Annotated in this window: 55 protein-coding genes and 3 pseudogenes (1 of these 58 running past the window's edge); 8 read left to right on the top strand and 50 right to left on the bottom strand. The window is 58.3% G+C overall.

Features of this window, described 5'->3' with window-relative positions; all coding sequences use genetic code 11:
• Together fcl and gmd are read right to left on the bottom strand one after the other, a co-directional pair.
• On the bottom strand, positions 1–350 hold the 5' end (the start) of the coding sequence (fcl, locus tag PH551_RS28585; protein ID WP_285196026.1) for a GDP-L-fucose synthase. It extends 601 nt beyond the left edge of the window; only the first 350 of its 951 coding nucleotides appear in the window; it begins with the start codon at positions 348–350; the stop codon falls past the left edge of the window.
• Positions 351–1412, bottom strand: a complete 1062-nt coding sequence (gene gmd, locus PH551_RS28580) for a GDP-mannose 4,6-dehydratase (RefSeq protein WP_285196025.1) — start codon at positions 1410–1412, stop codon at positions 351–353.
• Positions 1413–2003: 591 nt separating this feature from the next.
• Here gmd and PH551_RS28570 point away from each other — a divergent pair.
• Positions 2004–2279, top strand: coding sequence for a hypothetical protein (locus tag PH551_RS28570; RefSeq protein ID WP_285196023.1), 276 nt, complete (start codon positions 2004–2006; stop codon positions 2277–2279).
• 356 nt (positions 2280–2635) lie between these two features.
• Here the strand turns inward: PH551_RS28570 and PH551_RS28565 are convergent, their stop codons facing one another.
• The 34 genes from PH551_RS28565 to PH551_RS33070 all read right to left on the bottom strand — a co-directional run bounded on the left by PH551_RS28565 (position 2636) and on the right by PH551_RS33070 (position 37417).
• Complete coding sequence (locus PH551_RS28565; protein WP_285196022.1) at positions 2636–3343, bottom strand: acylneuraminate cytidylyltransferase family protein; 708 nt, start codon at positions 3341–3343, stop codon at positions 2636–2638.
• A complete protein-coding gene (hisH, locus tag PH551_RS28560; RefSeq protein WP_285196021.1) occupies positions 3340–3987 on the bottom strand; it encodes an imidazole glycerol phosphate synthase subunit HisH in 648 nt (215 codons plus the stop codon). The genes PH551_RS28565 and hisH overlap by 4 nt, the downstream gene beginning before the upstream one ends.
• The gene (gene hisF / locus PH551_RS28555) at positions 3974–4801 is read right to left on the bottom strand and encodes an imidazole glycerol phosphate synthase subunit HisF (protein WP_285196020.1); all 828 of its coding nucleotides are present in this window, start codon (positions 4799–4801) and stop codon (positions 3974–3976) included. The genes hisH and hisF overlap by 14 nt, the downstream gene beginning before the upstream one ends.
• Positions 4756–5352, bottom strand: a complete 597-nt coding sequence (locus PH551_RS28550) for an adenine nucleotide alpha hydrolase family protein (protein WP_285196019.1) — start codon at positions 5350–5352, stop codon at positions 4756–4758. Before PH551_RS28550 ends, hisF begins: the two co-directional genes overlap by 46 nt.
• Positions 5349–5909 carry an N-acetyl sugar amidotransferase gene (locus PH551_RS28545; RefSeq protein WP_285196018.1) on the bottom strand — a complete coding sequence of 187 codons (561 nt, stop codon included), beginning with the start codon at positions 5907–5909 and terminating at the stop codon, positions 5349–5351. The genes PH551_RS28550 and PH551_RS28545 overlap by 4 nt, the downstream gene beginning before the upstream one ends.
• A gap of 18 nt (positions 5910–5927) precedes the next feature.
• Positions 5928–6980, bottom strand: a complete 1053-nt coding sequence (locus tag PH551_RS28540) for a nucleotidyltransferase family protein (RefSeq protein ID WP_285196017.1) — start codon at positions 6978–6980, stop codon at positions 5928–5930.
• On the bottom strand, positions 6977–8152 hold the full coding sequence (gene neuC / locus PH551_RS28535; protein ID WP_285196016.1) for a UDP-N-acetylglucosamine 2-epimerase: 1176 nt from the start codon (positions 8150–8152) through the stop codon (positions 6977–6979). Before neuC ends, PH551_RS28540 begins: the two co-directional genes overlap by 4 nt.
• Positions 8149–9162: an N-acetylneuraminate synthase gene (gene neuB, locus PH551_RS28530; RefSeq protein WP_285196015.1), complete on the bottom strand. Its 1014-nt coding sequence runs from the start codon at positions 9160–9162 to the stop codon at positions 8149–8151. The genes neuC and neuB overlap by 4 nt, the downstream gene beginning before the upstream one ends.
• Positions 9159–9776, bottom strand: a complete 618-nt coding sequence (locus PH551_RS28525) for an acetyltransferase (RefSeq protein WP_285196014.1) — start codon at positions 9774–9776, stop codon at positions 9159–9161. Before PH551_RS28525 ends, neuB begins: the two co-directional genes overlap by 4 nt.
• The gene (locus PH551_RS28520) at positions 9773–10960 is read right to left on the bottom strand and encodes a LegC family aminotransferase (protein ID WP_285196013.1); all 1188 of its coding nucleotides are present in this window, start codon (positions 10958–10960) and stop codon (positions 9773–9775) included. Before PH551_RS28520 ends, PH551_RS28525 begins: the two co-directional genes overlap by 4 nt.
• A complete protein-coding gene (locus PH551_RS28515) occupies positions 10957–11952 on the bottom strand; it encodes an NAD-dependent 4,6-dehydratase LegB (RefSeq protein ID WP_350223867.1) in 996 nt (331 codons plus the stop codon). The genes PH551_RS28520 and PH551_RS28515 overlap by 4 nt, the downstream gene beginning before the upstream one ends.
• Complete coding sequence (locus tag PH551_RS28510; protein ID WP_285196011.1) at positions 11949–12923, bottom strand: hypothetical protein; 975 nt, start codon at positions 12921–12923, stop codon at positions 11949–11951. Before PH551_RS28510 ends, PH551_RS28515 begins: the two co-directional genes overlap by 4 nt.
• A gap of 8 nt (positions 12924–12931) precedes the next feature.
• A complete protein-coding gene (locus PH551_RS28505) occupies positions 12932–13564 on the bottom strand; it encodes a class I SAM-dependent methyltransferase (RefSeq protein WP_285196010.1) in 633 nt (210 codons plus the stop codon).
• Positions 13565–13633: 69 nt separating this feature from the next.
• On the bottom strand, positions 13634–14170 hold the full coding sequence (locus PH551_RS28500) for an acyltransferase (RefSeq protein ID WP_285196009.1): 537 nt from the start codon (positions 14168–14170) through the stop codon (positions 13634–13636).
• Between the two features lie 140 nt (positions 14171–14310).
• Positions 14311–15810 carry a hypothetical protein gene (locus PH551_RS28495; RefSeq protein ID WP_285196008.1) on the bottom strand — a complete coding sequence of 500 codons (1500 nt, stop codon included), beginning with the start codon at positions 15808–15810 and terminating at the stop codon, positions 14311–14313.
• 11 nt (positions 15811–15821) lie between these two features.
• Positions 15822–16541, bottom strand: coding sequence for a phytanoyl-CoA dioxygenase family protein (locus tag PH551_RS28490; protein WP_285196006.1), 720 nt, complete (start codon positions 16539–16541; stop codon positions 15822–15824).
• Between the two features lie 58 nt (positions 16542–16599).
• Complete coding sequence (locus PH551_RS28485; RefSeq protein WP_130681241.1) at positions 16600–17139, bottom strand: GNAT family N-acetyltransferase; 540 nt, start codon at positions 17137–17139, stop codon at positions 16600–16602.
• A 23-nt stretch (positions 17140–17162) separates the two neighbouring features.
• Positions 17163–18449, bottom strand: coding sequence for a DegT/DnrJ/EryC1/StrS family aminotransferase (locus PH551_RS28480; protein WP_285195999.1), 1287 nt, complete (start codon positions 18447–18449; stop codon positions 17163–17165).
• Complete coding sequence (locus PH551_RS28475; protein WP_285195998.1) at positions 18439–19422, bottom strand: Gfo/Idh/MocA family protein; 984 nt, start codon at positions 19420–19422, stop codon at positions 18439–18441. The genes PH551_RS28480 and PH551_RS28475 overlap by 11 nt, the downstream gene beginning before the upstream one ends.
• Complete coding sequence (locus tag PH551_RS28470; protein ID WP_285195995.1) at positions 19415–20314, bottom strand: glycosyltransferase family protein; 900 nt, start codon at positions 20312–20314, stop codon at positions 19415–19417. Before PH551_RS28470 ends, PH551_RS28475 begins: the two co-directional genes overlap by 8 nt.
• Positions 20311–21045, bottom strand: a complete 735-nt coding sequence (locus PH551_RS28465) for a cytidylyltransferase domain-containing protein (protein ID WP_285195993.1) — start codon at positions 21043–21045, stop codon at positions 20311–20313. Before PH551_RS28465 ends, PH551_RS28470 begins: the two co-directional genes overlap by 4 nt.
• 45 nt (positions 21046–21090) lie before the next feature.
• Positions 21091–22155, bottom strand: coding sequence for a pseudaminic acid synthase (pseI, locus tag PH551_RS28460; RefSeq protein ID WP_285195991.1), 1065 nt, complete (start codon positions 22153–22155; stop codon positions 21091–21093).
• Positions 22130–23812: a UDP-2,4-diacetamido-2,4,6-trideoxy-beta-L-altropyranose hydrolase gene (gene pseG, locus PH551_RS28455; RefSeq protein WP_285195989.1), complete on the bottom strand. Its 1683-nt coding sequence runs from the start codon at positions 23810–23812 to the stop codon at positions 22130–22132. The genes pseI and pseG overlap by 26 nt, the downstream gene beginning before the upstream one ends.
• Complete coding sequence (locus tag PH551_RS28450; protein ID WP_285195988.1) at positions 23787–25820, bottom strand: aminotransferase class III-fold pyridoxal phosphate-dependent enzyme; 2034 nt, start codon at positions 25818–25820, stop codon at positions 23787–23789. Before PH551_RS28450 ends, pseG begins: the two co-directional genes overlap by 26 nt.
• Complete coding sequence (locus tag PH551_RS28445) at positions 25817–26686, bottom strand: aldo/keto reductase (protein WP_285195987.1); 870 nt, start codon at positions 26684–26686, stop codon at positions 25817–25819. The genes PH551_RS28450 and PH551_RS28445 overlap by 4 nt, the downstream gene beginning before the upstream one ends.
• Positions 26683–27855 carry a UDP-4-amino-4,6-dideoxy-N-acetyl-beta-L-altrosamine transaminase gene (pseC, locus tag PH551_RS28440; protein WP_285195985.1) on the bottom strand — a complete coding sequence of 391 codons (1173 nt, stop codon included), beginning with the start codon at positions 27853–27855 and terminating at the stop codon, positions 26683–26685. Before pseC ends, PH551_RS28445 begins: the two co-directional genes overlap by 4 nt.
• Before the next feature lie 16 nt (positions 27856–27871).
• Entirely contained in the window at positions 27872–29656 is a 1785-nt protein-coding gene (locus PH551_RS28435; RefSeq protein WP_285195983.1) for an ABC transporter ATP-binding protein, read from the bottom strand.
• A 134-nt stretch (positions 29657–29790) separates the two neighbouring features.
• Complete coding sequence (locus PH551_RS28430) at positions 29791–30546, bottom strand: glycosyltransferase family 2 protein (protein WP_285196031.1); 756 nt, start codon at positions 30544–30546, stop codon at positions 29791–29793.
• A 141-nt stretch (positions 30547–30687) separates the two neighbouring features.
• Positions 30688–31815 (bottom strand): non-hydrolyzing UDP-N-acetylglucosamine 2-epimerase, encoded by a 1128-nt coding sequence (wecB, locus tag PH551_RS28425; RefSeq protein ID WP_285195981.1) that lies wholly within the window; start codon positions 31813–31815, stop codon positions 30688–30690.
• A complete protein-coding gene (locus PH551_RS28420; protein WP_285196030.1) occupies positions 31808–32818 on the bottom strand; it encodes a polysaccharide biosynthesis protein in 1011 nt (336 codons plus the stop codon). Before PH551_RS28420 ends, wecB begins: the two co-directional genes overlap by 8 nt.
• A 10-nt stretch (positions 32819–32828) precedes the next feature.
• Positions 32829–33686, bottom strand: a complete 858-nt coding sequence (locus tag PH551_RS28415) for a dTDP-4-dehydrorhamnose reductase family protein (RefSeq protein WP_285195979.1) — start codon at positions 33684–33686, stop codon at positions 32829–32831.
• Entirely contained in the window at positions 33683–34909 is a 1227-nt protein-coding gene (locus PH551_RS28410) for a glycosyltransferase family 4 protein (protein WP_285195977.1), read from the bottom strand. The genes PH551_RS28415 and PH551_RS28410 overlap by 4 nt, the downstream gene beginning before the upstream one ends.
• A 2-nt stretch (positions 34910–34911) precedes the next feature.
• Entirely contained in the window at positions 34912–35991 is a 1080-nt protein-coding gene (locus PH551_RS28405; RefSeq protein WP_285195975.1) for a glycosyltransferase, read from the bottom strand.
• A 1072-nt stretch (positions 35992–37063) separates the two neighbouring features.
• Complete coding sequence (locus PH551_RS33070) at positions 37064–37417, bottom strand: GCG_CRPN prefix-to-repeats domain-containing protein (protein WP_483315449.1); 354 nt, start codon at positions 37415–37417, stop codon at positions 37064–37066.
• Between the two features lie 672 nt (positions 37418–38089).
• On the opposite strand from PH551_RS33070, the pseudogene PH551_RS28400 reads away from it, so the two are divergent.
• Positions 38090–39172, top strand: a pseudogene (locus PH551_RS28400) (O-antigen ligase family protein); the annotation flags it as partial.
• A gap of 88 nt (positions 39173–39260) precedes the next feature.
• On the opposite strand, the gene PH551_RS28395 reads toward PH551_RS28400, so the two are convergent.
• The 3 genes from PH551_RS28395 to PH551_RS28385 are packed head-to-tail and all read right to left on the bottom strand — an operon-like array spanning position 39261 to position 41249.
• Positions 39261–40067, bottom strand: a complete 807-nt coding sequence (locus tag PH551_RS28395; RefSeq protein WP_285195974.1) for an anti-sigma factor family protein — start codon at positions 40065–40067, stop codon at positions 39261–39263.
• The gene (locus PH551_RS28390; protein ID WP_285195973.1) at positions 40064–40669 is read right to left on the bottom strand and encodes an RNA polymerase sigma factor; all 606 of its coding nucleotides are present in this window, start codon (positions 40667–40669) and stop codon (positions 40064–40066) included. Before PH551_RS28390 ends, PH551_RS28395 begins: the two co-directional genes overlap by 4 nt.
• Before the next feature lie 43 nt (positions 40670–40712).
• The gene (locus PH551_RS28385; protein ID WP_221157711.1) at positions 40713–41249 is read right to left on the bottom strand and encodes a tetratricopeptide repeat protein; all 537 of its coding nucleotides are present in this window, start codon (positions 41247–41249) and stop codon (positions 40713–40715) included.
• A 166-nt stretch (positions 41250–41415) separates the two neighbouring features.
• Between PH551_RS28385 and PH551_RS28380 the strand changes: the two genes are divergently transcribed.
• The 3 genes from PH551_RS28380 to PH551_RS28370 all read left to right on the top strand — a co-directional run bounded on the left by PH551_RS28380 (position 41416) and on the right by PH551_RS28370 (position 44284).
• The gene (locus PH551_RS28380) at positions 41416–42468 is read left to right on the top strand and encodes a type III polyketide synthase (protein ID WP_285195970.1); all 1053 of its coding nucleotides are present in this window, start codon (positions 41416–41418) and stop codon (positions 42466–42468) included.
• Positions 42465–42968, top strand: coding sequence for an isoprenylcysteine carboxyl methyltransferase family protein (locus PH551_RS28375; protein WP_285195968.1), 504 nt, complete (start codon positions 42465–42467; stop codon positions 42966–42968). The genes PH551_RS28380 and PH551_RS28375 overlap by 4 nt, the downstream gene beginning before the upstream one ends.
• A 71-nt stretch (positions 42969–43039) precedes the next feature.
• The gene (locus PH551_RS28370) at positions 43040–44284 is read left to right on the top strand and encodes an NAD(P)/FAD-dependent oxidoreductase (RefSeq protein ID WP_285195966.1); all 1245 of its coding nucleotides are present in this window, start codon (positions 43040–43042) and stop codon (positions 44282–44284) included.
• Here PH551_RS28370 and PH551_RS28365 read toward each other — a convergent pair.
• The 8 genes from PH551_RS28365 to PH551_RS28330 all read right to left on the bottom strand — a co-directional run bounded on the left by PH551_RS28365 (position 44274) and on the right by PH551_RS28330 (position 52922).
• Entirely contained in the window at positions 44274–44813 is a 540-nt protein-coding gene (locus PH551_RS28365) for a gluconokinase (RefSeq protein WP_285195964.1), read from the bottom strand. The genes PH551_RS28370 and PH551_RS28365 overlap by 11 nt on opposite strands.
• A gap of 26 nt (positions 44814–44839) precedes the next feature.
• A complete protein-coding gene (locus PH551_RS28360) occupies positions 44840–45793 on the bottom strand; it encodes a peptide ABC transporter ATP-binding protein (protein ID WP_285195962.1) in 954 nt (317 codons plus the stop codon).
• Complete coding sequence (locus PH551_RS28355; RefSeq protein WP_285195960.1) at positions 45790–46806, bottom strand: ABC transporter ATP-binding protein; 1017 nt, start codon at positions 46804–46806, stop codon at positions 45790–45792. The genes PH551_RS28360 and PH551_RS28355 overlap by 4 nt, the downstream gene beginning before the upstream one ends.
• Complete coding sequence (locus PH551_RS28350) at positions 46806–47696, bottom strand: ABC transporter permease subunit (RefSeq protein ID WP_064800740.1); 891 nt, start codon at positions 47694–47696, stop codon at positions 46806–46808. Before PH551_RS28350 ends, PH551_RS28355 begins: the two co-directional genes overlap by 1 nt.
• Positions 47697–47705: 9 nt before the next feature.
• On the bottom strand, positions 47706–48710 hold the full coding sequence (locus PH551_RS28345; protein ID WP_285195957.1) for an ABC transporter permease subunit: 1005 nt from the start codon (positions 48708–48710) through the stop codon (positions 47706–47708).
• 86 nt (positions 48711–48796) lie between these two features.
• Positions 48797–50392: an ABC transporter substrate-binding protein gene (locus PH551_RS28340; protein WP_097598968.1), complete on the bottom strand. Its 1596-nt coding sequence runs from the start codon at positions 50390–50392 to the stop codon at positions 48797–48799.
• A gap of 332 nt (positions 50393–50724) precedes the next feature.
• Complete coding sequence (gene rirA / locus PH551_RS28335) at positions 50725–51207, bottom strand: iron-responsive transcriptional regulator RirA (RefSeq protein WP_285195954.1); 483 nt, start codon at positions 51205–51207, stop codon at positions 50725–50727.
• A 218-nt stretch (positions 51208–51425) separates the two neighbouring features.
• Entirely contained in the window at positions 51426–52922 is a 1497-nt protein-coding gene (locus PH551_RS28330) for a CoA-acylating methylmalonate-semialdehyde dehydrogenase (protein ID WP_020920434.1), read from the bottom strand.
• Positions 52923–53088: 166 nt separating this feature from the next.
• On the opposite strand from PH551_RS28330, the gene PH551_RS28325 reads away from it, so the two are divergent.
• Positions 53089–53400 carry a putative quinol monooxygenase gene (locus PH551_RS28325; RefSeq protein WP_285195950.1) on the top strand — a complete coding sequence of 104 codons (312 nt, stop codon included), beginning with the start codon at positions 53089–53091 and terminating at the stop codon, positions 53398–53400.
• Complete coding sequence (locus PH551_RS28320; protein WP_285195948.1) at positions 53400–54281, top strand: LysR family transcriptional regulator; 882 nt, start codon at positions 53400–53402, stop codon at positions 54279–54281. Before PH551_RS28325 ends, PH551_RS28320 begins: the two co-directional genes overlap by 1 nt.
• Here PH551_RS28320 and PH551_RS28315 read toward each other — a convergent pair.
• Both PH551_RS28315 and PH551_RS28310 read right to left on the bottom strand, forming a co-directional pair.
• On the bottom strand, positions 54278–54445 hold the full coding sequence (locus tag PH551_RS28315; RefSeq protein WP_020920431.1) for a hypothetical protein: 168 nt from the start codon (positions 54443–54445) through the stop codon (positions 54278–54280). The two genes, PH551_RS28320 and PH551_RS28315, sit on opposite strands and share 4 nt — an antisense overlap.
• Positions 54446–54481: 36 nt before the next feature.
• Positions 54482–54906 (bottom strand): annotated as a pseudogene (locus PH551_RS28310) (DUF4174 domain-containing protein).
• A 212-nt stretch (positions 54907–55118) separates the two neighbouring features.
• Between PH551_RS28310 and PH551_RS28305 the strand changes: the two are divergent.
• Positions 55119–55442, top strand: a pseudogene (locus PH551_RS28305) (transposase); the annotation flags it as partial.
• A gap of 1038 nt (positions 55443–56480) precedes the next feature.
• On the opposite strand, the gene PH551_RS28300 reads toward PH551_RS28305, so the two are convergent.
• A partial coding sequence (locus PH551_RS28300; RefSeq protein ID WP_285195945.1) for a BID domain-containing protein occupies positions 56481–57671 on the bottom strand: 1191 nt, incomplete at its 5' end.

Genomic DNA, 57671 nt, shown 5'->3' with positions numbered 1-57671 from the left:
GCGAGCTTGGGATAAATGCAGCTTGACCCCAGGAAGAGAAGCCGGTCCACTCCCGTCCGATGGGCAGCTTCGAAGATGTTGGCTTCGATGATCAGATTGTCGTAGATGAATTCAGCGGGATAGCTGTCATTCGCGAGGATGCCGCCGACCTTGGCAGCGGCGAGAATGATCGCGTCAGGCCGGGTTGCTTCAACAAATTTCTCGATCTCGTCCTGCCGCTTCAAATCGACCTCGGCGCGGGTGGCCGTGACGACGCTGCAAGCTTCGGATTGAAGCCTGCGCACCAGAGCGCTGCCGACCATTCCGCGATGACCGGCAACCCAGATCTTCTTGTTGGATAGATCGTACACTCAGACCTCTTTCCGGCTGCCTTGAGCCTTCCAGTGCTTGATATCCTCGCGCACCATCTCAGCGGCGAGCGCGCGAACCGGCGTCTTGTGGCGCCAGCCGAGATTCTGACGTGCCTTGGTCGGGTCACCAAGCAAAAGGTCGACTTCCGTCGGGCGGAAATACCGGGGATCGATTTCCACAAGGCACCTACCGGAGGCAGCATCATAGCCCTTCTCGTCGACGCCGGACCCCTTCCATTCCAAAGTGATGCCGACGTCGGCGAAGGCCCACTCGACAAATTGGCGGACACGCGTCGTCTCACCCGTCGCCAAGACATAGTCTTCCGGCTTGTCCTGCTGCAGCATGAGCCACATGCCCTCGACATATTCACGCGCATGGCCCCAGTCACGCTGGGCGTCAAGATTCCCCAGAAAGAGCTTGTCTTGAAGGCCGAGGCTGATGGCGGCGACGGCCATCGTGATCTTGCGCGTGACGAAGGTCTCGCCGCGAAGCGGACTTTCATGGTTGAACAGAATGCCGTTCGACGCGTGCATGCCGTAGGCCTCGCGATAATTCACGACGATCCAGTAGGCATAGAGCTTGGCCGCGGCATAGGGAGAGCGCGGATAAAACGGCGTCTTCTCGTTCTGCGGCACTTGCTGCACGAGACCGTAGAGTTCCGATGTCGATGCCTGGTAGAACCGGCTTTTTTTCTCAAGACCCAGGATGCGGATAGCCTCAAGCAACCTCAACGTCCCGATACCATCGGCATCGGCTGTATATTCCGGCGTTTCGAAACTGACGCCGACATGGCTTTGTGCGGCCAGGTTGTAGATTTCGTCGGGCTGGGTCTGCTGCACGATCCGAAGCAGATTGGTCGAGTCGATCATATCGCCATAGTGGAGGATGAAGCGCGGGTGAGTTTCGTGCGGATCCTGATAGATATGCTCGATGCGGCCGGTGTTGAAAGACGACGATCGCCGCTTGATGCCGTGTACTGTATAGCCTTTGCTCAAAAGCAATTCGGCCAAATAGGCACCGTCCTGACCAGTTACCCCAGTAATAAGTGCGGTTTTCGTCATTTTTCACGTCGTCTTTCGATACATTTTTCAGGATGGTGTATGGAAATGACCGAATTAATGCAACCCCATGTACCTCCGGCCAGGCCGGCGAAATGAGCATTCTCGATCTCTGCGCCTTACCGGCACAACGGACAACCTCCTCAAGATCGCTGGGCGGTTACCGGCGATGACTGCAGAATTTGACGCCGATTGATATCCCCCGCCGGCCAGACTGCCAGCATCTTCCTTTCATCCGTGGTCACGCAGCATACAAGACGGTGATGCACCAGCTCCGTGTTGAACATAGGTAGCAAACGCAGAAGCTCCGGCAAGATGATGGATGCAGTCTCCCGCGCCTAGCTTTTTTTGAGGTTATCGTTTAGGTGCCACGCTTGGTGTGCTGGCAAAGAAGTATGAGGATAGAGTAATGACCCGAAAGATAGCTGTAATCGGTCTCGGGTATGTCGGCTTGCCGGTCGCGGTCGCCTTGGCGGAAAAGTTTCCGGTGGTCGTGTGATTCGACGTCAAGAGACACCGCATTGAGAGTTTGAAAGCTGGTAAAGACGTAACCGGCGAGTTGACAGCGCAGTCCTGCAAAATTCATCCCTTAGATTGACCTATGGTGATGTAAAGGATTGCAACTTTTATAATTGTGGCGGTCCCACACCTATCGATGACAACCGTCAACCGGACCTCACGCCTCTCATTGCAGCATCTCGGACAGTGGCTTCGCTGCTCAAGGTTGGCGATATCGTCGTTCTTGAATCGACTGTATTCCCTGGTGCTACCGAGGAAGATATGTGGGCCGATTCTTTCCGAAATCTCGGGGCTCCGGCAGGGCGTGGACTTCAACCTCGGCTATTCGCCGGAGCGCATCAATCCAGGTGATAAAAAGCACACGTTCAAGACAATCACGAAGGTGTGAACCGCGCCGGGTTTGCCGGAGGCTGTCTGGTTTAAGTTATGCAGCCATGGCTGGTTCGTCCAGGATGGCGTAGTACTGCTCCTCGGCTTCGGTTCCCGTTCCAGGAATATAGGTTGGCTCGTCGCTGTCTCGCACACAACTGTTAAATTCGGCGAGCAGAACGGACCTTCTAGCAGCATCGCAGATGCCGCCGCGGTCGCATTAGCGGACCCGGCACAGATTCTCAAAATCACCGCTCGCCTCTACACCAATAACAGTGCTGAATCAAAGGACACAATCCGTGGGACTAACGGCCCTTTCGCCCTTTCACGGAAGGGCGCTAGCTCGCCCCGAACTTGGCGAGCCCGGCCTCCACGGCCTTTTCCGCACATAGCCAGTCCCATTCCGTGTCAATATCAAGATTTTCGACATCGCTGTCACTGACTATTGGAACCGCATTGTGCGGAAAAAATGTTCTCTCGTCTCGCAATTGCATTGCCGAAATGATGTAAAGCGCGCCGCTAATCTCGTAGACTTGTGGCAAATCCTGTGAGCGCTGCAACAGCCCCTTGCCGTCCGTATAAGGCCTCAGCTCGCTTTCTTGGATCTTAAAGCACCAGGCAGGATGGGTCGCCGCAGGTGAAACGCCAATCACGGGTCTTTCACCGAGCTCACGGAAAAGTCGCAAGCCTTCGCAAACCGTCGACAATTGGCGGAAAGGCGATGTGGGCTGGAGAAGGACGACAGCCTCAACCGGGCCACGCTCCGATTCATAGAAATCGAGCGCGTGCAGCGCCACCTCAAGCGAGGTTGCTGTGTCTGTTGACAAATGGTGCGGACGCAGCCACGGGACCCATGCACCCGCCTCGGTCGCAATCGAAGCTATGTCCGGATCATCAGTCGAAACCAAGACATCGGCTGACAAGCCGACGCGCTTGGCCAGGTCAATCGTCCAAGATATGAGCGGCTGGCCACCGAGCTCGCGAATGTTCTTTCCAGGAACGCGTTTAGAGCCGCCTCGGGCTGGGATCAAAAAAAGAAGGCTCATTTCGACAGAAACTCTTCAAGTATCCTCAGGCCCGTCACTCCGCTCTTTTCCGGATGAAACTGACATCCGAACACGTTATCGCGCTGGACTACGGCTGTGACCGGCAAATTGGCGGCAATGCCGTCAGCGATACGATCGGCCGCCGAAGTAGGATTGGCCATAAAGGAATGGACGAAATAGACTGGCGATCCACTGGGTATCCGCCGCAGCAAGGTGTTGCCCCAAGAATTTCGTCCCGCTGCCGGCACCAATTCGTTCCAGCCAATATGCGGCACCTTGCGCAATACGCCTGCGTCTCCCTCGGATGGTATCAGCGAGACATTCCCCGGGATGAAACCCAGACCATTGATCACTTCAAACTCGTCGCTCGACTGAAATAACATTTGCATACCCAAGCATATGCCAAGCAGCAGATTACCTTTGGCCACGGATTGGCGCAATGCATCGTCCAATCCAAGCTGGGACAGTTCACGCATGGCTTTCGGAAAAGCACCTACGCCAGGAAGCAAGATCCTACCGGCTGTTGCGACAACGTCCGGATCAGCTGTGATCCTCGCAACTGCACCGGAATATTCCAGCGCGCGCGCGACACTGCGGATGTTGCCAGCGCCGTAGTTGACCACCACAACCTCATTCGTAGGCATGTTTTCTCACCTTTATGCCGACGCGATCGGCGCTCGGCCGGATGTCATCCAGGTGCAAGCGCCCGTAATGCAGAACATCGGCCATCGCGACACCATCCGCTCTTGCGTCCCTTACGGCAGAAACCAGATGATCGATATTGCCCATACCACCGCTTGCAATAACGGGAATGTTCACCGCCTGCGTCACCTTCGCAGTCAATTCGATATCATACCCCTTGCGGGTACCCTCGCGGTCGATCGACGTCAGCAATATCTCGCCTGCTCCGAGCTCGACGCCGCGCTGCGCCCATTCAACAACATCGAGATTGGTTCTTTCGCGACCGTTGTCCGTATACGCCTTCCAGCTTCCGTCGGGTTGCCGCTTGGCTTCGATCGACAACACCATGCATTGCGAGCCAAAGCGCTCCGAAACGCGGGTGATCAACTCTGGTGTATTGGCCGCGGCAGTATTGATCGCAACTTTGTCGGCACCGCTATCCAGCAATTCCTGAACGTCGTCCACAGTGCGGATACCGCCACCAACCGTGACCGGAATAAATACGTCCTCCGTGGTCTTGCGGACAATTTCGACGAGATTGCTGCGCCCATAGAGACTGGCGACGATATCCATGTAGATGATCTCGTCGGCGCCTTGGTCATAGAATTTTTTTGCGAATTCGCCGGGATCTCCGAGGACGCGGAGCCCCTCAAGATGCTCCCCTTGATAAGGTTCGGACCCTTGACGTCGAGCCGGGCTATTAAACGAACATTGGTCATGGCGACACTCTTTCAGGGCTTGCTCAGCCCACCCCCGATCGGCTTTCGCAACCGCCAATCATTGCCTTCCTTCGTCCAGATATGATCGGCTCGCCGTGAATCGATCACTTCGTGGAAATCGTCCTCGTTGATGTCGCAGTATTCGAGGAATTCCTTGTAGTGCCTGCTCGGGAATTCATGGTCGTAGCGCTTGACCAGCGCGATACCCTCTTCCCGCGTGATCTTGCCGTCGCGGATCTCGTGCGCCGTATCGGATGTGGCGCGGCCGATGCCGAACTTGATGAACGCGAGGTAGTAGCGAGAGCCGTCGATCTTGTCGTCGAGGCTTGCATACTTCGAGTAGGTTCCCTCCGATCGCTCGGTATTCGGCGTGAAGCCCGTATGCTCGAGGCAGTAGTAGTAGTTCTCCTGCGGGTCCCAGAACTTGTAGTAACCGAAGAAGTGGATCTCGGTTTCGTTCTTCTTGATGTCGTCGTATCTCGGCGCCATGAAAGGATAAAGATCGGCGAGCGACACACCGTGTTCGGCCCAGAATTGCGGCAGGAGACCCGAGAAATAGTGCTTGTCGTGATCGGCGATATCGCGCGTCGGCTTGAACGCGTTTTTCATATCCCGCCGTATTCGACTTCGCCATTCTCACCATACATGATGAGCTGGACATTGTGCTTCACGGCCATGTGCAGCGGATAGTTCGTCTGGCCATAAATAAATGGCTGGAAAGGATCGCCAAGATGCTTGAACGACAGGCTGGTCAGCTTGCGGGTGACAACGGGATTTGGCGTTCCCAGGATGTGGTTGAAGCCGGATGCGATGAATGCATCGAGGTTCTGGCGACCGATCGCCGTCGGATTCAGTGGCGCCCATGTTATGGCGAGCGGGTTCATCCCGTACTTGTATTTAAGCTGATGCACAACGAAGCTGCCGTCCTTGCCACCGCTGCAGGGAACGATCACGTCATACTCACCGTTGCTCTTGCGGTGTCTGTCACAAAGGGCGGCGAGTTCCTTGTCACGCTCTTCCCAGTTAATTCCGTGTCGTTTGAAATTCGCATAGTTACAAGCGGAGCAAACACCCTTTTCGTCAAAGGTGATGCGTGGGCGCTGATTTGAGACGGTGCAGTTGGCGCAGAATTTAATATCGGACGGTAGGTTGTATTGTTTCTGCACGTCTCTCTTCATGTGTCCTCAATGCCTTTTTATCGAGCTGTTCGCAGACGCCAGGTCGGCAGGCCTCCCGACGTCCAGCCAAGGCTCGTGCATTGGATAAGCTACCGTACGGATCGACTGCGACTGTAATCTTTCAAATAAAGTCGGCATGTCACACTGTTCGCCTAATACAAGACTTTCAATTACTGCTGGATTTAAGGCGTAAACGCCCGCATTGATGTGATTCCGGGTAACCGGCTTCTCCGCAAAGCCAATAATATTGATTCCATCCGTGTGTACGACGCCAAATGGGTGCTGCCATTCATAGAGTCGGACGGCCATTGTTCCAGAGGCTTGATGCTTTACATGGAATTCAAGTAATTCCCCGTACCGTATATCACTTATTACATCACCGTTTGTAACTATAAACGGCTCGCTGGGGCGAGGATCGATCAAGGACAACGCTCCCGCGGTGCCGAGCGGCTGGTTTTCCCGGAGGTAAGCGATGTTTACGCCCCATGCCGCGCCATTGCCAAAGTAGTCCTCGATCATGTTTCCGAGGTGATGGATCGACACCAGGAAGTTGCGAAAACCTTCCGATTTGGCCCGCTCGATGATATGCTCCATCATCGGCTTACCCGCGATTTCAACCATTGGCTTTGGGCAGTTCTCCGTATGCGGCATCAGCCGTGTACCTCTGCCCCCCGCCATGATGACCATGAGGTTTGACCGCTCAGCAGGCGCCGTAATCTCATCCCAAAGATGAATCCCGACGACCCTTTGTGCCTTGTCAACAATCGGGATCTGCTGAACCTTGTTCAGGTTCATCAGCTGCAGCACAGTCTCGCGGCCAAGTTCCGGCGGAACGACGAAAGCATCACGATGCACAATGCTCGAGATCGAACTGTCCATCGTCAGACCGCGGAGCAAGCCGCGCCGGATATCGCCGTCCGAGACGGTGCCTTCAAGCTGCCCGTCTTCGTTGACCACGAGCACGATCTTGATCGCAACCGCATCCAGATTTTGGATCGCATCCTTTATGGTCGCGTCAAGCTTCAGGGACGCTTTGCGCCAGATTTGAGAATCACTCATTCGACCGCGCTCCCAGTCCAATCCAGATCGTAAAACTGCTTCCGGATCAGTTCGGAAAGATCACAGCTTTCGATAATATTCGCTATGGCACTGCTCGCGCCGCCCGAACCATAGGGGTTCACATTGCTTTCGAGTTGCTTGCGGTAGTGCGGGTCATAGGTTGCCGCGATCGCCCGCAGGATATCCTCCCGCCTTGGTTCGCAATCTATGACACTGGCGGCCCGGATACGGCCCTTTTGCCGCTCACCGATATTGACCGTCGGCTTCTTGAGGCTCGGCACCTCGATGATACCGCTCGACGAATTGCCAACGACGGCATCGACTGCGGCGACCAGCGAAAGGTATCGCAGTTGCCCGAGAGACGTGTAGGCACGCGCGTTGGAATGCTCGGCGACGAAGGCCTCGATCATCGACGTAACCTTTCTGCCTTCCGTATCGGCATTCGGCAGGGTGAAGACGATGTTGGTGCCCTCAAGGCTGCCAAGCGCATCGAGAAGCTCTTTCGTGTGCCGTTCCGCGAGGCCCGGCAATAACGTTTCGGGGTGAAACGTGACAAGCAGATTGCGGCTCCCCAACTGGAAGTCGAGGCTCTGCTCCAGTTCAGGCAGGCTCATCAGAGTCATTTGCATGAGGCTGTCTATGCCAAGCGCACCGACGAGATGGACACGCGCGGGGTCTTCTCCAAGCTGAATGACCCGACGACGATATTCCTCGGCGGCAACAAAATGCAGATGGGACATCTTGGTGATCGCGTGGCGGATCGCGTCGTCGAATGCGCCTTCCGTCTTTTCACCGCCGTGCAGATGGGCGATCGGCTTGTGTGCGATCATCGCCGCCGTAGCGGCTCCGAGAATTTCGTACCGGTCCCCCAACAAGAGGACTAGGTCCGGATCGAGATCCTGCAGGGCATCGGCGAAGCCTATGACGCCGAGACCTATCGACTTTGTCACCCCTACGCTTGTGTCGGAACTCAGGAGCATCTCGACCTTGCGGTCGATCTGAAAGCCGGCTGCCTCGATCTCGCGATAGGTCAGACCAAATTCGGGCGACAGATGAGCGCCTGTAGCAACGACCTGCAGGGTCATGGCCGGCGAGCGCTGAATGGCTTCCATCAGCAAGCGCAACAGTCCGAATTCGGCGCGCGAGCCCGTTATGACGCAGATTTTTCTCACAGTTCGATCAACTCGTCTGGTGCGAAATCACGTTTCGCCACGCGACCGACGACCTCGTCCCATCGCATGGGAGAAATCCCCGTGCCCGGCCGTTTGGCTGAGATATTGTCGGCGTTGAACAGGTCGCCCTGCCGGATGGTCTTTTGCGCGACAATCGAGCGCCGAGCGATCGAGATGTTTTTGCGTTCACTCGCTGTGGGGCGTTTGATACCGTCACCCAGCGCTTGTTCGATGTTCCGGATCGCCGAGATCATCGCCTTCAACTCTGCAGGCTCCAGGCTTGCCGCATGGTCAGGACCCGGCATCGTGCGATCGAGGGTAAAGTGCTTCTCAATGACGGTTGCGCCGAGAGCGACGGCAGCCACGGGCACCTCGATACCGTTCGTATGGTCCGAATAGCCGATTTTTACACCAAACGCTTTCCCGATATTCGTCATGGCCGACAAGTTTACGTCGGAATAGGGAGTCGGGTACTCTGTATTGCAATGGAGCACGGTGATCTCGCTCCGGGAGGTTCCGGCTGCTTCGACAGCATCGATTGCGGCCTCGATATCGCCGAGCGAACACATTCCAGTCGACATCAGGATTTCAAGACCAAGCGAACCTACATGCCGCAGGTAGGGAAGATTCGTCATCTCACCAGAGGGTATCTTGATAACGCGTTGCCCCAGACCGAGAAGATAATCGATGTTCTCGATATCGAAGCCGGTGCTGAAAAAGCCAATGCCATATTCGGTGCAATACGACGCCAACTCCTCGTGCATCGCCGGCGACAGCTCCAGTTGGCGCAGCATCGCGATCTGCGACGACGAACCGCCTCCGCCAGCCATCTGATATTCGGCCTTTGGCGCGGTGGCCGTGACAATCTTGTTGGCCGTAAATGTCTGGAACTTGATCAGATCAGCGCCCGCTTCCGCCGCTGCTTCGACAAGCCTGCGCGCGATCCCGACATCGCCGTTGTGGTTTACGCCGGCCTCTGCAATGACGAGCGTGTGCTGTCCTTTTGTCATTGGTCGCCTCTCATTAGCGTGCCATCCGGCACGTCGTTTTTCACTACAGCTCCGGCCGCGATGACGCAGCCCGAGCCAATCTTGACGCCGTTATGGACGACAGCCCCACTCCCGACGAAGGTTCCGTTGCCGATATGGCAACTCCCGTTGATGATTGCACCGGTGGATATATGGGAATGATCGCCGACGACGGCATCATGTTCGACGAGCGCCCGGCTGTTGACAATGCAGTTCCGCGCGATGAAGGCGCGAGCGTTGACGATCGCGCCGTGGAATAGGATCGTTCCCTCACCGAGACCAGCATGTTTCGAAACATAGGCGTGGGGGGAAACGATGGTGGGCAACACAGCGTCGATCGATTTCAGAAGCGAATAGAGGCGGATTCTTGCCTCGGCACTTTTGATCTGCCCAACTGTGACCAGCGCGTTGCGCTCAAGCTCCAGAAGGGACGCCAGCATCGCGTCATCACCGAGAAGCGGATAGCCAAGCAGATCCGCGACTGCGGCAGGCTGCCGATCCACGACGCCGCGGATAGTGTAGCGCGCGTCAGCCTCTATGACGTCGATGCAGGATCTGCAATGCCCTCCGCCGCCGACAAGAAGCAAACCACTCACACAAGTCCCGCTCCACTCGGAATGTTGATCAGCGTCTTTTCGAGCTTTTCGGCTACGTCGAGCGGCGCGCGAGGGCAGGCCTCAAATTGGTGCAGGCCATGCATTAGCTTCCAGACCGGGCGGGTCATGTAGCCCGCGGCGTTCGTCTGCTCGAGGATGCTGTCGCGCAGCTGCAGATCCACTTCCTTCAGCTTCAGGGCCTGAAGCCAGTAATTGCTCGTGCAGTTCTCCGGCTCATGGACGAGTTCGACACCATCCAGCCGCGCGAAGACCTGCCGGTACTTCTCGTGTAGCGCACGCTTGGCCTTGAGGAAGCCTGGCAATTGCTCCAGCTGGGCGCATCCAAGGGCAGCGTTCAGGTTCGGCAGACGATAGTTGAATCCAACCTCATCATGCACATATTCCCATTTGTGAGGGCGCTTGGCAGTCGTCGTGATGAACTTGGCACGTCGAGCCAATTGCTCGTCGTTGGTCAGAATTGCTCCGCCGCCACCAGTTGTGAGCGTCTTGTTGCCATTGAAGCTCAAGGTGCCGATCAGACCGAAGGTACCGGTGTGGCGACCGTGATAGTAGCTACCGAGAGACTCTGCGGCATCTTCTACTATCTGCAACGAGTGTTTGCGCGCGACACGCAACAGACCACCCATATCGCACGGATGACCGAACGTGTGCATGGGCACGACGGCCCGAATGACCCTACCGGTGTCGCGGTTAACGCATAACCCACGCACCTGCTCGGTCTTGAAAGAAAGCCAGCTGTCGAGCGCTTCGGGATCGACTCCGAGCGTGTCGTCGCTGCTGTCAACGAAATGAGGAACGGCGCCGCAATAGCTGACGGCATTGGCCGTTGCAGCAAAGGTCAGAGCCGGCACGAGAACCTCGTCTCCTCGCTCGACCCCTGCAAGCAGAAGCGCAACGTGGAGGGCGGCCGTGCCGTTCACAACGGCAACCGCGTGCGCGCTACCGGTGAAGGTGGCAAGGTCCCGCTCGAAACGATCGACGTAAGTGCCGACCGACGACACGAACGTGGAATCGAGGCAATCCTTCAGGTACGCCCATTCATTGCCGGCGAAGACGGGGGCGTGAAGATCGGCCTTGACCGGGCCAAGAACCTCCTCAATCGCTCCGACGATAGCGGTGCCCAGATCAGCACGCAGCGAAGGCTTTTCGATATCATCGATCATAGATTGTAGATATCCGGTTTGTATCCGCTCAAGTTCTCGGGCCGAGCGAGCCATGACGCCGTTTCTTCAATACCACGTCTGAAACCATCCCGGCCACCGTAAAGCGGCGCCCAGTCGAAAAGGCCGCGCATCTTCGAGTTGTCCGCCCAAAGCCGTTCGACTTCGGACTTGTCCGGCCTGATCCTGGCCTCGTCGGTCAGAATTTCAATCTCGGCGTTCATCGCCTCGGCGATGAGTTCGGCGGTTTCGCCGATCGATATCTCGAAGTTGCTGCCAAAGTTTATGACCTCGCCCAGCCCCTTGCTGGAATTCAAAACAGCAAGGAAAGCCGAAACCGTGTCCGCGACGAAACTGAAATCACGCGTCGGCGAGATCGAGCCGAGCTTGATCTGCCGCTTGCCGGCAGCGATCTGCGAGATGATGGTCGGAATTACCGCGCGCGCTGATTGGCGCGGCCCATAGGTGTTAAAGGGCCGTGCGACGACAACCGGCGTGCCAAAGGCCGCATGGAACGACAGCGCGAGCTGGTCCGCGCCGATCTTGGTGGCGGAATACGGGGACTGCCCCTGCAACGGGTGATCTTCGGTGATCGGGACAAAGCGGGCGGTCCCGTAAACCTCGCTGGTAGACGTGTGGATGACGCGCCCGACCTCGAGTTCGCGCGCCGCCTGCAACACGTTCAACGTCCCGGTGATATTCGTTTCCACGTAGGACTGCGGAGAATGATAGGAGTATGGGATCGCGATCAGCGCGGCAAGATGAAGAACCGCGTCACAGCCCTTCATAGCGGTCTTCACGCCATGTGGGTCGCGGACATCTCCGGCAAAGATGTCGAGGCTCTTGCGGATTTCGGGCGCGCTCGAATCCAGCCAGCCCCACGAGCCGAAGGAGTTGTAGAGAACGAACGCGCGCACGTCGTGGCCGGCTCGGACGAGGGCTTCCGTCAAATGAGAACCGATGAAGCCATCAGCGCCCGTTACCAAGATCTTCATAGACTGAGCTCCTCAAGAATCGATTCCAGCTGCTGCAGGCTCTCGAGATAACGAAGCGTGTGCCCGGGTGCCGCCATATCAAAGTGCTTCTTCGCCAAGCCGATTTCATCCGCCGAAAGCGACGGCAGCATTTCCATGATACTGAACGCTCGATTGCCATATCTGAGCAATCCTGTCGAGGACGCGCCGATAACGAGCGCATAATCGTCATCCAGAAGCTCAGATGGCATCTCCGGATCGATGGACCGTGCGGCCTCGCTGGCAAAACCCAACCGGAAATACGGGTTCGGATGATCCTTCACATCGCATCGGAAGCCGCGTTTTACCGCGAGCTCTACTATTTCATGAAAGATCGCGTTCTGGTCCTCATCTCGCGAATGAGCCTTGCCGGTCAGCAGCAGAATGGCGGGCGACTTTGCTGTCTCCCTTGGCGCCGACGATGCCTCTCCGGCATAACCTACCGGGTGACTCACAATCGAACGAGGGTAGGCCTTTACCGACAGGCTGTACTCGCCGGGATTGTCTCCGACCGGCGGCGAGTAATAAAGCACGAAGAACCGATCCAGGCGGCACAGCCTAAGCAACGTCAAAAGTTTGGATTTCGGTGCTGCCGAAATGTCCATAGGGATGGAGCCTAGCATGGAGACTTGAGGGAAATGATCCCCCTTCGGACGAAGGAGCAGGATCAAGAGATCCAACACGGGCATGCAGCATTCGTGGAAAATGACGAGCCTTCGACCGAGAAACCTGCACTTTGCGACCAGGAGCGCGAAGTAGAGCGATTGGCGAACGAAGCCCGGCGGCGTTGTCTCGATTTCCATCTCGCGACCGATCTTGCGGGCGAGATAGCCGTACGAGCGATTCAAGTTGGCCGACGTCGCCACGATCCGATGGACGCCCAGCGCTTCCGCGCGCGCCGCCAGAAAAGCGATTGGAAGCGTGGACGCAACGATGGAGACAGATCTGGTCATGACTTCTATCAGGTGCCGGCGACAACGGCCTTGATATTCAGGCTCACCGGAAAGCTCCCGGCTGGCGTATCGAAATTCTTATTGGACCAGTCGCCGAGGTCAGCGCCAAACTCACCGGCGGTGGTCCACTCCTGCGGGTTCGCATAACCACAGGCGAGCATGAGCCTGGAGAGCAGCGCCTTGTTGTATATCGACTTGTGGAAATTGTATTCGTAGTCCTGCCCACCCATCAGCGCGCGCTTCACAATTTCGAGGTTGTTGCTGTTTGCCTGATAGATCGCGACCAGGTGATCGAAATGCGGAACGGAAATACGTAGCGTGCCGCCTGGCTTCAGCTTCTTCCGAAAATTGCGCAGCAGCTGTTCGGACTCCTCAAACGAGAAGTGCTCGAGCACATGGCACAAGTATATTTCGGCGACGGTTCCATCGGCGAACTCAACGAGATCGAAGTTGTTCGCGATCAGGTGAATATGCGGAGCTTCGCGTGCATCGATATTCACCCAGCCCTGCAGGTTGATTGGGCCCGCACCGAGATGGACCCTGAGGCCGGAAACGGAACCAGGCTTGACATGGATCGCCTTGCCATCCTTGCCGAACACGAGGTTCACCGCTTTCCGGACGGCCGAGCGGCCCTTCATCATCAGTGCGTGGATTGGGGCAGGCGTCATGGGAACCTCATGCGGGTTTCGGTCGGACTTTCGGTAGAATGGCTATTTTATCTTTGTGTCACGGCGAGAGCCTATGACTGCCGCAGGTACGCCTGCGAGGATCGAATAATCCGGAAAACTCTTCGTGACAACCGCATTCGCACCGACGACGCAACCGCGGCCCAACGTTACCCCCGGGAGAATCACGCTGTTTGCGCCCAACCAACAATCCCCGCCGATCGAAACAGGCCGGAAAGGTTTGTAACCGGGTTTCCGGCTGGCGGCAGCGTCGTTCTCTCGGATTGTCCCTTCACCGTAGATTTCGTGCGTACCGGTGAGCACGGTGACATTGTTGGCAAACAGGCAATCAGCACCAATGCTAACTTCGCCGGAAACGAGACCATCCGAAAAGAAGGACGTATTCTTCCCGATTTCAATCCGCCCGCCGGTCGTTGACACGATGGTTCTCGGGCCCAGCGACACTCCGTCGTGAAGGACGACCGCGCCCTTACCTGCCACGCCGACTTCCGCTCCCTTTGCTATGCTGCACGATCTGCCGATCTCCAGCGAAGCATCGTCGATCGCAACAACGCCCCGCAAGATCACCCCCCTGCCCCATGAAGTTCTGGCAATGGAGCCCGAATCTATCCGGATCGTCCCGGTGAACAGACCGCGCGTCACTCGGAAGCAAAGAGACGTCGATATTCGTGTGAGTTTGCGGATGATTCTAGATAGAAAATTCACACAGCACCCGCCTGAGGCAATGCATCTGTCTCGTTCGGCTGAACAGACAAGGCGAGAGCATCGATCATGAGCCGAAGTTCGCCAAGGAATTCCTGCTTGTCGCTCTCGCTCGTAGAGGCTACCCCGGTGCCGATACCTGGATAGTTTGTAACCGTTTTGCGCGACAGATGCTCCGCAAACCAGTCAATGCCCTCGTGCTCGCCGGTTCTCCACTTTTCCGGATCGTAGAAAATTCCATCTGGCCCGAAGCAATCATCGATCCCGGTCACACCCGGTGCGTGCTTGAACCACGGAACACCGGCACAGCAGGTTCGCCACCCCGTGAGGCTACGTTCGACGGCAATAGACCCGGTAATTGTTACTGGTAAGACCTGCCGCATCATTGCATCACCCGGACGGAAACGCGGCTGCAGAAAGACACATCCCAACGCTTCAAGCTGGTGATAGTATTCGACGGAGCGCGCGATCCCGACGAGCGAAAATCCCGTAATCTTGGAATAGTAGATCCAGCTACCCGGGTGTTCCTTGTAAGGAATTTTCCCGGAGTAACCTGCCCTTCTGATCGCCAGCACGACATCGAGATGGTCGCTGAACGAACCGCCTTCGGGAAAGGTTGAAGCCTCCGGCTGATAGTGAGCATAGAGGAGCGGCAATGGATTTTCTCTTGCGATCAGCCGTTCAGCTTCCTCGTTCGAGATTGCCTTCGACGAATAGTAATCCAGCGCGTATTTCTGCCGATTGATCACACGGGACATTGCCGACAAGCCATATCCCCTGCGTCGATCGATCAAATGTGGGACAGCAGGTTGCTTCCTTACAATCTTCTTTGCGCGTTGCCTTGCCTCGCGTTCGGCGAGCTTGAAGTAGGCGTACGAGCGGCTGACCGCCGGGCCACCGATACGCTCGTTCTGCTTAGGAACGCCACGCGCAAGATAGTTGTCGCGATAGGCGATGACATCGTCCCGAAAATCGACACCCGACAACTCGAGCCCGAGAAATTCGCGATCCTTGATGGAATTCGTCTGCACCACTGGCAGCAGCCGCCCTCCGGCCCCAAACGGCATTGGATACAGAAAGACTTGCTTTACGTTGGCAAGCCGGCAGGCGATCTCGATGAGCGTGTACTCAACGTGGTGCGCAACACCCGTAAAGAAAATCGCGTGCGCGACCTCCAGACGTCTCAACACCTCAGTCAAGCGCAGTACAAAAATCAAGAAGGAACGCTGATTGTCTTCATAGGTATCACTCTCCCCCATCCAGCGATAGAAAAGAGGAATATTCGCGCTGATCCTTGCCTTCACATCCTCGAAATCAACATCAGCTAGATGACTAAAAGTCTCATCCACAGGATGAACGATATCAAAGACCTGTTCGTGCTCAGCAAGCCGCCATTTGACGGTCTTGCTGGCGTAGATGGCGATGCGCGCATCGGGCTCGAAGCGTTCGCGAACGTAACCATAGGGCTCGATCAGAAGCGTCCTGCGCATCGTTTCCATCGGCGAAGTGCTCAGCTTTCCGACAGGAGCGCTTTGGAGCTCGTCCCTATCTTCGTGTAGGCCGGGAAGAATGCGATGCTGAAGATATCGCGGTGCCGACCTTCGGCGGGAACACCTGCGCGATGCGGCGTTGAACCCGTCGAGAAAAGGAAGCAGTCACCACGTTTCCCCGTCAATTTGGCGGTCTTAACACCAACATCCATATTCGTGCGCTTCAGCACCGACGGCATCAAGTTATGCTCATCGGGTTCCACTACGTACTCGAAGGGACCATCATCCTCAGTCGTGTCATGCAGCAAAACGAACAGCTGAATATTTCTGAAATCAACGACTTTGTCGTAGTGCCAGTATTGGCTGAAAAGCTCATTTCCCTTGAACTCAGGCGGAATCGACATGTTGCGCCAAATCAAACCATCATTGATTAGATAGTCGTCGCCAAGGTACATCCGGATTACGGAATCGTACTTGCGGATCGCGTCCTTGATGCCCGCCGGCAGCTCTTTCCACTGAAGATTGTAGTATTTGCTGTAGTATTTTCCGTCTGGCGCCTTCGCACCGCGATCCTTGGCGCGAGGCACCTCAAAAACGAAACTCTCGTCCAGCTGAACATGACCCGGTATCGCGAGCGTGAAAAACCGCTTCGAGAATACTTTTCTCGCATGCGCGAAGCGATGCGACAACTCAAGAATACGGGACCTGATACCGACCAGTTGCGACTTCAGCGCAGGCATTGTGATTCCACCAGCTTCGTTCGAGACATTGTAGATTTACACGGTATACTTTTCAGGGCTACCGCTCTTCGTTGTACTTGGCAAAATAACACAGGTCCTGTGGCGTACCGTCCAGCAGTTCTTGTCGCGGGCGAACGCACTCCAACGTCATGCCTGAGCGCTCTAGCAATCGCATCATCGACCGGTTCGAGCGCATGGTTCCTGCTGTCACTTTGCGAAGCCCTGCTTGAAAGTGAAACCAATCGACAGCCGTATTCCATGCATCTTGACCGTAACCCTGCCCCCAAACATCGCGGCATCCAATCATTATCCCGATATCCACGGTCCCGTGATATTCGGCAACGTAGGCTGTCATGGTACCTATCGGCCTATTGTCTTCCAGGCGGCACACCGACCAGAACCCGTTTGAACTGCCAGCAAAGCTTGCCAGATAAGATCTGCAACTTTCCTCGGTGTGATGAATGAAGCGCTGGTTGCTGTACCGCGTCACCTCTGGGTCATTGAGCCATGAAATATACTCGGCAGTTATGTCCGAGCTTTGGAATACGCGCAAACCGACTAGCTTGCCTCGTAAATCGCTAAATCCGACACTTGGCATGGAATGTTCCACTCTCGCAGACGTCAGCGCAACGTGTCCAGATTAGCCCAAACCTTCTGAAACACGGCTACAACCCTGTCGACTTCCTGAGCGGTCAAGCGGTGCAGGCACATCTCGAAACCGAGGAAAGAGACATCATGAAGGTGTTCGGCAACTGGGCAGATACCCTTGGCGTAACTTACGTCGCGCTTGCAGATATCCGAGGTCCACGGGAAACCGGAATTTCCGAAGGCGATTTTCTTCTGGTACATCGGCAGCAAGTGTACGTTCGCATACCCTGCCGCCAAACCTTCGAGGCCTTCGGCTTCCAATGCCTCGACAATCCGCGCGCGCGAAACGCCGAGCGCCTCGATATCAAGCACCATGGGATAGACATAATAAACGTGCGTCGAGCCATCACGGACGACTGGCGTGCGTAAACCCTTTAGGCCGGAGAGGCCCGCTGTGAGTCGATCTGCCGCGACCTGACGGCTCTCCACGAAGCCAGCGAGCTTCTTCAGCTGCTCGATACCAATCGCACATTCGATCTCACCGAGCCGGAAATTGAACCCAACCATGTTGACGAGGTCGTTCGTTCCTCTTCCACCAACCACGCCCTCGGCATGATTCCGGATAAGACGCATCTTTTCGGCGAGCGTGTCGTCATTCGTGACGAGAATGCCGCCCTCGCCGGTATGGATGTGCTTGTGGTAGTTCAGGCTATAACCACCGACATCCGACAGCGTCCCTGCATAGGCGCCATTGTAGAGCGCGCCCGGAGCCTGCGCCGTATCGCAGATAACTTTCAGGTTATGTCGGCGCGCAATATCCATCAGGGCTTCCATGTCGCAAGACTGCCCGAAGATATCGACTGCCATGATCGCCTTCGTATAAGGCGTTATGTTCGCCTCGATCGAGGCGGGATCGAGAGAAAAAGTCTCCGTCTCGATGTCGGCGAATACAGGTATTGCGTTCCACTGAAGAATAGCGGTCGCGCTGGCGCACATCGTCCAAGGCGAGACGATGACCTCATCGCCCGGCTCGATGCCGATAGCGCCGACAGCTGCAATGAGCCCGGACGTCCAGGAGTTCACTGTGACGGCATGTCTGACGTTGAAGTAGGCTTCACATTGGCGTTCAAATTCTTGGACTTTTGGGCCGCCGTAGAAGTCCGGCTCCCAGCCTCCAATGAACTTGGATAGAACGCCGCTTGCAACGACCGCGCTTGCTGCCGTGACTTCCTCTTCGCCCATAGAATTGTAGCGCTCAAGGGGCGCGTCTATGACCTTGGATCCGCCGAAAAGTGCCAGTCTTTCCATATCAGATTTCATTCCTGTAGCGTCCGGCTATCGCCGCAACGACCCGCAACGTCGCCAATGCCTCGCGGCCACTGCATAGTTCAGAAGGCTCGTCGGCAAGAAAATGCGAGAGCTGTTCGTACACATGCCATTGGTACCTGTCCATATCATTGTGGATGTTCTCCACCTCTGCTGAAAGCACACTGTAGCCGGTAAAGTTCTCGTCGCAGCTGAGGCCTTGCCACTCGATCAGACTGCCGCCGTTACGGTAGGCCAACCGGCCAGACTGGCTGAGGAGCTCCCCCCCATAGAACGAGAAGGCTTCTTCCCAGGCGGCTTGAACGACCACGGATCCGTGGTCGAACACAATGCGAACATCCGGTTCAGGATCGGAGCCCGCCCAGTGGCGTCCCTCGTCGAGAACCGCATGTTCCTTAATCGCACCCAGCCAATACTGCAGCAAGTTGATGAAATGCGAGCCGTTGTTGAACAGGCCTTTCGAGTACCAGAAGGAGCCTTTCAGCGGCGCGGCGATCTCGCCTGCCTCGATGCGACGGCGAACTTCGATCGTTCCGGGTTCCGATCGCCTGATGAAATTGACGAAGAGAGGCACGCCCGCCTCTTCGCAACGGCGCACCAACTCAGCGCCTTCAGCTTCCGAAAGAGCGAGCGGCTTCTCGCAGATGATGATCTCGGGGGTGTTGACCGCGAGCACCTGCTCCACGTGGCGCAAGTGCAACTCGGCGGGTGTCGCGATCACGACGATCTCCGGTCGTAGGCGACGCATTGCGAGCCCGATACTCTCAAAGGCCTCTACGCCATATCTTACCTGAAAGCGTTGGCGTTGTGATTCAACCGGATCCACTCCGCCAACGAGTTCAAACGACGGATGCAGCGCGATCGCCCGCGCATGTGTGTAAATCCCGCCGTCAGGTCTGGAGTCGATATCATAGCCCGCCCCAATCTGGCCCAGTCCGACAATGAGGCAGCGCTTGGCTTTAACCACGGGCAGCGGTCTCCAGGATCGCGAGGTGTTCGATGCCCGCATGAGGCAACTGGCATGTTCGCCCGCCTGGAGGAATGGACGAAACCACGCGCTTCCCGGCAAGCAACCCGACAATCAGCGCCATCGACTCACATCCCACGACGATGTCGGCACCAAGCGTCTCCTCCAACAGCGTCCCGTCACCGCCAAAAGAAATCGGCCGTTGAGTGGCTTCCTTCGCCCAGGCATATTTTTCTGCCTTCTCTGAAGGGTGTGGGCGGATAAGAATGTGTCGCCCATGGTTGTCCAGAAGGCTTGCGTTATCCAGGAAGAAGCGAAGAGCATCGTGCTCGGTGTAGCCGAAATATCTGGCATCACCATAAGCCTGTTCAGCATGGTCGGCGATGGGCTCGCAAACATAGAGGATAGCGCCAGAACCAGCTTGTGACTGCTGCGGCGCGGCAGCAGTTGCGATCTGGTCACGGAGATCGAGGAGGTACGGATTATCTTCCAACTCGATAGGGTGGTCGGGGAAGGTCGCCTTGGCTATGCGCAGCGCATCGATGTCGCCGACCCGTATTTCGTCCGGCAGGATCAACTTCCCATTTTCTTCAAAACGCTGGCGATAATTCACCCAGTGATCGAGGAAGGTCACGGTCTTCTTGCCAGCCGCGCGTCCGGCACGTATCGCTTCGCGCTCGAGCCCAGACTGCCAGCCTGAGCCGCAGAGCAGCCAGTCGGCTGCCGCGACAGCTTCACGCAGCGTGACCGACAGAAGCTCTGGGCATTTGCGCCGAAAAATGGAAACAGCGGGGCCATCGGCAACCAGAATGCATGGCTCCGGGCTGCGCAACGCCCAGCTGCTCAGTATCTCGGCTCCGCCTGCATCGTGGGAGACCAGTGCGACGGTCACGTATTCCCCTTCCGGACAACATCCCTGTTGAGGTCGAGAAGATCGGGATTCGCACGCAGATAACGGACCGCATCGCGGCAGGAGAACAACGGGTTGGATGCGTCGAAGTGCTCGATGACCTTCTTCAGCAGGACGTAATCGCTTTTTTCGTCCAGCGTCAGACCAAGCTCCGGCCACGTCTGCTCTGGCGGGGCGACAAGATGGATCTGCGAGAAGATCTCCGGATTGTCGCGAATGTGCAGAGTGACATGCTCGTGGTCGAGTGCCGAATCCGTCATCGTTGCCGATTTGATCAATGTATCGAGCGCGAAGACTTGCACATCCATGCCGTCCGGATAGCTTCGAATGACCGCGTTGCTAACATAATCCGCCTGGTGTGCCTTGAACGTGCGAATAGCCTGCTCGATGATTTCGGGATCTATGACCGGGCAGTCGCCGGTAATCTCGACGATGACATCGGCATCTGCTGACCGAGCCGCCTCGATGACACGCAGCATCACGTCGTCCTCCGATCCACGGAACGCCTTGATCCCCAGTTCAGCGGCAAGATCGACTAGCGGTTGGTCAGCCGCGTTCAAGGTCGTCGCAAGCACGATGTCGTCTATCGAGGGAACAGCCTTCAGGCGGCGCACAAGATGCTCCAGCATAGGCCGTCCCGCCGCGTCCAGAAGCGGCTTGCCCGGCAGCCTGCTCGAAGTCATGCGGGCTTCAATTGTCGAAACGATCTTCATGTCTGCCTTTCGGTCGACGCCAGAAAACTCGGCGCGCTGCTTGCTCTATTCGACAACATCCCAGGAGACGGGCGTCGCAAAAACGACGTCCACCTTGAGCCTGCGACCGACAAGGCTGTCCAGGTGCTTGGGCGCAAGCCCGTAACCGGGACGAACACTCCGGATACTGTCCTCGGTGATCGTTTCGCCTGCGCGCATGTCCCTGACAAAATAGAGTGAACGGCGAAACTGCACATTGCCCTGTTCGCTGGACTTACGGCCATAATCCACGTTGCCGATTGCTTGCCAGGCAGTGCGCGCTCCGTCGCACAGCGCCTTCATATCGACCGGCTCGAGAGAGAAACTGTCATCGGGGCCGCCGCCGTTGCGGTCTAGCGTGAAGTGCTTCTCGATGATGGACGCGCCAAGCACGACGCTTGCGATCGCGGTCGTATTGTCGAGTGTGTGATCCGAGAGACCGGTGATCACGCCAAAGCGCGATATCATGTCGGGGATGGTTCGAAGATTGTAATCTTCAGGCGGGGCGGGATATCCCGAAACGCAGTGCAGAATGGCAAGTTCCCGGCAGCCACCCGACCTCGCCGCCTCTATCGCCTCTTCAATTTCCTCATCGTCCGCCATCCCCGTCGAGATAATCATCGGCTTACCCGTCGATGCAGCATAGCGGATCAGCGCATGATCGATCGCCTCAAAGGAAGCGATCTTGTAGGCTGGTGCATTCAGGTCTTCCAGGAGGTCGATTGCGGTCTTGTCAAAGGGCGACGAAAAGATGGTGATTCCGACCTTTTTCGCATGGTCGAAAAGCGGCTTGTGCCATTCCCAAGGCATATGAGCTTCTTCGTATAGCTCATAAAGCGTCCGGCCATCCCAAAGTCCGCCGTGGATCTTAAAGGCGTCGGCATTGCTATCAAGGGTGATCGTGTCCGGACGATAGGTCTGGATCTTTACGGCATCCGCGCCCGCCTTTTTGGCCTCCTCAACGATCCGCATGGCAACATCGAGCCGGCCGTTGTGATTGGCCGAGAGCTCAGCAATGACGAAGGGGGAGAAGCCGTTTCCAATTCCACGGCCCGCAATTTCGATATTAGTGTTTGCATTCGTTTTCAGCATAGTCATTCCAGTCTTGCTCAAGCAGGCCATAGTACACAACATCACTATAGCTGCCACCGATCTTGTAGGCTTCGCGGAGCTTCCCCTCCTGCCTGAAGCCAAGCGAGACATGCATCCCGTTCGACGCCTCATTGGACGGCAGAACCTCGGCCCAGACCTTGTGTAGACCAAGCTGGCCGAAAGCGTAATCCAGTGCAGCCTTGCCCAGTAGGCGGCCTGTTCCGCGTGCGGCAGCCGGCGCTTTGTAAAAGCCCCAGGTCGCGGTTCGATTTGCAGGATCTATCCTGAAATTGACGAAACCTGATGGTTCGCCTCCGCGCTCGAAAATCAACAGTCGCCGATCCGCGCTGATTGCAGCTTTATCGAACCAAGCTCGATGTTCGTCCGGATCAATGACATCCTGCGTGAGCATCGACATTCTGATTGCATTGTCATTGCGCCATTCGAGCAGCAGATCAAGATCCGCCTCGCCAACACGACGTAACCTTCCAACCAACATGGTGGCTTCGACCTGTGCCAGTGCCCGTGCCACGCGCTGGGCGCCGAGACCATCGATGCCTAGATTCTCAATATTGCGCGAGATAGCCTCTCGCCCTCCCGACAGCAATTCCCGAAACGCTTCGTCGAGTTCAACCCTGAGGCCGCCAGGTTTGTCCGAAAAGGCGACAAGTGCACATCCCGCCTCGGCCAAAGCCAGCGCGCCTGGCCTTTGATTCTCGGCCACCACGAGCACAATACTTGGAAGTCCGACGCAGCAGCGCTCCCAGGCCGTTGCCCCCGCGGCACCGATGGCAACATCACACTCCGCCATCAACCCGGCCATGTCGTTGACATCAAACAATACTTCGGTGGGTCTTCTTGCCTTTAGCGCCGCTTCGCGAACATCGTCCGCAAAGCGTGCAAGCGCACCAAGTACGACCGTGATGCGCAGCGTTTCCGGCAACTGCATTTCATCAAGCATGCTCAATAGTCGGCCGGTCAAGTTCTGCGGATCGCCCCCACCGAGCGAAATCAGGAGGCGCGAGAAAGACAGACTTTCCCGTTTACTCAACCGCGCTGCGCGAGCAGCTGCGAACTGTGGGCGCAAAAGTGCAAATTCAGTACCGGCCAATACCCGCGCGCTCGGTGGAACAAGGCCTTCATAGTCGGAGGGCTTGCGCCCCAGATTTTGATCGAGAAGCAGATCGCAATCATGGACGCGGTTAGCGAGATCATCGATGACCATTATGCGCCGTATTCGACTGCGGGCGACCGCCTGCCAATGCCCGTCGAGGCCGTAGTGATCGACAACGACCCAATCGAAGACTTGCCCCGCGACAGCGTCAAGACAATGTCGCGCGTCTTCCTCCTGCATTTCTATCGACCAGATCGCCTCGGTCAGGACATCCGGCACACCAAAGGTGGCCTCAATGACTGTCACGCTGTGACCTGATGCCTCGATCCTGCGCGCTAGGCTCACGGGAATAGATCGGCATACAAATACGCAGTCGATGAATTCTACGGCAAGGGCGTCCGCAAGCGTCAGGCAGCGCATGATATGCCCTGCCCCCATCGTTTCCGAAGCGTCGGCTCGGAATAGGACTTTTCGGCGCTTTACATCACCCTGCGTCACAGCAGACTGCCTTCCACCGTTAGTTGAGCCTCCGGAAGCCTGCATGGCAAACAGGACCGTTCAGAAGGCTCATTATGTCGCGCCCGTCCTCGCATTCTCTGATCGTCGCGAAGATAGGATCGAGAGCTTCGAAGTAACCGTCGATCAATTCTGGTCTGTGTTCGACACAGGCGTAAAAGTTGGTCGACGCAAGGTAGCCCTTTGCCAGCATCTCTTGTGTTACGAAGGTCTTGTAGGCCAAAGCGTTGGGACTGTTGAATGCGTATGTGCTCAACGAAGGCAGGCCCGCCGTCGTGATTGAAACGCCATGCTCCTTCGCAAGCGTCTCCCAACGCATCGTCACCTGGCCCCCAATCGCGGTGATCGTCTCCCACGACCGTTCGCGTTCCATGACCTCGAGCGTCTTGAGCGCTGCGGCAGACCCGACCCGTTCGGTCCAGAAAGTCGAGGAAATGAACGTCGACTGCGCTGCTTCCATAACCTCAGCACGACCAACCGTAGCGGTAACCGCGTAGCCGTTACCCAGAGTCTTGCCGAACACCGCCATATCGGGCTCAACGCCATACTTCTTGTAGAGGCCGCCAAAGGTCTCTCGGAAGCCGGAGGTGCATTCGTCGAAAATAAGAACGATACCCTTGCGCGTCGCCAAATCCCGGACCTTCTGCAGGAAATTGTCCTCAGGCCCCTTGTTGCGCACGACTTCCATCTTGATGACGCCAATGTCATGGACGCTCGTCAATGCTTCCAGCGCTTGAAAATCGTTGTAGTTGAACGGATAAACGGTTCCACGCAAATTGCGCGGAACGCCGCGCGGCTCAAGGCCCGGCAGCAGATGACCCGCGAGGCTCTCGTCCTCGCCGAGGTTGGCCGAAAGATACCAGTCGTGCCAGCCGTGATAGCCGCAAACGGCAACCTTGTCTCGACCGCTCGCGGCACGCGCTATGCGGATTGCGATCGCGTTCGCTTCTCCCCCGGAACGGGCGAAACGCACCATGTCGGCCCACGGGTTGATTTCGATCAGCTTCTCAGCAAGGTAAACTTCTTCCGGACAATTCAGTGTCGACATGTTGCCGTCGCGCACCGTGCTTAGTACTGCCTCGTCTACCTCCGGATGGCCGTATCCAAGTGTATTTGTCCCGACGCCCATGAGGGACATGTCAATGTACTCGTTGCCATCGAGGTCCCAAACCCTGCAACCCTTCGATTTGGAGAAATAGGCCGGCCATTGGTCTGGTAGAAACATCTCCGCGCGCTTCGAGAGCAACATGTTGCCACCGGGAATAACCCGCTTTGCGCGTTGCCAGAGTTTTTGGCCAGTGCCCATCTTCATTCCCTCATTGCGCAGGGTCGCGTTATTTGCAGCGAATAGTTCGGGCCTCTCCTTGCTGAGTTCAAGGATCTGCCGCCACCTAAAATCCGTCTGCGGATGGAAGTGGCGGAAAACCGCGCTCGCCACCTCGAAGTCTTCCGGTGTATCGACGGTCCATCGACTGTCGGAGAAGTCGATATCCCCCGCCTTGTTGACTGTCGTGAACTTGCCGGACTCCCTGATGTACGGGGTCACATGCTCGCGCTCAGAACCTTTCGGCGCATCACGCCATGCCCGCTCAAGCGCCGCAAAGGAAAAGATCTCGATATCAAGTCCGTCGGCATAAGTAGGGGGGGCAACATTCGATAGGTAATCGCTGCCGCTGGCTATGTAAGCTTCAGCACATTCATCGACGAGAGCCGGATCGACGAAAGGGCAATCCCCGGTAATACGGGCTACGTCCGTGGCGCCAACGGCAGCGGCTGCTCGATAGTATCGATCAAGTACGTCGTTCTCACTGCCACGGAACACTGCGAAACCAAGCTCGGAGACGTAGGCGTCTAGCGGATCGTTGCGCGGGTCATCCGACGTCGCAATCACGATTCTATCGATATTCTGCGCGCGGTCGAGCCGTTCAAGAAGCAGTCCGATCATCGGTGTTCCGCCTATTGGCTTCATCACCTTGTTCGGCAGACGTGTCGAGCCCATCCGGGCCTGAACGATAGCGACGAGTTTTCGGGTCAAGTGAGCTTCCATCTGGCCGGATTGATGAGGTCCAAGTCCGCAGTCCGTAAGTCCGGCCAACCGGCATTGACGCCAGGCTTGTTCAGTCCAGCAACGAGCATCGAGAGTTGCCTTTGCGTATCGACGCCAACGACGACGCGGTGAACTTCCGAAAGAGAGCAGGCAAAATCAAGGCTGGCCTTCGTTGCAGCCACCTGTTCAGTATCGAGCCAGTCGTGCCAGCGATCAAAGAGTGCGCTCCACCTCTGGAAGGCAGGAGGAAGTGCATCCCGTTCGAAGAGAAGAAGTCCCTGCAGGAATGCCGAACGCGTATGCAGTTCGATTCCTCTCTCAAAAAGCTGCTTGGCCTTGCCGCTATCGACGATACGTCTGTCCAGCAGGTTCAGCGGCGCCTGGACAAGGCCTATATCCAAACGGTCCGAAACAAGATCGATCTGTCGGGGGTCGTAGATGGAGATACCGATACGAGATACGAGCCCATCCTGCTTGGCTTCCTGGAGTGCAGAAGCAACTGCGTCCCCGTTTCGACCCGCGAGTTCTTCCGGACGGTGCATCAGATAGCCATACACCGAATCCACGCCAAGTCTCGCGAGAGAAGCCTCTATCTGCTTGCGAACCCAGACATCCGGCTTTTCGACCTCAGACGGCATCGGCGGCAGTTTCGTGACAACCTTGAACTCCGCGACACCAGCTCTTCCCAAACTGGCCTCGCTGTGGCCGTAGGCAGCAGCGGTGTCAAGAGTGTCAATCCGGCTTGCCTTCGCCGTTTCAAGAATAGCAACGGCCTCAGTAGCGCTGATCTGACCGGCCGAGTTGGCGATCCCATAGTTGAGCCCGAATTGCGCGGTCCCAAGCGCCAGTTTCATTTGCACATGCCCCGGACGACATCGATGACATGGCTCTGCTCGTCATCGGTCAACGTGGGATACATGGGGATGCTCAACGCATGAGTGAAATAGGCCTCGGCTTCGGGGCAATAGCCGCGTTCGAAGCCCATTATCTGGAAATAGGGCTGCCGGTAAACCGGAATATAATGGAGATTGACGTTGACACCGGCTTGCTGCAGCCCGTCATAGAGTTCGCGCTGCGTTCTGCCTTGATCCCTGACGCGGATGACATAGAGATGATAGCTTGAGTAGATTTCTGGGCTCTGCCAGGGAGTCGTGATCGACAGGCCGGCGAACTCGCGGTCGTAGCGCTCGGCAATCCTATGGCGCTGGCGGATGAAGTCGTCGATCCGCGACATCTGACTGATGCCCAGCGCCGCCTGGATGTCCGTCAGGCGGTAGTTGTAGCCAAGCAGGATCTGCTGGTAGTTCCAGATCTCGCCATCAGGCATCGGCACCATCTGTTCCCGATCGCTCGTGATGCCGTGGCTACGAAAGCGCTGGAGGCGATCGGCGAGCACAGGGTCCTTCGTCAACGCCATGCCGCCCTCGCCCGTCGTGACGATCTTGACGGGATGAAAGCTGAAGACCGTGATGTCGCTGAAGCGGCAGTCGCCGACCGGCGTAAATTTCTCGCCGGCGCCTGTGCGATACCGCGCGCCCACTGCGTGCGACGCATCTTCGATAACCTTGAAACCGTAGCGGTCGGCAAGTGCCTTGATCGCCGCCATGTCGCAGGGCTGGCCGCTCAAGTGTACCGGGACGACGATCTTCGGCAGCTTTCCGAGCTTTTCGGCCTCAGCCAGTTTCTCTGCTAGGCGCTCGACGCTCATGTTATAGGTCTTCGGGTCGATATCGACGAAGTCGACCCCTGCCCCGCAATAGAGCGCGCAATTGGCGCTGGCGACGAACGTCGTTGGCGACGTCCACAGAACATCACCCGGGCCCAACTCCAAGGCCAGACAGGCCACATGCAGCGCAGAGGTCGCGCTGTTCAGTGCCACCGCGAAAGGTGTGCCGCAGTAAGACGCAACAGCCTCTTCGAAACGACCAACCAACGGCCCTTGCGTGAGGAAATCAGATTTCAGGACCTCGATCACGAAATCGATGTCGGCTTGCGATATATCCTGTCGGCCGTACGGTATCATCTTCTTGTCCTGCCAGTCATCGGTCCGGGTTCGCGCGCGAACCAATCAGTTCTTCATAGGTGCCGACGCGCGACACGACTCCATCAACCAGTTCCACGATGAAATCGCAATTGCTCAGCGTCGATAAACGGTGCGCAACCATGAGAATCGTCAATCGATCCCTCAGGCCATTGAGCGCCTCCATAACAGCGCTTTCGGTGTCGTTATCGAGCGCGCTGGTGGCCTCGTCAAGGACGACCACCTTGGCATTCTTGTAGAGAGCCCGCGCTATCCCGATACGCTGCCGCTGCCCTCCGGAGAGCCGTATGCCCCGCTCACCGACGAACGTATCATAGCCCTTCCCCATGGCGGCGATCGTCGCAGAGAGTTGCGCCGCCTCGGCAGCCTGCTTCATGCGCGGTATGTCGATATCTTCGCGCTTGAGACCAAAGGCAATATTCTCGGCAACAGTTGCGTCGGACAAGAAGATCGATTGCGGAACATGCGCAATCAACGACTGCCAGCGCCTGACGTTGTTTTCGTCGATCCGGGTCCCGTCGATCGTAAGGCTGCCGTCCGTCGGAAGCAGTCCCATCACGATATCCAGTAGTGTGCTCTTCCCGCTGCCCGTCGTTCCGATGAACCCGACACGCGCACCCATCGGAATCTCAAGGTCCAAGCCTTTTAGGACCGGCGGCAGGTCGGGGCCGTAGGAGAAAACAACGTTCCGCAGCGCAATCGCTTTCTCGAAAGCCAAAGGTTCGGCCGGCGGAAGCGCGAGGTAAGACGGCAGCGGCTGATCCAGCAAACTCAAAACATCGACCAGAGGAGAACGGCCAGCCTTGAAGAATGCGAGACTGGAATAAATCTGCTGAGAGATCGGAAGGAGGCGCTGTGCACCGAGCGCAAGCGCGCCGAGAATGGGAATTGTCTTCTCGATGCCCTCGCCGGAACCGACAAAAAAATAGGAGATGAGAGCGATGAGCACCATGCCCAATGCCTCGATCATATAGCGGGGCGCGCTGCTGATGATCTGAACATAGGCGGTGGCTCGACGAACCTTGTGATCCGCCAGCCTGTAAACCTCGCAGTACTGTGCCTGCGCGCCATCGATCAACACATCCCGGATACCACCGAGGCCCTCCTGCAGTGCCTTGATGACCTTGTTCGAGCCTTCGTTGATATACTGGCTGTTGCGACCCAGCTCTTCCTTCACAACCATGGTGACGCCGGCATAGGCACCACCGAGGAAGACCAACGATACGATCGCGATGGTCGGCTGGAGATAAGCAATCGTGGCGACAATGGCGACGAGCGTAAAAACAGAACTCACCATCGTCAGAGACGGCAGGATGATGCCGTTCGTCACGCCATTGGCCTTGCTGGAAATGCCGGCAATCACCTCGCTGCTATTGCGGGCAACATGAACCGTGTAGGGCTGGTAGAGCGTCCGCCTGTAGATATCGATGCTGAGATCGGCGCCGATCGCGTGGCTGAGGCGGGTCTGGTACCAGAGAAAGCCGAGCCGAAACAGACCAGCTGCAAGCGCGGTCGAGGCAAAGACGACCGTCAGGAATAGCGCCAGTTGATGACCATCAGTGATGCTGAATGCCTTGATGGCGGGCTGCAAGAACCTGTTCTGGAGCATCGCATCCGGGGACGTGAGTGCGCCGAGGAACGGGATAACCGTCCCGATACTCAGAATTTCAACGAACGCCGAGAAAAAATTCAGGATTAGAAGGATGAAAAGCTGCTGTTTCCTGTGAACGGAAATGTGCCCCCAGAGGCGCAACAACAATTTCAAGAAATCGCGATCCAGCATTGCTACTCCAAGCCGCACGATCTGTCTCGAAAGCGACTTCCGGGGGTATAGTCGCAAGCCACAGCAAATTCCAGCGCCCAAGTGGGCGGCAGCCGAGTTTTATTGATGGGGAGAAAATCCAGCTCGATCAAGCGTCAGGCCTTCGAGGAGATAATGCCCTTGACGACCGACGCCGGCAGGCACTCCTTGACGAACGCGGCAAGGCGCTCACGGGCGATCGCCTTCAGATAGTGAACATCGGTCTTCAGGCCAGGATAGTATCGTCTGGCCTGGTGCCAATGCGCCATCAACACCCCTTTGCGGTTGTTGTCCGATGCGCCGCCCGCCGAAACACGAGACACGATCGTCCCGCATTCGGATACCTTGGCGCCCGAATTGATCAGCTGCAACAGGAAGGCATAATCGGCACCGAGCCCCAGGGTAAGGTCAAACGGATGCTCGCGGAAATACTGGGTCTTGACCATAACGGACTGGTGCTGAACGAACATACCGCGCCAGAAGTCCCCTGGTCGAGCTGGATGTCCTGCGCGTTCCAATCCCCACGAATACCGAACGATCCAGCCGCCATAGATCAGCGTTTCGTCGTCGCGGGCACAGGCACTCAACTCGGCCACGGATTGCTCGGTGGCGAACTCGTCGCCTGAGTTCATGAAAATCAGGTAATCGCCCGTCACCAGCTTCGCGGACTTGTTCATCGCGTCGTAGATGCCGCGGTCTTTCTCCACGACAAGACGATCGATGCGGCTTTTGTATCTATCGATGATATCGAGAGTACCGTCCGTGGAGCCACCGTCGATCACCACATATTCGAGGTTCTCGTAGGTTTGGCCGAGAACACTCAGGATCGTTGCCTCCATGAACTCGCGAGAATTCAGGACGACGGTTACCACAGTGACTTTCGGCTTCGTCGGCGCCGGATCTCCGGCGCCGGTCGGTTTCACCTCGAACGGGGTCAATGCCTCAGTTCCTTTCTGCGATGACCGAGTGGTCTCGACAGCTCAGTGGTGCGCTCCGGAAAAGCCGAGGCCAACTCAATAGTTCCGCCACACCGTACGGTTCACGTAGTCGATATAGCTCATGACTATGCGCGAAACCTGCCGTGCAACGTGCGGAGATTCGTAGTCCGGCACTGGCGTCGGCGTCATTCCCTCGCGACGATGCTGCTCGGTGACCATGGCCACGGCGTCGAGTACGTATTCCGTCTTCAGCCCACACATCACCAGCGTGCCGACATCCATACCTTCCGGACGCTCATGGGCATTGCGCAAGGTCACAGCCGGCAAGCCGAGAAGCGAGGCTTCCTCGGTGATGGTGCCGCTGTCGGAGAGCGTGCAAGAGGCGTTGATCTGCAGGTTGTTGTAATCGAAGAAACCGAAGGGCTTCAGGAAACGGACGCGGTCGTCGATCGGCCTGCTGCCGAGGTCTTCGAGACGCTTGCGCGTACGCGGATGCGTCGAGACGATAACCGGCATGTCATAGGTCTTCGCCAGCGCGTCAAGCGTTGCGACAAGATCGGCGAGCGCCGAAGGAGAATCGACGTTCTCCTCGCGATGAGCGCTGACGAGGAAGTAGCGGCCAGCCTCCAGCCCCATTTCCGAAAGCGCCTTCGAGGCCTTGATCTGCGGCATGAAGTGGTCGAGCACCTCGCGCATGTGCGATCCAGTCTTGATGATCGTCTCCGGACGGATGCCCTCGGCAATCAGGTAACGGCGCGCATGCTCCGTCAGCACCATATTGATGTCCGAGAGGTGATCGATCACCTTGCGGTTAAGCTCCTCGGGCACGCGCTGATCGAAGCAGCGGTTGCCGGCCTCCATGTGGAAGACGGGAATCTTGTGGCGTTTGGCCGGAATGACCGCGAGGCCCGAATTCGTGTCGCCGTAAATGAGGATCGCGTCAGGCTTCTCGGCGATCATCACTTCTTCGGACTTGGCAATGACCTGAGCGATTGTCTGCGAAGCGGTCGCGCCAGCGGCGCCAAGGAAATAGTCCGGCTTCCGGATGCCCAGTTCGTCAAAGAACACCTGGTTCAGTTCGAAATCGTAGTTCTGTCCCGTATGCACGACGACATGGTTGAACTGCCGGTCGAACTCATCGATTACGCGGCACATCTTGATGAGTTCGGGGCGGGTGCCCACGATGGTCATGACTTTACGCATGAAGCTGCTCTCTGATGAAATTCAGTTCGGTCAGCAAGTCCTTGACCTGTCCGACGTTCAGACGCCGCGTGTTATGCGACGTATAGTCATCGAGGTTGGAGACGCGGCTTTCACCCTCGACAAAAAACTTGTTGTAGTTGAGATCGCGGTCGTCCATCGGGACACGGAAATAGTCGCCCATGTCTTCCGCCTTGCCGATTTCCTCGCGAGACAGAAGCGTCTCGTACAGCTTTTCCCCATGCCGCGTGCCGATGACCTTGACGGCGCTTTCGGAACTAAAAAGCTCCTGGAGGGCGGCGGCAAGATCGCCAACGGTCGAGGCAGGAGCCTTCTGTACGAAAATATCGCCATGCCGGCCATGCATGAAGGCGTGAAGCACCAGATCGACCGAGTCCTCGAGCGACATAAGAAAGCGCGTCATGTTCGGGTCGGTCACGGTCAGCTGCTGGCCGGCCTTGATCTGCTGAACGAACAACGGGATGACAGAACCGCGCGACGCCATGACATTGCCATAACGCGTGGCGCAGAGCACCGTCTCACCTTCCCCGAGCAGGCGCGACTTCGCGACCATGAGCTTCTCGGCCATGGCCTTCGAAATGCCCATCGCATTGATCGGATAGACCGCCTTGTCGGTGCTGAGCACAACGACATTCTTCACCCGGTTGGCGATCGCGGCATTCAGCACGTTCTCCGTGCCGTAGACATTCGTGCGCACCGCTTCCATCGGATAGAATTCGCAGGAAGGAACCTGCTTCAGTGCTGCGGCGTGGAAGACGAAATCAACATTCGTCATAGCCTGGTTGACACTGCCTGGATCGCGCACGTCGCCGATGTAGAACTTCAGCTTGGGGTTGTTCAGCGCGATCCGCATGTCTTCCTGCTTCTTCTCGTCGCGACTGAAGATGCGGACCTCGCCGATTTCCGTCGGCAGGATGCGCTGCAGGAGGGCGTTGCCGAAGGAGCCGGTACCGCCGGTTATGAGGACCGTCTTGTCTTTAAACATCCTCTCGGTCTTACCTGTTGTCATGCATAGCCTCGATAAGTTCCGGCCACGCTGGCGCGACGTAGCCGGTCGATTCCCTGAATTTCGTTCCGTCGAGCGACCGATCTATCCGCACACTATCGTCAGGCGCGATCTCGATTGCCTTGCCGTAGGCTTTCGCCACAAGTTTCAGCAGGTCATACTTGCTAATGGGCGAAGACGCCACATGATAAATTCCAAAAAGTCCCGGACGTGGCAGAACGACATCGCGCACAATACGGGACAGAACTACAGTCGGTAGCCCAGTATAGATTGCACCGGTGAAGCCCTTGATCGCTCCCTCCTGCTTGAGGAACCATTCAATCAGCGATTGCGATGTTTCCAGTTCGTGACCGATAAAGGAAGTCCGAAGGGTCAGCGTGTGAGGATATGCTACCTCGCCGATGAACTTTGACTGACCGTAGAGATCGGTCGCGTCGAGTGGATCAGTTTCGGTATAGTTGCCGCGCGCACCATTGAACACACAATCAGTGCTGAAATGGATAAGGCGCGCACCAGAGAGAGCGCAGATGTGCGCCAACCGGTGTGGCAGCATGGCGTTTACTGGGAGGACCAACAACGGATCGTTCGCGAAGGCGAGTTGCTTGACAAGACCGATGCAGTTGATGACCACATCCGGCTTGAGCTCCGCAACCACGCGTGAAATGACATCGAGATTCTCGGCATCTATTCCAGTGCGGATCTTCGAAGCGATGGCCGGCGCGAAATGGCGGGCCAGCGACGGAGCACGCACGGTACCCCAGACATCGAGCCCTTCACCTTCCGAGAGGACCTTCAGCATCATGTGCCCGATCGTACCGCTCGCGCCCAATACCAGAACCCGCGTCATTGACGTTTCCCCACGTGTTTCTCGAATACAGCCTCAAGTTTGTTCAGCAGTAGCTCCCGCTCGAACTCGCCATTAAAATAGTCCAAACCGCTTTCGCCCATCTGACGAAGCTCGTCCGGAGATTTGCGTGACATCGCGAGAACGGCATCCGCGAGCGCACGCGCATTCTCCGCGGGTACGCCGACCCCTGTTCCCGCTTCCTCGACGATCCGGGCGCCCTCTCCATCAAGGGCGGCAATGATCGGCTTGGCGCATGCAAGATAAGACTGGATCTTTGCAGGGATCGTCATCGCGAAGATCGGATCGCAGCTCAACGAGGCGAGCATGACATCTGCCTGCGCAAACCATGAAGGCATGGTGTGGACCGGATGGCGGCCCATGAGATGAACGGCCTCTTGGAGGCCACGTCGCGCCACCTCGTTTTGCACCCATTCGCGCTGTCGCCCATCGCCGACAATGATCCATTTGATTGTCTTCTCGTTGCGGAGAATATCCGCCGCTTCGACGATGGTGTCGAGCGATTGAGCAGCACCCATGTTGCCGGCAAACATCACGCGAAATCCGTCGGGCAGCTCTTGTCCGCTCCACGACGTTCCCCGGGGTACCGGTTTGTAGAATGCCTCGGCGCTGTTTGGAAAATAGACTATGCGTTCGTCAGGAACCTGCATGGTCATAAGCGGTTTGCGGAAGCCTTCCGACTGCGCCAGCACGACCTTGCAGCCCCGGTAGACCCAACGCACGAGCGCCCCTACGGCACCTAGCACCTTTTTATTCTTTACGGCACCCGTGGCGCTCAGGCTCTCGGGCCAGAGATCCTGCACCCAGAAAAAGACAGGCGTCCGCTTGAACCAGGACATCACGCGCGCAGGAACACCCACGGTAATGGGAGAAGGCTCATAGACGAAGATCGCATCGTAGTTCTCTCGGCAACGAAGCAAGCCCACGAGCGATGCCGAGATGGCAAACGAGACATAGTTCAGGAGTAGCCTTACGCCTTTGCTGGCACCTCGCGTCACCAGTGGGGCACGTACCACTTTCACGCCTTCGTAGTTCTCGACGTAGGGGCCGTGCCAGCGATAGCCGGGGGCGAGCTCTCCCTTCGGGTAGTTGGGAAGGCCGGTCAGAACCGTTATCTTATGACCGCGTTCAGACAACCCTCTGACAAGATCGTTAATCCGAAAATCCTCAGGCCAGAAATACTGAGAAATTACAAGTATACGCATGCTCAGTGCTTTTCCTCGCAGACCTGCTTGAGGAAATCGCCTGCGGTGACGCTTACGTTCAAGTCGGGTGGGAGCTTCATAAAGCGGCAAACCGCGCGTGCGATTGACCTTGGCGAGCGGGGGTCGAAGGTTTCAGCTGGCACGACAAGGTCGCGAACATAATCAAGCTCGCTTGCCAATATCGGCATGCCTCTTTCGGCCGCTTCGACGAGCGGCAGGCCGAAGGACTCTCCAAGCGAAGGAAAAATAAGCGCGCCGGAGCTATCGTAGGCCGAGTCGACCTCCGAAGCCGACAGCTGGCCTAGATTAACAATCCTGGTGTGTTTCTGCGAGTTCGTTTTCTCGACCAACGCGAGAAGATTGGCGCTGTCTCTTGTTGAAAGCGTGAGTGAGAGACTAGGAGTAACACCGCCCTCTGAAAGGAGCGACCATGCCTCAATAAGTGTCCGATGGTTTTTGTGCGGCTCCCCTGATGAGATATAGGTGAAATCGTGGAGCTTCTTTCTCGCCGCGTAGTCGGCGAGCACGCTCGCAGGTTGCCTAGAATCGAAACCAGCAACCTCTGCCTTCCTGCCAAATCTTTTTTCGAAAAGAGCAGCCATCGTGTCTGTCTGTACGATTACGCGATCTGCATTGCGAAGGCGTCTGCTGAGCCAGACGCGCTCTGCCGAGAGGCGTATCCTAGCGCCCAGACGGAATCCGCTTAGCGGCATGGCGGCATCAACTAGGTAACGGTTTTGCAGAAACAGCACTGTCGCCGCCTTTAGCCGATATATGGGCGGTAAGTTACCAAACGATAACACTAAGTCACTTTCAGTCGTAATATTTCGGATTTCGCGTTCTGCAGCGAGACGACCAAAAACTGTCGGAGCGAAAGGCCGAGTGATTAAACAGCTCTGCGCTTCTGGATCGACTTTCATGCGTTGATCGCAGATCAATACGACTTCGCGCGACCCAGCACTGGCGCGTAAAATGGCATTCAACAACACGGACCCGCCCCCAGAATGAACATTGGGCGCGTGAATAATGAGCCGTCTGGGAGACTCCGCTTCGCCAAAAGCTAACTCAGGGTCAGAACCCATCCGATAAATCCTTTGCGAAAGCGCAGCCGCCCGAAGCTCCGGGCAAAAGGCCTTTAGCTTCTCAGCTCGCTTATTCCAACCGTTTTCCGCGCCCAAAGTCAAATTTCCGTACGCGCGATGCCATAAGTAATCAGAGATTGGTCGGTTTTGAGGGGCCAGTTGCTAAGTGGCTGACTCGCTCATTTAATGCTTCCTAGGGATTAAACTACTGACAGCCTTTTTCTTGATACTGGAGCACGAACTGATCGTTGCAGCTCTGACAGTCCTCATCTCCTGCGCCATCGTCTACTTCTTCGCGTAGCGCTGATACAGCGGCGAGGTGTGCCACGACGCCTTTTCAAGTCTGGGGGAGACTGGCGTCGTGGCGTGCCAGTTTTGGGGTTGGCTCAGAGGAAATAGGAATTTGCTACGATGGGTCAATACCTGTGCGCGTGAACTCGGATACGATAAAAAGGCCCCGCAGTGCGGAGCCTGGTTGATCAGTAATCGTCATAATAATCCGGTTGCGGATAGCGCCGGAAACCATATGGCGGCGGCGGTGGCGGATAATCATCGTCGTAGTAGTAGCGATCCTGATACCGGGGTTGCCGACGGTCGGCATAGCACTGGCCGTCCTGACCACGGACTCTGCCCGGACCACACGAGCGGCGGCTAGGGTAACATTGGCCGTCGCCCCCACGAACCCGACCAGGGCCGCAGGAATACCACGGTTCCCGACGACCCGGATAACATTGGCCATCGTCGCCGCGATACCTTCCAGGGCCGCAAGAGCCGTTCCTACGCCCTCGCCCCTGCTCCGGGTAACACTGACCATCACCACCGCGGTACCTGCCGGGACCACAAGAATAATCCACCTGCACTACAGACGATATAACGCCAACGGGCCGCTCCGACATCACAGCAAATGCCATGTCTGCAGAAAGGAAAGATATTGCGAGGCTCAACGCCAAAAGAACACTTCTCATGATATACGACCCGAGTTACAGCCGATAGCTCTTTAAGAGCTTGCGTCGACGATAGGCGCGCAAGTCTGAACCGTTTGTGAACGCGGGTTGGGGGCCGGCAGTTGATCCTAGTTGGCGTAGCACTGTCCATCAGGTCCACGGTGACGCCCGGCACCGCAGGATTTGCCGCGCACGGGGTAGCACTGACCATCACCGCCGCGGACTCTGCCGGGGCCACAAGAATACCGGGAGTAGCCGTCGTTCCCGTAGTAGCCGGGGTGACCGGCTTGGCGTCGGCTCGCATAGCATTGGCCATCGCCACCACGCACCCGACCGGGGCCACAGGATTCCATCGACCTGCGGTTATTGTATTGGTTCGGATAGCATTGACCGTCACCTTCTCGATGCCGCCCCGGACCGCAGGACCAATCCACTTGCTGAACCGTGGACGAGAGCCCATTGGGTAACGCGGTCGAAGGCATGGCAGCTGAGACCGTCCCTGCTGAAAGTGAAGCAACCGCTAAGCCGAAAGCTACAAGAATGTTTTTCATGAACTTGCACTCCCGAATTTGCTGATCATGAACGCGTGAAGGGTCAAATAGTTCACCCGGAGAATGAGGAGCGAAAGGCGGAACTTTTCCTGATCGCGTACGTTTTTCCACCGGTCAAGATCCACTTATCTCTCCAGAGATTTGCCACCCCGTCCTTCGCTGGCGGGCCTTTTTTTGAAAGCTCGATCAAGCCCCGGACAAAGGAGCAATCCGCCGTCGCCGTGCTTCCCTTGTCCTGAAGGCGGCAACAGGAGGGCTCGACCTGACGAGCGGTCGGGCCCTCGCTGCGATCCCTACGGTATGCGGCCCTGCCGGAAAGCGGCTATGAACATGGCGCGGATGACCGAGGCGCAAACAGCCAGGCTATCTGCAGGCCGGCCCGATCTGTTGGAAACCGGGGTCGGGTCGGCTGGATACTCGAACCAAAGCTCCACCCTCCCCTTTGAGTCGAGTCGTGCGCGGGAGGACGCCATAGCAAAGCCGCTTATATCAGAACACCTTCGCTAGGATCGCCAGCAGCAAATATAGTGAGTATCAGGATTAGTGACCCTGGTTGCAACATGGCAATCACACCTGTCTGTCTTGGAATCGTAGACTCGCTTTTCCCTCAATATGTCAAAATCCGACTGCTTGGTTGCCATGTGCGTGACGGTCTACCCGGTGATGATGATCATCAGCATATTCCTAAATCCGCCTTATTCCGCAGTAGGCGACTGGATATTTCGGTTGCTACCGTTTTTTTCGGCCTGGTTGATTTTGCCGCGTATGCGCCAATCTCCAGATGGCCGCCTCGTGCCGCTCTTTATCCTCGGCGCAGGCCTCGGCATGATCGCTACTTTTCTCTACAGTCTGCGGCAGATTATGTTTCTGATGGAGAGGGCGGAGGCTGGGACTTCAAGCGCTGCACTCCTTGGCATCATAGGCCTGCTTTTCGGCGGTATTTCGCTTCTGAACGTTCAATCGCCGAAGAAAGTGGAGCAAAGAATTGCGATCCTCGGGTATGCCGCCGGTCTGGCATGTGTGCTGCTTTCCGAAACGCGCTCGGCGTGGCTCGCCATTCCCGTTCATCTCGTCATCCTTTTCTGGTATCTTCGCACAGACAGTTTCCATCTGAGTTTGCGCAGCCTCGCCATTACGGGCGCTCTACTATTCGCCGGACTAATCGCCCTGGGCAGCGGCCCAATCCTCAATCGCATGCAGGCGCTGCAGGAAAATATCGCATCACTCGAACGCAGCGAAGATCCGGTCACATCGCTCAGCGCACGGCTCGCCCTATACAAGGGCGCACTGGCAGCAATCAGTAAGAACCCGGTAACTGGTTACGGCCCGCAAAACCGGATGGCTGCGGTCTTGACAAAGATCCCCGAAGGAACAAGGCCGCAGTTGACCTATTCGCACGCCCATAACGGCTTTCTAACTGCAGGAATTGACGCCGGCATTTTCGGCATTGCAGCGCTTTCACTACTGCTGCTATAGCCTGTGATAGCCGCTTGGAAAAAGGAACCCGGCCCCGGCCGGGGTCTGTCCATGGCGATCGCTCTGCTACTCGTCAGCAGCTACATTATTACCGGCAGCTTCGGCATCATGTTCAACCAAAAAGCACTGGACCCGATCTTCGCCTATCTTGTCGCCCTTATCTGCGCGGATCGGGGCAGCACACGCTTTGCGCCCGTGGTCGGAAATTGACATCTTGTCTTTCAGCCTAATTGAGGCAAAGGTTGAGCGGTGGGTAGGCGACTTCAAGTTCGTGACACTTTGAAGCCGCTAGCCCTGCTCAAGATTCGACGGCCACCCTCCCCCGCACCCCGTCCGCCATCCCCGTCATTCGGTTCGCCGCAGCATGCCCGATCAGCATAAAGGCATGCGTCGCATTCGACCAGTAGACGACATTCATTCCCTTGCGGTTTTCAAGGTCCGGCGCCTTCGGCCCCGCGTCGGATTTCACGATGCAGAGCGCCATCGGCCCAGTCTCGGGATCGAGATAGGCGATCTGGGCGAGCGGCTTGCCGTCATATTGCAGCAGCAGGGCGCGTTTGAAATCGACCCCTGTGAGCGAAACGGCTTCCGGAGAGAGCGACAGGCCAAGCTTCTCGTCAAGACTGGCGAGCTGGGCGGCCTGGTCCTGCCTGCCGGGCACGGGGCCTGCAAGCGTTTCGGCGGTATAGAGCGAGATATAATCGGCGACCACGGCGCGCCATTCGCTGTTTTCGTCCTTTGCCGAAAAACCACTGCCGATGCCGATGACGGCGCGGTCAATGGCGATGCCGGCCACAAGCGAGGCGGCGAGCGCACCCAGGAAGCGGCGGCGCGTGGCAGCGGGCGCAGAGGCGGACCTCGCGCCGTCATGCGCAGGAATGGCGGCGAGCATCGCCTCCAGTTTTTCGCGCGGGGCTTCGGTGAGCAGCGGAGCAAAAGCCGGCTCGAACGGCAGGCTGGCGCGGGCCAGGAAATCCAATCGTTTGGCGACGCTCTCATCTTCCTTGACGATGGCTTCGATGCGGGCTCTCTCTTCCGTCGTCAGCTCGCCGTCGATGAAGGCTGTGAGATCCTCGTCGGAGGGAATGGTGTGTTTCGTGCTCATGGGCGTCCCCCTGCCGGTCCGGCGCCGGAGAGCCTGGCGCGGGCGGCCGCCAGCCGGCTCATCACGGTCCCGATCGGAATATCCAATATGCCTGCAACCTCGCGATAGGATAGTCCTTCTACGTAGGCGAGGAAAACCGCCGTGCGTTGCGCCTCGGGCAACGCATTTACCTGCTTCAGCACCTGCCCCGCCATCACATGCGTTTCAGTCTCGTGCGCGCCGTCGAAGGTCAGCGCCTCGCCGGCGTCGACGAAACCCTGGCCCTGGCGCACCCGGCGCGAGCGGATCTCGTTCAGCCAGATCGAATGCAGGATCGAAAACAGCCAGCGGTCGAGCCGGGTGCCGGGAACGAACTGGCCGGCGCGCTCGAGCGCGCGAAGGCAGGTCGCCTGCGCCAGATCGTCGGCGACATCACGCTGATGCGAGAGAACGAGACCATAACGCCAGAGCCTGGCCAGGTTTTCCGTCAGACCGCTCCTGATATCCGCTTCGCTCGCGATGACCGCCTCCGCCAATCCTGCATCCCTTGGAACCGCCTGATGAACAGGCGATTCCATTCTCGCGCGACTATAGGCAGGAATTGTAGCGTGCGCGACCGACATTCGGATATCCTTTCCCGGCTCCATTCCCGCTGGTGGCCTAAGCTCAGATCTTCGATGGGTCGAGGATGACAGCGTTCAGATCCTGATATTCCTCGCAAGCCGTGCCGCAGATCGTCTTGATCGTGTTCAATTGCTCCTTTGCGAGATCGAGCCGGCCCTTGATGACATAGGCTTCGCCGAGATATTCACGGACCTTGGCGTATTGCGGATCCATTTTCACCGATTGCAGGTAGTAGGAGATGCCTTCGTCGGTGCGCCCGAGCTTGCGGGTGGCGTAACCGCGATAGTTCAGCACCTCGGCGCTGTTCTGGTCCTTGACGGTATCGAGCATGGCAAGCGCCTCTTCATAACGGCCGGCCTTGGCCAGCGAATAGGCATAGTCGGTACGGTTCTCGTCCGAGACATTGGCGCTCTGCTGCTTGACGCATTTCTTGGTCTTCTGATCGTAGATCTCGCCCTTCTTGCAGGTCGGCATCGTGCTGTTGTCGTTGCCGACAGCAAAGACCGGGCCGGAGAAGAGCGAAGCGGCAAGGCAGCCGCCAAGAAGGACGGACGCGATACGGGCTGTCATGATCGTCATGGAAAAACTCCTCGAAAGTGACGTTGCGGGGAGAGAACACCGCTGCCCTGGGCTTTATTCGCCGGCCTCTCTATTTTCTCCATCACTGCTTCGTGAAGTCCAAAGCCGAATAAATCATCGGGACCGGGTGTTTTCAGCATTGCGCCGGAACGACAAGGAGAATTCCGTGACCGATACCGTCAGTCTCGTCAGCCTCGCCACCGCCACGCCCGAACATATCATCTTCCAAAACCAGGCGGCCGAAGCCTCGGCCCGGCTGTTTGCCGACCGCTACGAGGATTTCCATCATCTAGCCCGCGTCTTCGACAGCGCCGGTATCAACAAGCGCCATGCCGCGCGGCCGCTTGCCTGGTTCGACGAAACGCATGGCTGGCAGGACCGCATGCAGGCCTACGGAGAGGTGGCAGGCGCCCTTTTCGTCGAGGCGGCCAGCGCGGCGCTTCGCCGGGCCGATCTCGGAGCCTGTCATGTCGACTGTATCGTCACGGTCTCTTCCACCGGTTTTACGACGCCGAGCCTTGATGCGCAGCTTGCCCGCCGCATGGGCTTCAGGGCCGATATCGAGCGGGTGCCGGTCTTCGGGCTCGGCTGCGCCGCCGGCGTCTCGGGCTTTGCCATCGCGGCGCGGCTGGCACGGAGCCGGCCGGGCGCCGTCGTGCTTTTCGTCTCGATCGAGCTTTGCACGCTCGCCTTCCGGCTGGACGAGCTGACGCGGCCAAACATCATCGCGACAGCGCTGTTCGGCGACGGCGCGGCCGCCTGCGTGCTCCGCGCCGGCGAAGGCGGACTGGCCCAGGTGGAATCAACAGGCGAGCACCTCTTCCCGGATACGCTCGATATCATGGGCTGGAAGATCGACGATGGCGGCTTCGGCATCGTGCTGGCGCAATCATTGCCGCCCTTCGCCGAACGGGAACTCGCCCCTGCTGTGGCGGCCATTCTGGAGCGCAACGGGCTGAGACCAGCAGATATCGACCGCTTCATCTGCCATCCCGGCGGTATGAAGGTGCTGGCCGCGATGGAGAGCGCGCTTTCACTGACACCTGGCACGCTCGATCACGAACGGGCGGTGCTTGCCGAATATGGCAACATGTCGTCGCCGACCGTGCTGTTCGTGCTGGAGCGGGCAATCCGCGCCGGGCTGCCGGACCGGGCGGCGATGGTCGCCATGGGACCGGGTTTTTCGGCAAGCTGTGTGACGCTGCGGAGGGCGGCGTGATGTGGCCGTCGATCGCGCTCTTGACATTCGTGACGCTGCAGCGGTTGGGCGAGCTCATGCTCGCCCGGCGCAACACCGCCGCCCTTCTCGCCAGAGGCGGCAGGGAGGTCGCCGCGGAGCATTATCCCGTCATGGTGGCGCTGCATGCCGCCTGGATCATCGGCCTTTGGCTGCTGGTGCCGGGCAAGCAGGTTCAACCCTTCTGGTTTTTGCTGTTCATCGGCCTACAGGCGCTGCGGCTCTGGGTGCTGGCAACGCTGAAGGACCGCTGGACGACACGCATCATCGTCCTGCCCGGCGCGCCGCTGGTGAAATCGGGACCCTATCGCCTCCTCCGGCATCCGAACTATGCGATCGTCATCGGCGAGATTGCCGCTCTTCCCTTTGCCTTCGGCCTGCCCGCCTATGCGATCGTCTTCTCGCTTTTCAATGCCGCCATCCTGCATGTGCGCGTAAAGGCCGAAAATGCCGCACTGGAAAGCGCAATGATTTTGAAATAAATGTGATTTTCGTTTGCGCCGCGGGGTCGGCGGAGGCATTTTCAACCTATGACAATGCGGAATGCAGCGGAATGACGAACGCAATCGTGCTCGGCGCCGGTATCGTCGGGGTGTCCACGGCAATTCATCTTCAGCGGCGCGGCCGGCAGGTGACGTTGATCGACCGCAAGGATCCGGGCAGCGAAACCTCCTTCGGCAATGCCGGCCTGATCCAGCGCGAAGGGGTTGCGCCTTACGGCTTCCCCCAGCAGCTCGGCCTGCTGCTGCGTTATGCGCTCAACAACGAAATCGATGCCCATTATCATCTCAGGGCGCTGCCGAGCCAGCTCGCCTTTCTCGCCCGCTACTGGTGGAATTCGAATGCCCGGCGCCACGCGGTCATCACACGGGCTTATGCACCGCTGATCGAAAACTCGGTTGCCGAGCACAAGGACCTGATCGAGGCCTCGCAGGCACAGGCGCTGATCCGCAAGGACGGTTGGATAAAAATCTTCCGGACGGAGGCGATGCGCGACGAGGCCCTCGCCGAGGCCGCGATTTGGCAGAGCGAATTCGGCGTGACCTATGACAGCCTGACGTCGGCCGATATCGCCCGCATGGAACCCGATATTACCGTCCCTTTTGCCGGCGGTATCCGCTGGCGCGATCCCTGGTCGGTGCTCGATCCGCATGCGCTGACAGCAGCCTACCGCCGCTATTTCGAAAGCCTCGGCGGACGCTTCGTCACGGGCGACGCCGCTTCGCTCGGCCAGTTCGGCAGTGGCTGGAAGATCATGACCAGCGAGGGCCCGCTCGAAGCGGAGGACGCGGTCCTGGCGCTCGGCCCCTGGGCAGCCGTCGCGACGCGCCGGCTCGGCTATTCCTTTCCCCTCGGCGTCAAGCGCGGCTATCACATGCATTATGCCGCCAAGGGCAATGCCATGCTCAACAACTGGATCCTCGATGCCGAACGCGGTTATTTGCTGGCACCGATGAACCGCGGCATCCGCCTGACGACCGGGGCGGAGTTCGCAAGGCTTGACGCACCGAAGACACCGGTGCAGCTCGACCGGGCCGAAGCCGTAGCGCGTAGCATTTTTCCTCTCGGAGGAAGGCTCGATTCCGAACCATGGATGGGTGCGCGCCCCTGCACATCAGACATGATGCCCGTCATCGGCAAGGCGCCGCGCCATCAGGGCCTATGGTTCGCCTTCGGACACGCCCATCATGGGCTGACGCTCGGGCCGGTGACCGGCCGCGTGCTTGCGGAACTCATCACCGGCGAGACGCCGTTCATCGATATTTCGGCTTACTCGCCGCAGCGCTTCAGGCCATAACACCCAGGCTGGAGAGACCCCTGAGGGCCGTTGCCGCAATGCCTTCGATGGTGTCGCCGATATCGACGGTGACGATACCGGGTTCGCCTGTCGGCACCTCGAGTGTCGCCAGCTGACTTTCGAGCAGCGAAACCGGCATGAAATGCCCCTTGCGCTCGCCCATGCGCTTGGTCAGCAGCGCCTTCGATCCTTCGAGGTAGACGAAGAGCAGATTGCCGCCGGCAGCAGCCCTCAGCCTGTCACGATAGATGCGCTTCAGCGCCGAACAGGAGACGATGATGCCTTCTCCTTTGTCCAGGGAAGCCTGCATGCGTTTGCCGATCAGTTCGAGCCACGGCATCCGGTCCTCATCAGTCAACGGAATGCCCTTCGACATCTTCTCCACATTGGAAGCCGGATGAAGCGCATCACCTTCAACGAAGTGGAGGTGCAAGGCCTCAGCGAGTTTCTCGCCGACCGAGGACTTACCGCAGCCGCTGACCCCCATGACGATGATCGCATGGGGTTTGTTGATCCGATCGTCCTGCATGTTTCCTCTCAAACGGCGGCTTCCGCTCAGTCGAGCGGGAAATGACAGGCATATTGTTGTGCGCCTTCTCCACTTAATTCGGGAGAAACCTGGCGACAATAGTCCTGCGCCTTCCAGCAACGCGGGTTGAAGTGGCAGCCGGACGGCGGCTTCAGCGGCGACGGCAGTTCGCCCTGCAGCCGGATGCGGGTCTTCTCGCGCTCGGGGTCGGCGATCGGGGTCGCCGACAGCAGGGCGGCCGTATAGGGATGGCGCGGCCGGGCGAAGACTTCGGCGGCGGGACCGGTTTCGATCGGGCGACCCAGATACATCACCATTATCTCGTCGGCGATGTGGTGGACCACCGAGAGGCCGTGCGAGATGAAGAGGTAAGCAAGGCCCATCTCCTTCTGCAGGTCCAGAAGCAAGTTCAGCACCTGCGCCTGGATCGACAGATCAAGGGCCGAAACTGGCTCGTCGAGCACCAGAACCTTCGGCCGCAGCATCAACGCGCGGGCAATGGCGATGCGCTGGCGCTGGCCGCCGGAGAACATATGAGGGTAGCGGCCGTGATGCTCCGGGCGCAGGCCGACACGGGCCATCATCTCCTCCACCTTGCGGCGGCGGGCGCTGGCATCGAGATCGGTATTGATCTTCAGCGGTTCTTCCAGGATCGCACCGACCTTCTGGCGCGGATTGAGCGAACCGTAGGGATTCTGGAAGACGATCTGCACCTGGCTGCGCAGGCTGCGGTCGCCGACACGCGCGGGCCTGCCGTCGATCAGCAACTCGCCGGCCGTCGGATCTTCGATCATCGTGACCAGACGGGCAAGTGTCGACTTGCCGCAGCCGGATTCGCCGATGACGGCAAGGGTCTTGCCGGAATGGAGGCTGAAGCTGACGCCGTTCAGCGCCTTGACCGTGGCGTCGGCTTTGAAGAGACCGCGGTTAACGGTGTAGAAACGGGCGAGATCCCTGCCCTCGAGAACAGCGCCCGTCATACCAGGTCTCCTGCAGTTTCAACGCGCATGACACCGGGATGGCCCAGCGGCTTGCCGTCCTTCAGTGGATAGTTGCACAGCGCCCGTCCGAGTTCAGGCCCCTGGCGCACGACGCCGCGTTCGCATTCGACCGTGGCATAGCCGCAGCGAGGAGCGAACAGACAGCCCGTCGGGCGGCCATGCTGGCCGGGAACGACGCCGGCGATCGATGGAAGGCGCTGGCCGACTTCGGCGCGCTCCGGCAAGGCGGCAAGCAGGGCTGCCGTATAGGGGTGGTGTGGATCTCGGAACAGCGCCGTGACCGGCTGCTCCTCGACCTTCTGACCGGCATATTGCACCTGCACGCGCTCGGCGGTTTCGGCGACGACACCCATGTCGTGGGTGATCAGCACCAGCGCCATGCCCTGCTCCTTCTGCAGGCGCACGAGTAGATCGAGGATCTGCGCCTGGATCGTCACGTCGAGTGCGGTCGTCGGCTCGTCGGCGATCAGGAGCTTCGGATTGCAGGCGAGCGCCATGGCGATCATGACGCGCTGGCTCATGCCGCCCGACATCTGATGCGGGAAGTTCGACAGGCGATCTTCCGGCGCCGGAATGCCGACGAGGCTCAGGAGTTCGATCGACCGTTCGCGGCGCTCCTTCCGGTTGAGACCCATATGGACGCGCAGGGTCTCGCCCAGCTGGAAACCGACGGTGAAGCACGGGTTCAGGCTCGACATCGGCTCCTGGAAGATCATCGCCATCTCCTTGCCGACGATCCGGCGGCGCTGGCGGCCGGAGATGCCGCGCAGATCCTTGCCATCGAACTGCATGCGGTCGGCGGTGATCCTCGCCGTCCACGGCAGCAGCCCCATCAGGGCCAGCATGGCGACGGATTTGCCGGAGCCGGATTCACCGACGACAGAGAGGATCTCACCCTTGTCGCAGGTGAGCGACACGCCGTCGACGGCGCGGAAAAGACCGGAGGACGTCTGGAATTCGACAGTCAGATTTTCGATTTCGAGGAGCGGCATCACGACCTCTTCAGTTTGGGGTCAAGCGCATCGCGCAGGCCGTCACCCATCAGGTTGATGGCGAGAACGGTGATGAGGATGGCAAGACCCGGAAATGTCACGACCCACCAGGCACGCGAGATGAATTCGCGGGACTCGGCGAGCATGGTGCCCCATTCGGGTGTCGGCGGCTGAGCGCCCATACCGAGAAAGCCGAGGGCGGCGGCATCGAGAATCGCCGCCGAGAAGGCAAGCGTCGCCTGAACGATCAGCGGCCCGAGACAGTTCGGAAGGATCGTCTTGAACATCAAGCGGAGCGTGCCCGCGCCGGCGACGCGCGAGGCGATCACATATTCCTTCTCACGCTCGGAAATGACCGAGGCTCGGGTCAACCGCACGAAATGCGGCTGGTTAACCAGCGAAATCGCGATCATCGCATTGGTAAGGCCGGGACCGAGGACGGCCACCAGCACGAGCGCGAGCAGCAGCGACGGAAAGGCCAGGATAATGTCCATCAGGCGCATGATGGCGGTATCGATCCGGCCGCGGAAATAGCCGGCGACGAGGCCGATCAGGACACCACATATGACCGAAAGCGTGACGACGACGACGCCGATGAAGAGCGAGAAGCGCGCGCCATAGATCAGGCGCGAGAGGATATCGCGGCCGACGGCATCCGTTCCGAGCGGAAAGGAGGCGTGGCCTCCTTCCATCCAGGCCGGCACTGCCAAGAGCACTTCACGATTCTGCTCGTTCGGCGCATGCGGCGCAAAGACCGGTGCAAAGATCGCAACGACGAGGATGATGACAAAAACAACGAGGCCGATGACGGCGCCCTTGTTGCGGGAAAAATAATGCCAGAATTCCGCAAGAGCGGATGGCTGGCCGGTTTTGACGGTGACCGTGCTCATGGACCGCTCCTAGTGACGAATGCGCGGATTGATGAAGCCGTAGAGGACGTCAACAATCAGATTCACCAGCATGATGACGCCGGCGATCAGGAGAAGGCCGCCCTGGACCACCGCGTAATCACGCTTGAACACCGAATCGACCATCCATTTGCCGATGCCCGGCCAGGAGAAGATCGTCTCGGTGAGGATGGCGCCTGCAAGAAGGACACCGATCTGCAGGCCAATCGTGGTGATGACGGGGATCATTGCATTGCGCAGTGCATGCACGCCGACGACGCGCAGCGGCTTCAAACCTTTCGAGCGTGCGGTGCGGACATAGTCCTCGCCGAGAACCTCGAGCATGGCCGAGCGCGTCTGGCGGGCGATGACGGCGAGCGGGATGGTCGCCAGCACGATGGTCGGCAGAATGAGATAGCTGACGGCCGAAGCAAAGGCCCCTTTCTGACCTGACAGCAGGCTGTCGATCAGCATGAAGCCGGTCACCGGCTTGAAGAAATACATCAGCGAAATGCGGCCCGATACCGGGGTCCAGCCGAGATAGCCGGAGAAGAAGATGATGAGCAGCAGACCCCACCAGAAAATCGGCATGGAATAGCCGATCAGGGCCACACCCATTACGCTCTGGTCGAACCACGTGCCTCGCTTGACGGCGGCAAAGACGCCGGCGGGCACGCCAAGACAGACGGCGAGGATGATGGCGCATAGGGAAAGTTCCAGTGTTGCCGGAAACAGCGTCAGGAATTCGCCGAGGACGGGCCGCTTGGTGACGATCGAGGTGCCGAGATCGCCCTGCAGCACTTTTCCGAGATAGTCGAAATACTGCATATACATGGGCCGGTCGAAACCCAGATCGTGCATGATCTGGGCGTGCCGCTCCGGCGCCATCACGCGTTCGCCCGAGAGCAGCATGACGGGATCTCCGGGCAGCAGGCGGATGAACGAGAATGCAATCAGGGAAACGCCGAGAAATGTCGGGATCAGCACCGCAAGGCGGCCGATAAAAAAACGCAACATGGCAGATGTCCAATAGTTTCCGGCGGTCAGGAGGTCCTGACCGCCGGCTGCGCCCAGCTATGCCGGGCATTCTTACATTATTCTTGTTATTCGGATACGTCGACGCCGTCGAAACGGTGAATGCCGAGCGGGTCCATCTTGAAGCCCGAGACCTTCTTGCTCATCGGAACGAAGACGAGCGAATGGTCGAGGGTTGCCCAGGGGGCTTCCTTCTTGAAGATCAGCTGCGCCTGCTCATAGGCCTTTGTGCGCTCGCCGACATCGGCCGTCAGCTTCGCCTTGGTCATGAGGTCGTCGTATTCCTTGTTGCACCACTGAGCGCGGTTGTTGCCGCCGACGGCATCGCAGCCGAGCAGCGTATCCATGAAGTTGTCGGGGTCGCCATTGTCGCCGGTCCAGCCGAGAATGACGGCGCCGTCGCGCTTCACGTCTGAGGAGAGCTTCAGATACTCGGCCCATTCATGCGTGACGATCTCGACCTTGACGCCGATCTTCGCGAAGTCGGCCTGGATCAGTTCGGCAGCGCGGCGGGCATTCAGCATGTAGGGCCGCGACACCGGCATCGCCCAGACCTTCATGCTGAGATCCTTGACGCCGGCCTCGGCCAGAGCCTTCTTGGCTGCGTCCGGATCGTACTTCTCGTCCTGAACGGCGTCGTTATAAGACCACATGGTCGGCGGGATCGGGTTCTTGGCAACGGTGGCCGCACCCTGGAAGACCGCGTCGACGATCGCCTGCTTGTTGATCGCCGAATTCAGTGCGCGGCGGACTTCCGGCTTGTCGAAGGGCGCCATCTGCGTGTTGTAGGCAAGGTAGCTGACGTTGAGGCCGGGCTGCTCCAGGACGGTCAGATTTTCATCCTTCTTCAGTTCGGGAACATCGGCGGCATTCGGATAAGGGATCAGGTGGCATTCGCCGGCCTTCAGCTTCTGAGCGCGCACGGCAGCGTCAGAAGTGATGGCGAAAACCAGATCGTCGATCTTTTCCTTGCCCTTGAAATAGGTTTCGTTCGCTTTGTAGCGGATGACGGCATCCGGCTGATAGGCGACGAAGGTGTAGGGGCCGGTGCCGAGCGGCTGCTGGTTCAGCTGCGCCATCTTGCCGTCGGCGGCAAGCTTGTCGGCATATTCCTTGGACATGATGGAAGCGAAGTCCATGGCGAGGTCGGCCAGGAACGGCGCTTCGGGATGGTTGAGCGTGAACTTTACCGTAAGGTCATCGACCTTCTCGACCGACTTGATCAGTTCCGGGAAGCCCATGCCGGCGGCGTATTCGTAAGAACCGCCCTCGACATACTTGTTCCACGGATTGTCGGACTTCAGCTGGCGCTCGAAGGAGAACACGACGTCGTCAGCGTTGAAATCGCGCGTCGGCGTGAAGAAGTCGGTGGTCTGGAACTTGACGCCGGGATGAAGCTTGAAGGTGTATTCCTTGCCGTCGTCCGAAACGCTCCAGCTGTCGGCCAAACCAGGTTCGATCTCGGTGCCGCCATGCTTGAATTCGACGAGGCGGCTGTAGACGGTGCGCGAGGACGCGTCGAAGGTCGTGCCTGCGGTATAGAGGCTCGGGTCAAAGCCTTCCGGCGAACCCTCGGAGCAATAAACAAGGGTCTTGGACCAGGCGGACGTCGCCATGACCGAAATCAGGGCCGTCGCTGCCAGCATGACAGAGATCTTTTTCATAATATTGTTTCCCGGTTGTTCTTTTTTGATGTCTGGAGACCCGTAGGCATCCCGATCGACGGTCGATGGAACGACATTTATCTACTGAAAGCAACGGCCTACGGAGAAAATTTTTCCAGCTGGACAATTTTAGAAATTTTTGGTCAAAAATCAGCCTTATTCGGAAATATTCAGACAAAAACGTCCGGGATTTCGTCGCATTTTGGATAATTGCGCCCTCTCAGCAGCGCATGTTGGACATTTCAGCACCCTTATGTGCAAGCGGATGGCCCAAACAAAAACCGCGATCGCCGAGCAACCGCGGTTTCATAAGTCAGACGTGTTTCTTGAAATCAGGCGGCGGGGGCAACAGCCGCCGGCTTGCGGTAGTGCTGCTCGCCGGTAATTCCCAGCAGGAAATTGATCTGAGGACGGGCCTTGACGAGGTCGTCGATCGAATATTCCGAGAGCACGGCGAAGAACGCGTTCAGCGCCTTGCGCAGTGCCGAGTTCAAGCCACAGCTGTCGACCAGCGGGCATTCGACCATGCCGTCGTCTTCGAAGCATTCGGCCATGGCGAAACTATCTTCCGTCACCCGCACGACATCGAAGAGTGTGATCTCAGCCGCCGGTTTTCCCAGGCGCACGCCGCCGTTTCTGCCGCGCACGGTTTCGACCAGACCCGCCTTATTCAACGGCTGCAGGATCTTGAAAAGAAAGAGTTCGGAAACCCCGTAGGCCTTAGCAATTTCCGGAATCCGGCTCAGCTGCCCTTCGTTGGCAGCACAATACATCAACATGCGAACCGCATAGTTGGTCTGCTTCGTCAACCGCATGCCGATCTCCTGACTCGTGCCTGTTCAGATGTATATAGGCGGTTTGGCAGTTTTGAACAATTCCAAAATATGAAATTCGTATTCAGCTTATGAGGCCATTTGCCGGGACATCAATCCTGCTCCGCGATCGTCTGGTTATAGTCCAAAATGGCCTGCCAACGCTCAAATGAAACGGGGGCCCGAAGGCCCCCGCATTGTAGTTCGACCTGTCGCGCAGATCACTTCATGGTCGGCATGACGAACTCGGCGCCGCTCTTGATGCCGGAGGGCCAGCGCGCGGTGACCGTCTTTGTCTTCGTCCAGAACTTGATCGAATCCGTGCCGTGCTGGTTGAGGTCGCCGAAGCTTGAGGCCTTCCAGCCGCCGAAGGAGTGGTAGGCGAGCGGAACCGGGATCGGAACGTTGATGCCGATCATGCCGATATTGATGCGTGAGGCAAAATCGCGGGCAGCGTCGCCGTCGCGGGTATAGATCGCGACGCCGTTGCCATATTCGTGCTTCATCGGCAGCGACAGCGCTTCCTCATAGTTTTGGGCGCGAACGACGGAAAGGACAGGTCCGAAGATCTCGGTCTTGTAGATGTCCATCTCAGGCGTGACGTGGTCGAACAGGCAGCCGCCGACGAAATAACCGTCTTCATAGCCCTGGAGCTTGAAGTCGCGGCCATCGACCACGAGCTTGGCGCCTTCCTCGACGCCACGGTCGATGAGGCCGCGAACGCGGTTATAGGCTTCCTTGGTGACGAGCGGGCCCATGTCGGCCTTGTCGTCGGTATAGGGGCCGATGCGCAGCGATTCGATCTTCGGCGTCAGCTTCTCGACGAGGCGGTTGGCGGTTTCTTCGCCGACTGGAACGGCAACCGAGATCGCCATGCAGCGCTCGCCGGCCGAACCATAGCCTGCGCCCATCAGCGCGTTGACGGCCTGATCCATATCGGCATCCGGCATGATGATCATGTGGTTCTTGGCGCCGCCGAAGCACTGGGCACGCTTGCCGTTCATGGCTGCCGTGCCGTAGACGTAGCGGGCGATCGGCGTGGAGCCGACGAAGGAAACGGCGCCGATATCGGGATCGGTGAGGATCGCGTCGACGGCGCCCTTGTCGCCGTTGACGACGTTGAGGATGCCGGCCGGCAGACCGGCTTCGATCATCAGTTCGGCAAGACGGATCGGCAGGGAGGGATCGCGCTCGGAGGGCTTCAGGATGAAGGCATTGCCGCAGGCGATCGCCGGCGCGAACATCCACATCGGGATCATGCCGGGGAAATTGAAGGGAGTGATGCCGGCGCCGATTCCGACCGGCTGGCGGATCGAATACATGTCGATCGCCGGACCCGCGCCCTCGGTGAACTCACCCTTGGCGAGATGCGGGATGCCGCATACGAATTCGCAGACTTCGAGGCCACGAACGACGTCGCCCTTGGCATCCTCGATCGTCTTGCCGTGTTCTTTCGAAATCAATTCGGCAAGTTCGTCCATATGCTTGTTCAGGAGCTCGACGAATTTGAAGAAGACGCGAGCGCGGCGCTGCGGGTTGGTGGCAGCCCATTTCGGCTGTGCGGCCTTGGCGTTCTCGACGGCGGCGCGAAGCTCCTCCACGCTGGCGAGGGCGACGGTCGCCTGCACTTCGCCGGTCGCCGGATTGTAGACGTTGCTGACGCGGCCGCTGGTGCCGGCGACCTGCTTGCCGCCGATGAAATGTCCGATCTCACGCATGGATGTTCCTCCTGTTTGGATGGGCCTATAATCGCACTTCAATTTGCACAAATCAACGCGTTGATATAAGCAACCGTTGTGCGCATTTTATAGTTCCGGGCAGGCGCTGCTTGCTCCCAAACTTGGCCCGGCCTGCGGACAAGTCAAACTCAGGAAGGGTCGGTCGATGAGCCAAAATCCTGTCGTGCGAATGGCGGAGCTGGAGATCGCCGCCGAGAGGCTCGACGACTATCGGACGTTGCTTGCGGAGGAAATCGAGGCTTCGGTCGCGCTGGAAGACGGCGTCCTTTCGCTCAGCGCCGTTTCCATGCGCCAGGTTCCAAACCGCGTTCGCATTCTCGAAGTTTACGCCGACCAAAAGGCCTATGAGGCCCATCTGCGGACACCGCATTTCCTCAAATACAAAAAGGAGACGGCCGGCATGGTGACGTCGCTGACGCTTATCGACGTCGATCCGATTGCAATGCGGGCCAAGTGATGAACTGGGATGACGTTCGCATTTTCCTGGCCGTCGCCCGAACCGGACAGATCCTTGCCGCTTCGAAGCGCCTGGGGCTCAACCACGCCACGCTTTCGCGCCGGCTGACGTCGCTCGAAGACGCGCTGAAGACGCGGCTCTTCGTGCGCCGCACGAACGGCTGCGAGCTGACGGCCGAAGGCGGCATTTTCCTTAACGCCGCCGAGCGGATGGAAACCGAAATGCTCGCGGCGCAGGCCAATCTCGGCCACACCGACACGGCGATCGCCGGGACGGTGCGCGTCGGCGCGCCCGATGGTTTCGGCGTCTCCTTTCTTGCACCGCGCATGGGCAGGCTGATCGAGCGCCACCCAGCGCTGAAGATCCAGCTCGTGCCCGTGCCGCGCTCCTTCTCGCTGTCGCAGCGTGAGGCCGATATCGCCATCACGCTGGAACGTCCCGAACAGGGCCGGCTCGTCTCCTCCAAGCTGACGGACTATACACTTGGTCTCTATGCCTCACGCGACTACCTCGGCTCAAACGGAAGACCCGGCGATGTGGAGGCACTGAAGGCGCATCCGCGCATCGGCTATGTCGAGGATCTGATCTTCACCGCCTCGCTGAATTTCTCCGGCGAGGTAATGCGCAGCTGGGACGCCGGCTTCGAAATTTCGACGGCGATCGGCCAGACGGAGGCGGTGCGATCAGGCGCCGGCATCGGCATCCTGCATGATTATATCGCCCGGCAATATCCGGAACTGCAGCGCATCCTGCCTGACATTTCGATCCGGCGCGCCTATTGGACAACCTATCACGAAACGGCTCGCGACCTCGTGCGCGTCCGCAGCGTCGTCGATTTCCTGCAGGAACTCGTCGGCGCCGAGCGCCACATCTTCCTTTAAGTCGCCGAAACGTGCTTGGCCGGCTCGTCGTTTTCATCGGGATTGGGGACCGGCGCTTCATCGGGAAGTCGGTCCGGCTCCGGCTCGGTGATCGGCGGCACCGGCTTCCAGCCGGGTGCCGGCATTGGCGGCTGATCGGGAATGGGTTCGTTGGGCACGGACATGACCGCCTCCCTTTTATGTTTGCGATGTTCGTGGGACTATTTGTCCGACTTCAGCGTCTCGGCAGCTCGCATCGGCATGCTGTCGATAATGGCGAAGAGCTAGCCACTGATGATCGGCTCGCTGACCTTGAGTAGTCCGTCCTTGCCGACAAGGAAGGCGGCGAATTCACCCGTCTCCGGCGCATCGAGATCGCGGCGGATCACTTCGTCGTTGAGGCCATCGGCAGCGCCGAAAAGCGCCCGCACCTTGCCGCCCGAGACCTTCAGCACCACCATGTCGCGCTCATCGAGCGGTCGGCCAGCAGCTGGTTTTCCTGGCGCGCCGCGCGGGCATTGTCCCTGTCGGCGAAAAGAATGAACACACGATTCTTCCACTGGAAAGCGGCCAGGCTTTCGATTGGCGAATAGGCGCCGTTCGTCTCGTCGATCTTGGTCGCGCCGTAGAGCAGGGTTTTCGACATGCGTATTCTCCCGTCACCTTGGAGAACGGTCCGAGATGGCACGGGTTCCATCCAGACGACGGGGATCTAATTTTCATTCTGATGGCGGGGCGGTTGTTACGGCTGAGTGGGATTTTGAACCTGTCGAGTTTCTTGAGCGGCCCCAGGCTAAGCTGCGGTGACAAATAAGTTTCGGAGGAGTAGATCAGTTCAACACTGCCTCTTGGAGGTCAGGCAGTAACATCCATGCTGTAGCGGATGCCCTCGGGCTGCCAGTTCGTTACCATCTCGGCCCAGGAAAGCAGAACGATATGGGTCTGGTCTGCGATCTCGTTTGGAGACTACCGGCCAAACAGGTGCTCGCCGATCGCGCTCACGATGCCGACAGCATGCATCAGATCCTCCTTCATCTGGGTGGTGAACCGCTCATTCCTCCGCGACGCCGCTGCAAGCATCAGCATCGCTTGCAAGCAGCGCTGGGGCGTCGAGAGAAACAATGGCGTCGCCTCGCCATACGCTATGACAAACTCGCAACCAATTTTGTCGGCTTCGTCTAGCCGGCTCATGCCTCATACTTTGGCCCGAATTAATGACATTTCAGCCTGAGGCATCCAAAATCCAATCGGTGCCGCCGCATCTAGACCTTCGAACCCCTGTCTGCTCTTATGCTTTAACAACATAATTTGGAGGCACAGTTGGCTAGCAATCTGTGGGATACTGAGCATGACATCATCTCCGGCGCGAATTCGTTGGCTTCGATAAACACTCTGTATTTGTTAATGGATAAGGGCCTTATTTCGAGGGAAGACGCCGCCGGTGTTCTCACTAAGACTGCTAATCAGGTTCGCGAAGGTTCCGAGGATGGGCCAGATTCGGAACTAGGCGAACAAGTAGCGCGAAGATTTGAGGCAATGGCTGCTTGGTGTTTAAGTTATAGCCCGAGCAGCTAATCGCGAAGGGGGTACTGCCGAATCCGATCACGCAATCTAACCGTGTTCTCAAAACGTGTGCGGCACATAGTCGACGCATTCGCCTCTTCTGGCTACAAGCTGACGCATGAACGATTCAAACGAACAGCACAAAAAAGACGACCGGCCAGCTAAGCCGCCGCTTCCTAACGGCGAGAAATTTTTCGATCCCTGGGAAGAAGAATTTCGACGAGCATACAAGTCGGACGACAAGACGTTCGAGTATTGAAGCGAAAAGGCGTGCAGGACCCCGTCACGGCCTCGCTACGGCAAGGTGCGCGGATCTGCAATTCAAATCCCGCGCGATCCTGCATCATCGCGGTGCGGCCATCGACGGTGGTTCATCTCGGCGCTGGGGGTCCTGGCCCGCATTGAAAACAGGCCTGGCCTGAATTCACCGTCAGGCTGGCTTTTTGACTCGCGTCCTTCGCTCGCATTACCAGCCTCAACTTTTCCTTTATTGAAGCGGATGCCCGGCGCAGTGTGGGCCGTCGGCCGAGTTTTACATGCTAGCCAAGGCCGTAAGTGAACAACATCTCGCCGTACTAGTCTAAGAGGCGATGCCGAAAATCTGAGCGAGCCCATCATTCCTAGTGCCAGCTTGCCCCTGCGACAATGGCCGTCCAGTCAGAGGTCAATCCCGCGGCCGCGGCCGCGATTGACAGTACGATTGCGCCGTTCAGCGAGGATCTGCTGACTGCTTTCGGTACGCACGGTTTGCTGCAGGACCTTCAGCCTCTCCTGCATCGCGACGAAGGCCTGGCGCTGCGCCTCTGGCAGGTGGTTGATGAGATTCTTGTCGCCACGGACGATGGCATTGCGGCCGAAGCGCTCGTCGAGCGCCTTGCTGACGGCGGCGAACTCCCGGCGGATGTTCGCGTCGAGTGGGGCGACCGATGCGTTTTGCCGATGGCTTTTGTTCCCCGCCCCCGTGGTCAGCCGTGTGAGCGCCTCTTCCGCCAGCTTCGACAGGCCCGGAATAGCAACCGCCATACGTTCCCGCTCTGCCTTGATGGCCTGTCGTTCTGCATCGAAGAGATTGGCATAGGCAGAGCCGAGAGAGCGCAGGCGCGCGGCTGCTTCCGGCACGGCCTGGGCCGCCTCCTTCCGCTCCCGGCCGGAAGCCAGCATCTTGTCCATCAGACGACCAGAGCCGCGTAACGCGCCGTAAGCGGCCGGATCATTGGTCACCGCAGCAGCGATACGCTCGGCAGCAAAGCCTTTGGCAAGCAGTTCCTCGATCTTGCCGACGGCTCCTGCCGGATCGCGCCAGATCGTCCTTGCCGCGTCCGCCAGTGCCGTACGCTGCTGACGGTAAAGGGGAGCCGAGAGAACCCGCGATTGCGCCTCGTCGTCGATCGGTATCTTGAACTCAGTGACAGCGGCAAGCATGGGCAGCACGCTCGCATCCTCCTTGCCTGATCCCTTGCCTTGCTCTTGGTCCGGAACGGCACTGGCTGCCGCGACGATCTTCGAGCGGTCCTGACGTTCGGCCAGATGCTGCGCCTCGGCAAATCGTTTGACGGCTTCAAACAGGTGGGTCAGCTTCTCGCGCTCGCCGACCATCAGATCGTTAGGCATGCGCTCGGCCATGTTGCGCTCGGCAACCGCATCCGCCTTTGCGGTGAAGGCACTCCAGCCGAAGCGGGCAGACAGCGCCTCGCTGACCGCCTTGATCTCTTGCACGACCGTGCGGTCCTTCGCGGCAAGGGCAAAGGCGGTCTTATAAGCATCGTCCCCGCCCCTGTTGCGCACCGCCTCGATCTCCATGAGACGCGCCATGGCGCCTTCGGAGAGTGCCGGGACCGACAATGACAT

The sequence above is a fragment of the Rhizobium atlanticum genome, assembly GCF_030182485.1.
Taxonomy (GTDB): domain Bacteria; phylum Pseudomonadota; class Alphaproteobacteria; order Rhizobiales; family Rhizobiaceae; genus Rhizobium.
This window is presented reverse-complemented; position numbering and strand designations above follow the sequence as displayed.

Coding starts and splice junctions, on each gene's coding strand:
- PH551_RS28445 (WP_285195987.1), bottom strand. CDS start 26,686: ATGAAACTGGCGCTTGGGACCGCGCAATTCGGGCTCAACTATGGGATC.
- neuB (WP_285196015.1), bottom strand. CDS start 9,162: ATGACAAAAGGACAGCACACGCTCGTCATTGCAGAGGCCGGCGTAAAC.
- PH551_RS28350 (WP_064800740.1), bottom strand. CDS start 47,696: ATGAGCACGGTCACCGTCAAAACCGGCCAGCCATCCGCTCTTGCGGAA.
- PH551_RS28565 (WP_285196022.1), bottom strand. CDS start 3,343: ATGAGCCTTCTTTTTTTGATCCCAGCCCGAGGCGGCTCTAAACGCGTT.
- PH551_RS28540 (WP_285196017.1), bottom strand. CDS start 6,980: ATGAGTGATTCTCAAATCTGGCGCAAAGCGTCCCTGAAGCTTGACGCG.
- rirA (WP_285195954.1), bottom strand. CDS start 51,207: ATGCGGTTGACGAAGCAGACCAACTATGCGGTTCGCATGTTGATGTAT.
- pseG (WP_285195989.1), bottom strand. CDS start 23,812: ATGCAGGCTTCCGGAGGCTCAACTAACGGTGGAAGGCAGTCTGCTGTG.
- PH551_RS28505 (WP_285196010.1), bottom strand. CDS start 13,564: ATGATGAAGGGCCGCTCGGCCGTCCGGAAAGCGGTGAACCTCGTGTTC.
- PH551_RS28410 (WP_285195977.1), bottom strand. CDS start 34,909: ATGCGTATACTTGTAATTTCTCAGTATTTCTGGCCTGAGGATTTTCGG.
- PH551_RS28320 (WP_285195948.1), top strand. CDS start 53,400: ATGAACTGGGATGACGTTCGCATTTTCCTGGCCGTCGCCCGAACCGGA.
- pseI (WP_285195991.1), bottom strand. CDS start 22,155: ATGCTGAAAACGAATGCAAACACTAATATCGAAATTGCGGGCCGTGGA.
- PH551_RS28550 (WP_285196019.1), bottom strand. CDS start 5,352: ATGAAAAACGCGTTCAAGCCGACGCGCGATATCGCCGATCACGACAAG.
- PH551_RS28405 (WP_285195975.1), bottom strand. CDS start 35,991: ATGGGTTCTGACCCTGAGTTAGCTTTTGGCGAAGCGGAGTCTCCCAGA.
- PH551_RS28415 (WP_285195979.1), bottom strand. CDS start 33,686: ATGACGCGGGTTCTGGTATTGGGCGCGAGCGGTACGATCGGGCACATG.
- PH551_RS28390 (WP_285195973.1), bottom strand. CDS start 40,669: ATGTCGGTCGCGCACGCTACAATTCCTGCCTATAGTCGCGCGAGAATG.
- PH551_RS28360 (WP_285195962.1), bottom strand. CDS start 45,793: ATGACGGGCGCTGTTCTCGAGGGCAGGGATCTCGCCCGTTTCTACACC.
- PH551_RS28495 (WP_285196008.1), bottom strand. CDS start 15,810: ATGGAAACGATGCGCAGGACGCTTCTGATCGAGCCCTATGGTTACGTT.
- PH551_RS28355 (WP_285195960.1), bottom strand. CDS start 46,806: ATGCCGCTCCTCGAAATCGAAAATCTGACTGTCGAATTCCAGACGTCC.
- PH551_RS28330 (WP_020920434.1), bottom strand. CDS start 52,922: ATGCGTGAGATCGGACATTTCATCGGCGGCAAGCAGGTCGCCGGCACC.
- PH551_RS28325 (WP_285195950.1), top strand. CDS start 53,089: ATGAGCCAAAATCCTGTCGTGCGAATGGCGGAGCTGGAGATCGCCGCC.
- PH551_RS28340 (WP_097598968.1), bottom strand. CDS start 50,392: ATGAAAAAGATCTCTGTCATGCTGGCAGCGACGGCCCTGATTTCGGTC.
- PH551_RS28420 (WP_285196030.1), bottom strand. CDS start 32,818: ATGTTTAAAGACAAGACGGTCCTCATAACCGGCGGTACCGGCTCCTTC.
- PH551_RS28395 (WP_285195974.1), bottom strand. CDS start 40,067: ATGAGCACGAAACACACCATTCCCTCCGACGAGGATCTCACAGCCTTC.
- pseC (WP_285195985.1), bottom strand. CDS start 27,855: ATGATACCGTACGGCCGACAGGATATATCGCAAGCCGACATCGATTTC.
- PH551_RS28345 (WP_285195957.1), bottom strand. CDS start 48,710: ATGTTGCGTTTTTTTATCGGCCGCCTTGCGGTGCTGATCCCGACATTT.
- PH551_RS28485 (WP_130681241.1), bottom strand. CDS start 17,139: ATGCCAAGTGTCGGATTTAGCGATTTACGAGGCAAGCTAGTCGGTTTG.
- hisH (WP_285196021.1), bottom strand. CDS start 3,987: ATGCCTACGAATGAGGTTGTGGTGGTCAACTACGGCGCTGGCAACATC.
- PH551_RS28365 (WP_285195964.1), bottom strand. CDS start 44,813: ATGCAGGACGATCGGATCAACAAACCCCATGCGATCATCGTCATGGGG.
- PH551_RS28385 (WP_221157711.1), bottom strand. CDS start 41,249: ATGACGATCATGACAGCCCGTATCGCGTCCGTCCTTCTTGGCGGCTGC.
- PH551_RS28510 (WP_285196011.1), bottom strand. CDS start 12,923: ATGACCAGATCTGTCTCCATCGTTGCGTCCACGCTTCCAATCGCTTTT.
- PH551_RS28515 (WP_350223867.1), bottom strand. CDS start 11,952: ATGAAGATCTTGGTAACGGGCGCTGATGGCTTCATCGGTTCTCATTTG.
- PH551_RS28520 (WP_285196013.1), bottom strand. CDS start 10,960: ATGATCGATGATATCGAAAAGCCTTCGCTGCGTGCTGATCTGGGCACC.
- PH551_RS33070 (WP_483315449.1), bottom strand. CDS start 37,417: ATGCCTTCGACCGCGTTACCCAATGGGCTCTCGTCCACGGTTCAGCAA.
- PH551_RS28315 (WP_020920431.1), bottom strand. CDS start 54,445: ATGTCCGTGCCCAACGAACCCATTCCCGATCAGCCGCCAATGCCGGCA.
- PH551_RS28480 (WP_285195999.1), bottom strand. CDS start 18,449: ATGAAATCTGATATGGAAAGACTGGCACTTTTCGGCGGATCCAAGGTC.
- PH551_RS28435 (WP_285195983.1), bottom strand. CDS start 29,656: ATGCTGGATCGCGATTTCTTGAAATTGTTGTTGCGCCTCTGGGGGCAC.
- wecB (WP_285195981.1), bottom strand. CDS start 31,815: ATGCGTAAAGTCATGACCATCGTGGGCACCCGCCCCGAACTCATCAAG.
- PH551_RS28465 (WP_285195993.1), bottom strand. CDS start 21,045: ATGAAGATCGTTTCGACAATTGAAGCCCGCATGACTTCGAGCAGGCTG.
- PH551_RS28490 (WP_285196006.1), bottom strand. CDS start 16,541: ATGCCTGCGCTGAAGTCGCAACTGGTCGGTATCAGGTCCCGTATTCTT.
- gmd (WP_285196025.1), bottom strand. CDS start 1,412: ATGACGAAAACCGCACTTATTACTGGGGTAACTGGTCAGGACGGTGCC.
- PH551_RS28370 (WP_285195966.1), top strand. CDS start 43,040: ATGACGAACGCAATCGTGCTCGGCGCCGGTATCGTCGGGGTGTCCACG.